This is a genomic window from Kitasatospora sp. NPDC034533 (assembly GCF_055575155.1).
Genome location: NZ_JBVITE010000005.1, coordinates 59296 through 114122, shown reverse-complemented (window position 1 = coordinate 114122; position 54827 = coordinate 59296). Strand labels below are relative to the sequence as shown.

The 54827-nt window shown below is 74.8% G+C and carries 54 protein-coding genes and 1 riboswitch (1 of these 55 running past the window's edge); of the genes, 26 read left to right on the top strand and 28 right to left on the bottom strand.

The genetic code is table 11. The features are described 5' to 3' along the window. Nucleotides 1-1193 carry the 3' end of an HAD-IC family P-type ATPase gene (locus ACZ55U_RS05825; protein WP_465522820.1) on the top strand. It extends 1348 nt beyond the left edge of the window, so 1193 of the gene's 2541 nt are visible here — the last part of the coding sequence; its start codon lies beyond the left edge, outside the window; it ends in the stop codon at nucleotides 1191-1193. 69 nt (nucleotides 1194-1262) lie between these two features. After that, nucleotides 1263-1475 carry a hypothetical protein gene (locus ACZ55U_RS05820; RefSeq protein ID WP_465522818.1) on the top strand — a complete coding sequence of 71 codons (213 nt, stop codon included), beginning with the start codon at nucleotides 1263-1265 and terminating at the stop codon, nucleotides 1473-1475. 100 nt (nucleotides 1476-1575) lie between these two features. On the opposite strand, the gene ACZ55U_RS05815 is transcribed toward ACZ55U_RS05820, so the two are convergent. Both ACZ55U_RS05815 and ACZ55U_RS05810 read right to left on the bottom strand, forming a co-directional pair. Further along, a complete protein-coding gene (locus tag ACZ55U_RS05815) occupies nucleotides 1576-4872 on the bottom strand; it encodes a sacsin N-terminal ATP-binding-like domain-containing protein (protein ID WP_465522816.1) in 3297 nt (1098 codons plus the stop codon). Nucleotides 4873-5068: 196 nt separating this feature from the next. Next, entirely contained in the window at nucleotides 5069-5950 is an 882-nt protein-coding gene (locus ACZ55U_RS05810; RefSeq protein WP_465522996.1) for a DUF3027 domain-containing protein, read from the bottom strand. Between the two features lie 640 nt (nucleotides 5951-6590). Here ACZ55U_RS05810 and ACZ55U_RS05805 point away from each other — a divergent pair. From ACZ55U_RS05805 to ACZ55U_RS05790, 4 genes are all read left to right on the top strand, one after another. Beyond that, entirely contained in the window at nucleotides 6591-7943 is a 1353-nt protein-coding gene (locus ACZ55U_RS05805) for an MFS transporter (RefSeq protein ID WP_465522994.1), read from the top strand. 73 nt (nucleotides 7944-8016) lie between these two features. Beyond that, a complete protein-coding gene (locus ACZ55U_RS05800) occupies nucleotides 8017-8550 on the top strand; it encodes a hypothetical protein (protein WP_465522814.1) in 534 nt (177 codons plus the stop codon). Between the two features lie 10 nt (nucleotides 8551-8560). Beyond that, nucleotides 8561-9337: a futalosine hydrolase gene (locus ACZ55U_RS05795; protein ID WP_465522812.1), complete on the top strand. Its 777-nt coding sequence runs from the start codon at nucleotides 8561-8563 to the stop codon at nucleotides 9335-9337. Continuing rightward, a complete protein-coding gene (locus ACZ55U_RS05790; RefSeq protein WP_465522810.1) occupies nucleotides 9330-10184 on the top strand; it encodes a 1,4-dihydroxy-6-naphthoate synthase in 855 nt (284 codons plus the stop codon). The genes ACZ55U_RS05795 and ACZ55U_RS05790 overlap by 8 nt, the downstream gene beginning before the upstream one ends. 12 nt (nucleotides 10185-10196) lie before the next feature. On the opposite strand, the gene ACZ55U_RS05785 is transcribed toward ACZ55U_RS05790, so the two are convergent. Next, nucleotides 10197-10580 (bottom strand): cold-shock protein, encoded by a 384-nt coding sequence (locus tag ACZ55U_RS05785; RefSeq protein WP_465522808.1) that lies wholly within the window; start codon nucleotides 10578-10580, stop codon nucleotides 10197-10199. Between the two features lie 475 nt (nucleotides 10581-11055). Here ACZ55U_RS05785 and ACZ55U_RS05780 point away from each other — a divergent pair, with 475 nt between their 5' ends. After that, complete coding sequence (locus ACZ55U_RS05780; RefSeq protein ID WP_465522806.1) at nucleotides 11056-11295, top strand: hypothetical protein; 240 nt, start codon at nucleotides 11056-11058, stop codon at nucleotides 11293-11295. Nucleotides 11296-11305: 10 nt separating this feature from the next. Here the strand turns inward: ACZ55U_RS05780 and ACZ55U_RS05775 are convergent, their stop codons facing one another. After that, on the bottom strand, nucleotides 11306-11929 hold the full coding sequence (locus ACZ55U_RS05775; protein WP_465522804.1) for an HAD family hydrolase: 624 nt from the start codon (nucleotides 11927-11929) through the stop codon (nucleotides 11306-11308). Between the two features lie 98 nt (nucleotides 11930-12027). Between ACZ55U_RS05775 and ACZ55U_RS05770 the strand changes: the two genes are divergently transcribed. The 4 genes from ACZ55U_RS05770 (at nucleotide 12028) to ACZ55U_RS05755 (ending at nucleotide 16059) form a co-directional block, all read left to right on the top strand. Next, nucleotides 12028-13071, top strand: a complete 1044-nt coding sequence (locus tag ACZ55U_RS05770; RefSeq protein ID WP_465522802.1) for a FecCD family ABC transporter permease — start codon at nucleotides 12028-12030, stop codon at nucleotides 13069-13071. Beyond that, on the top strand, nucleotides 13068-14156 hold the full coding sequence (locus ACZ55U_RS05765; protein WP_465522800.1) for a FecCD family ABC transporter permease: 1089 nt from the start codon (nucleotides 13068-13070) through the stop codon (nucleotides 14154-14156). The genes ACZ55U_RS05770 and ACZ55U_RS05765 overlap by 4 nt, the downstream gene beginning before the upstream one ends. Continuing rightward, nucleotides 14156-14977 (top strand): ABC transporter ATP-binding protein, encoded by an 822-nt coding sequence (locus ACZ55U_RS05760; RefSeq protein WP_465522798.1) that lies wholly within the window; start codon nucleotides 14156-14158, stop codon nucleotides 14975-14977. Before ACZ55U_RS05765 ends, ACZ55U_RS05760 begins: the two co-directional genes overlap by 1 nt. 101 nt (nucleotides 14978-15078) lie before the next feature. Beyond that, on the top strand, nucleotides 15079-16059 hold the full coding sequence (locus ACZ55U_RS05755) for an ABC transporter substrate-binding protein (RefSeq protein WP_465522796.1): 981 nt from the start codon (nucleotides 15079-15081) through the stop codon (nucleotides 16057-16059). A 241-nt stretch (nucleotides 16060-16300) separates the two neighbouring features. On the opposite strand, the gene ACZ55U_RS05750 is transcribed toward ACZ55U_RS05755, so the two are convergent. Both ACZ55U_RS05750 and ACZ55U_RS05745 read right to left on the bottom strand, forming a co-directional pair. Further along, nucleotides 16301-17176 (bottom strand): LysR family transcriptional regulator, encoded by an 876-nt coding sequence (locus tag ACZ55U_RS05750; protein WP_465522794.1) that lies wholly within the window; start codon nucleotides 17174-17176, stop codon nucleotides 16301-16303. Nucleotides 17177-17291: 115 nt separating this feature from the next. Further along, entirely contained in the window at nucleotides 17292-18362 is a 1071-nt protein-coding gene (locus ACZ55U_RS05745; RefSeq protein WP_465522792.1) for a PRC and DUF2382 domain-containing protein, read from the bottom strand. Nucleotides 18363-18557: 195 nt separating this feature from the next. On the opposite strand from ACZ55U_RS05745, the gene ACZ55U_RS05740 reads away from it, so the two are divergent. Then, complete coding sequence (locus tag ACZ55U_RS05740; RefSeq protein WP_465522790.1) at nucleotides 18558-18926, top strand: nuclear transport factor 2 family protein; 369 nt, start codon at nucleotides 18558-18560, stop codon at nucleotides 18924-18926. Nucleotides 18927-18974: 48 nt separating this feature from the next. Here ACZ55U_RS05740 and ACZ55U_RS05735 read toward each other — a convergent pair whose 3' ends face one another. Both ACZ55U_RS05735 and ACZ55U_RS05730 read right to left on the bottom strand, forming a co-directional pair. Further along, nucleotides 18975-20033 (bottom strand): fatty acid desaturase family protein, encoded by a 1059-nt coding sequence (locus ACZ55U_RS05735; protein WP_465522788.1) that lies wholly within the window; start codon nucleotides 20031-20033, stop codon nucleotides 18975-18977. A 119-nt stretch (nucleotides 20034-20152) separates the two neighbouring features. Continuing rightward, complete coding sequence (locus ACZ55U_RS05730) at nucleotides 20153-20749, bottom strand: TetR/AcrR family transcriptional regulator (RefSeq protein ID WP_465522786.1); 597 nt, start codon at nucleotides 20747-20749, stop codon at nucleotides 20153-20155. Nucleotides 20750-20818: 69 nt separating this feature from the next. On the opposite strand from ACZ55U_RS05730, the gene ACZ55U_RS05725 reads away from it, so the two are divergent. Further along, the gene (locus ACZ55U_RS05725; protein ID WP_465522784.1) at nucleotides 20819-21706 is read left to right on the top strand and encodes an alpha/beta fold hydrolase; all 888 of its coding nucleotides are present in this window, start codon (nucleotides 20819-20821) and stop codon (nucleotides 21704-21706) included. Between the two features lie 171 nt (nucleotides 21707-21877). On the opposite strand, the gene ACZ55U_RS05720 is transcribed toward ACZ55U_RS05725, so the two are convergent. Next, complete coding sequence (locus ACZ55U_RS05720; RefSeq protein WP_465522782.1) at nucleotides 21878-22480, bottom strand: TetR/AcrR family transcriptional regulator; 603 nt, start codon at nucleotides 22478-22480, stop codon at nucleotides 21878-21880. Between the two features lie 194 nt (nucleotides 22481-22674). Further along, nucleotides 22675-23448 (bottom strand): SDR family NAD(P)-dependent oxidoreductase, encoded by a 774-nt coding sequence (locus ACZ55U_RS05715; RefSeq protein ID WP_465522780.1) that lies wholly within the window; start codon nucleotides 23446-23448, stop codon nucleotides 22675-22677. Between the two features lie 142 nt (nucleotides 23449-23590). Here ACZ55U_RS05715 and ACZ55U_RS05710 point away from each other — a divergent pair, with 142 nt between their 5' ends. Beyond that, nucleotides 23591-24226 (top strand): NAD(P)-dependent oxidoreductase, encoded by a 636-nt coding sequence (locus tag ACZ55U_RS05710; protein ID WP_465522778.1) that lies wholly within the window; start codon nucleotides 23591-23593, stop codon nucleotides 24224-24226. Nucleotides 24227-24449: 223 nt separating this feature from the next. On the opposite strand, the gene ACZ55U_RS05705 is transcribed toward ACZ55U_RS05710, so the two are convergent. After that, the gene (locus ACZ55U_RS05705; RefSeq protein WP_465522776.1) at nucleotides 24450-25457 is read right to left on the bottom strand and encodes a hypothetical protein; all 1008 of its coding nucleotides are present in this window, start codon (nucleotides 25455-25457) and stop codon (nucleotides 24450-24452) included. 171 nt (nucleotides 25458-25628) lie between these two features. On the opposite strand from ACZ55U_RS05705, the gene ACZ55U_RS05700 reads away from it, so the two are divergent. Next, on the top strand, nucleotides 25629-28130 hold the full coding sequence (locus ACZ55U_RS05700) for a helicase-associated domain-containing protein (RefSeq protein WP_465522774.1): 2502 nt from the start codon (nucleotides 25629-25631) through the stop codon (nucleotides 28128-28130). Nucleotides 28131-28140: 10 nt separating this feature from the next. Here the strand turns inward: ACZ55U_RS05700 and ACZ55U_RS05695 are convergent, their stop codons facing one another. Then, nucleotides 28141-28395, bottom strand: coding sequence for a hypothetical protein (locus ACZ55U_RS05695; protein WP_465522772.1), 255 nt, complete (start codon nucleotides 28393-28395; stop codon nucleotides 28141-28143). Nucleotides 28396-28519: 124 nt separating this feature from the next. On the opposite strand from ACZ55U_RS05695, the gene ACZ55U_RS05690 reads away from it, so the two are divergent. After that, nucleotides 28520-30187: a DNA repair helicase XPB gene (locus ACZ55U_RS05690; protein ID WP_465522770.1), complete on the top strand. Its 1668-nt coding sequence runs from the start codon at nucleotides 28520-28522 to the stop codon at nucleotides 30185-30187. Between the two features lie 19 nt (nucleotides 30188-30206). Here ACZ55U_RS05690 and ACZ55U_RS05685 read toward each other — a convergent pair whose 3' ends face one another. After that, entirely contained in the window at nucleotides 30207-30368 is a 162-nt protein-coding gene (locus ACZ55U_RS05685) for a hypothetical protein (protein WP_465522768.1), read from the bottom strand. Nucleotides 30369-30680: 312 nt separating this feature from the next. Between ACZ55U_RS05685 and ACZ55U_RS05680 the strand changes: the two genes are divergently transcribed. Continuing rightward, on the top strand, nucleotides 30681-32732 hold the full coding sequence (locus tag ACZ55U_RS05680) for a HelD family protein (protein WP_465522766.1): 2052 nt from the start codon (nucleotides 30681-30683) through the stop codon (nucleotides 32730-32732). Between the two features lie 47 nt (nucleotides 32733-32779). On the opposite strand, the gene ACZ55U_RS05675 is transcribed toward ACZ55U_RS05680, so the two are convergent. The 3 genes from ACZ55U_RS05675 to ACZ55U_RS05665 all read right to left on the bottom strand — a co-directional run bounded on the left by ACZ55U_RS05675 (nucleotide 32780) and on the right by ACZ55U_RS05665 (nucleotide 34869). After that, complete coding sequence (locus ACZ55U_RS05675) at nucleotides 32780-33466, bottom strand: copper homeostasis protein CutC (protein WP_465522764.1); 687 nt, start codon at nucleotides 33464-33466, stop codon at nucleotides 32780-32782. A 66-nt stretch (nucleotides 33467-33532) separates the two neighbouring features. Next, a complete protein-coding gene (locus ACZ55U_RS05670) occupies nucleotides 33533-34489 on the bottom strand; it encodes a hypothetical protein (protein ID WP_465522762.1) in 957 nt (318 codons plus the stop codon). After that, entirely contained in the window at nucleotides 34486-34869 is a 384-nt protein-coding gene (locus ACZ55U_RS05665; protein ID WP_465522760.1) for a PadR family transcriptional regulator, read from the bottom strand. The genes ACZ55U_RS05670 and ACZ55U_RS05665 overlap by 4 nt, the downstream gene beginning before the upstream one ends. Nucleotides 34870-34933: 64 nt before the next feature. Here ACZ55U_RS05665 and ACZ55U_RS05660 point away from each other — a divergent pair, with 64 nt between their 5' ends. Continuing rightward, on the top strand, nucleotides 34934-35578 hold the full coding sequence (locus ACZ55U_RS05660; protein ID WP_465522758.1) for an HD domain-containing protein: 645 nt from the start codon (nucleotides 34934-34936) through the stop codon (nucleotides 35576-35578). Between the two features lie 139 nt (nucleotides 35579-35717). Here the strand turns inward: ACZ55U_RS05660 and ACZ55U_RS05655 are convergent, their stop codons facing one another. The 6 genes from ACZ55U_RS05655 to thrC all read right to left on the bottom strand — a co-directional run bounded on the left by ACZ55U_RS05655 (nucleotide 35718) and on the right by thrC (nucleotide 40683). Beyond that, nucleotides 35718-35891, bottom strand: coding sequence for a hypothetical protein (locus ACZ55U_RS05655; protein ID WP_465522756.1), 174 nt, complete (start codon nucleotides 35889-35891; stop codon nucleotides 35718-35720). 21 nt (nucleotides 35892-35912) lie between these two features. Beyond that, entirely contained in the window at nucleotides 35913-36269 is a 357-nt protein-coding gene (locus ACZ55U_RS05650) for a hypothetical protein (protein WP_465522754.1), read from the bottom strand. Between the two features lie 105 nt (nucleotides 36270-36374). After that, complete coding sequence (gene groL / locus ACZ55U_RS05645; protein WP_465522752.1) at nucleotides 36375-37997, bottom strand: chaperonin GroEL; 1623 nt, start codon at nucleotides 37995-37997, stop codon at nucleotides 36375-36377. 322 nt (nucleotides 37998-38319) lie between these two features. Beyond that, the gene (locus tag ACZ55U_RS05640; protein ID WP_030289665.1) at nucleotides 38320-38523 is read right to left on the bottom strand and encodes a cold-shock protein; all 204 of its coding nucleotides are present in this window, start codon (nucleotides 38521-38523) and stop codon (nucleotides 38320-38322) included. Nucleotides 38524-39061: 538 nt separating this feature from the next. Then, nucleotides 39062-39340, bottom strand: a complete 279-nt coding sequence (locus ACZ55U_RS05635) for a ubiquitin-like small modifier protein 1 (protein WP_465522750.1) — start codon at nucleotides 39338-39340, stop codon at nucleotides 39062-39064. Between the two features lie 62 nt (nucleotides 39341-39402). Further along, nucleotides 39403-40683 (bottom strand): threonine synthase, encoded by a 1281-nt coding sequence (gene thrC / locus ACZ55U_RS05630; protein WP_465522748.1) that lies wholly within the window; start codon nucleotides 40681-40683, stop codon nucleotides 39403-39405. A gap of 16 nt (nucleotides 40684-40699) precedes the next feature. Beyond that, nucleotides 40700-40834: riboswitch (SAM riboswitch) on the bottom strand. 149 nt (nucleotides 40835-40983) lie between these two features. Here thrC and ACZ55U_RS05625 point away from each other — a divergent pair. Both ACZ55U_RS05625 and ACZ55U_RS05620 read left to right on the top strand, forming a co-directional pair. Beyond that, on the top strand, nucleotides 40984-41985 hold the full coding sequence (locus ACZ55U_RS05625; protein WP_465522746.1) for a glucosyl-3-phosphoglycerate synthase: 1002 nt from the start codon (nucleotides 40984-40986) through the stop codon (nucleotides 41983-41985). A gap of 38 nt (nucleotides 41986-42023) precedes the next feature. After that, complete coding sequence (locus ACZ55U_RS05620) at nucleotides 42024-43490, top strand: alpha,alpha-trehalose-phosphate synthase (UDP-forming) (protein WP_465522744.1); 1467 nt, start codon at nucleotides 42024-42026, stop codon at nucleotides 43488-43490. On the opposite strand, the gene otsB is transcribed toward ACZ55U_RS05620, so the two are convergent. Continuing rightward, nucleotides 43477-44301, bottom strand: coding sequence for a trehalose-phosphatase (otsB, locus tag ACZ55U_RS05615; RefSeq protein ID WP_465522742.1), 825 nt, complete (start codon nucleotides 44299-44301; stop codon nucleotides 43477-43479). The genes ACZ55U_RS05620 and otsB overlap by 14 nt on opposite strands. A 62-nt stretch (nucleotides 44302-44363) precedes the next feature. Further along, nucleotides 44364-44627, bottom strand: a complete 264-nt coding sequence (locus ACZ55U_RS05610; protein ID WP_465522740.1) for a DUF3263 domain-containing protein — start codon at nucleotides 44625-44627, stop codon at nucleotides 44364-44366. A gap of 102 nt (nucleotides 44628-44729) precedes the next feature. On the opposite strand from ACZ55U_RS05610, the gene ACZ55U_RS05605 reads away from it, so the two are divergent. Further along, entirely contained in the window at nucleotides 44730-45080 is a 351-nt protein-coding gene (locus ACZ55U_RS05605) for a cupin domain-containing protein (protein ID WP_465522738.1), read from the top strand. A gap of 44 nt (nucleotides 45081-45124) precedes the next feature. Here the strand turns inward: ACZ55U_RS05605 and ACZ55U_RS05600 are convergent, their stop codons facing one another. Beyond that, nucleotides 45125-46405 carry an extracellular solute-binding protein gene (locus ACZ55U_RS05600; RefSeq protein WP_465522736.1) on the bottom strand — a complete coding sequence of 427 codons (1281 nt, stop codon included), beginning with the start codon at nucleotides 46403-46405 and terminating at the stop codon, nucleotides 45125-45127. A 330-nt stretch (nucleotides 46406-46735) separates the two neighbouring features. Here ACZ55U_RS05600 and ACZ55U_RS05595 point away from each other — a divergent pair, with 330 nt between their 5' ends. Together ACZ55U_RS05595 and nagA are read left to right on the top strand one after the other, a co-directional pair. After that, nucleotides 46736-47683 carry an ROK family protein gene (locus ACZ55U_RS05595; protein WP_465522734.1) on the top strand — a complete coding sequence of 316 codons (948 nt, stop codon included), beginning with the start codon at nucleotides 46736-46738 and terminating at the stop codon, nucleotides 47681-47683. Further along, nucleotides 47680-48861 (top strand): N-acetylglucosamine-6-phosphate deacetylase, encoded by a 1182-nt coding sequence (gene nagA / locus ACZ55U_RS05590; protein ID WP_465522732.1) that lies wholly within the window; start codon nucleotides 47680-47682, stop codon nucleotides 48859-48861. Before ACZ55U_RS05595 ends, nagA begins: the two co-directional genes overlap by 4 nt. A gap of 125 nt (nucleotides 48862-48986) precedes the next feature. Here nagA and ACZ55U_RS05585 read toward each other — a convergent pair whose 3' ends face one another. Then, nucleotides 48987-50003: a carbohydrate-binding protein gene (locus ACZ55U_RS05585; RefSeq protein WP_465522730.1), complete on the bottom strand. Its 1017-nt coding sequence runs from the start codon at nucleotides 50001-50003 to the stop codon at nucleotides 48987-48989. A 186-nt stretch (nucleotides 50004-50189) separates the two neighbouring features. Then, entirely contained in the window at nucleotides 50190-51953 is a 1764-nt protein-coding gene (locus ACZ55U_RS05580) for a GGDEF domain-containing protein (protein ID WP_465522728.1), read from the bottom strand. A gap of 371 nt (nucleotides 51954-52324) precedes the next feature. Here ACZ55U_RS05580 and ACZ55U_RS05575 point away from each other — a divergent pair, with 371 nt between their 5' ends. Beyond that, complete coding sequence (locus ACZ55U_RS05575) at nucleotides 52325-52852, top strand: flavin reductase family protein (RefSeq protein ID WP_465522726.1); 528 nt, start codon at nucleotides 52325-52327, stop codon at nucleotides 52850-52852. 9 nt (nucleotides 52853-52861) lie between these two features. On the opposite strand, the gene arfB is transcribed toward ACZ55U_RS05575, so the two are convergent. Next, nucleotides 52862-53296 carry an alternative ribosome rescue aminoacyl-tRNA hydrolase ArfB gene (gene arfB, locus ACZ55U_RS05570; protein ID WP_465522724.1) on the bottom strand — a complete coding sequence of 145 codons (435 nt, stop codon included), beginning with the start codon at nucleotides 53294-53296 and terminating at the stop codon, nucleotides 52862-52864. Between the two features lie 100 nt (nucleotides 53297-53396). On the opposite strand from arfB, the gene ACZ55U_RS05565 reads away from it, so the two are divergent. Together ACZ55U_RS05565 and ACZ55U_RS05560 are read left to right on the top strand one after the other, a co-directional pair. Further along, nucleotides 53397-53894: a hypothetical protein gene (locus tag ACZ55U_RS05565; protein WP_465522722.1), complete on the top strand. Its 498-nt coding sequence runs from the start codon at nucleotides 53397-53399 to the stop codon at nucleotides 53892-53894. 180 nt (nucleotides 53895-54074) lie between these two features. Then, nucleotides 54075-54650, top strand: coding sequence for a TerD family protein (locus ACZ55U_RS05560; RefSeq protein WP_465522720.1), 576 nt, complete (start codon nucleotides 54075-54077; stop codon nucleotides 54648-54650). The last annotated feature ends 177 nt before the right edge of the window (nucleotides 54651-54827 follow it).

The following is a 54827-nucleotide window of genomic DNA, read 5'->3' as shown; positions in this document are numbered from 1 at the left end:
GCTGGCTGCTCGGCGCGCCCGACGTCCTGCTGCCCGCCGGGCACCCGGCGCTGGCCGAGGTGGACGAGCTGGGCGCCCAGGGCCTGCGGGTGCTGCTGCTGGGCCGCACCCCCGCCGCGCTGGACGCCGATCCGGCGGCCGACCTCACCCCGCTCGCCCTGGTGGTGCTCCAGCAGCGGCTGCGCTCGGACGCCGCCGAGACCCTGCGGTACTTCGAGGGCCAGCGGGTCCGGGCCAAGGTCATCTCCGGCGACGCGGCGGTCTCGGTCGGCGCGGTCGCCGGCCACCTGGGCCTGCCCGGCGCCGACCACCCGCTGGACGCCCGCACCCTGCCCGCCGACCCGGAGGAGCTCGCCGAGACGGCCGACCGGACCAGCGTCTTCGGCCGGGTCACCCCGCAGCAGAAGCGCCAGCTGGTCGGGGCGCTCCAGTCCCGCGGCCACACCGTGGCGATGACCGGCGACGGCGTCAACGACGTCCTCGCGCTCAAGGACGCCGACATCGGCGTGGCGATGGGCACCGGCTCGGACGCCACCAAGGCGGTGGCCCAGATCGTGCTGCTGAACGACTCCTTCGCCACGCTGCCCTCGGTGGTGGCCGAGGGCCGCCGGGTGATCGGCAACATCGAGCGGGTCGCTTCACTCTTCCTGGTGAAGACCGTCTACTCGGTCCTGCTGGCCCTGCTGGTGATCTTCACCCACTCGCCGTACCCGTTCCTGCCCCGGCACTCCACCGTGCTGTCCTCGCTGACGATCGGCATCCCGGCCTTCTTCCTGGCCCTCGCGCCCAACAACGAGCGGGCGCGCACCGGCTTCGTGAAGCGCGTGCTGCGGATCGCCGTCCCCGGCGGCGCCATCGCCGGCACCGGCACCTTCGTCGCCTACGCGCTCGCCCGCGCCGACCACGCGACCGACCTCAAGGCCGACACCAGCGTGGCCACCCTGACGCTCTTCCTGATCGCCATCTGGGTCCTGGCCATCGTCGCCCGCCCGTACAACTGGTGGCGCCTGCTGCTGATCGGCACCATGGGCGGCGCCTTCGCGCTCGTCCTGCTGGTCCCGCCGCTGAAGGCGTTCTTCGACCTCTCCCTGGTCGGCTTCCGCGACCCGCTGACGGGCGTCGCCATCGCGGTGGTCTGCGGCCTCGCCCTGGAGGTCGTCTGGCGCGTCCTGCGGCGCCGCGGTATGGAGTGACGGGCGCCCCGGCGCGGCGTGACAAGCCACCGCCCGGACCCGATGATGGCCCCCGAGAGGGGGTGCCGCATGGCACGCAGGGGTGGGGACCTGGAGGCGTTCACCGCCTTCCTGGGCGGGCTGCTGGCGACCGGGCTGGCCGCCCTGGCGATGGCGGGCGTCGGCATGGCCGTCCGGCCGACGCCGCCCGCGCTGCGGACCGCCGCACTGGTGACGCTCGGGGCGGTCTGGCTGACCGTCACCATCACCGTCTACCGGCGCCTGCGGGCGCGCCCCCGCTGAACCGGGCGGGTGCGCGCCCCCAGCGCCCAGCGGGTGCGCGCGCTCAGCGCTCAGCGGGTGCCCGCCCGCCACGCTCAGCGCATGCGCCCGCCCGCCGCGCTCAGCCCTCGAAGTCCCGGGCGGCCGACAGCTCGTAGGCGCGGTCCGGCTCGCTGAGCGCCGCCAGCACCTCGAAGCGGCGGTGCCACTGCCCGACCGACCAGGCCAGCCCCGCGGCGAGGCCCTCCGGGGTGGCCGCGTGCAGCAGCCCGGGCACCGGCGGCACCTCGAACTCGTCGTCCTCGTCGCCGGCCTCGGCCAGCTCCGGGTCGTACGGCGGCTCCGGGGTGTCCGCGCCGGGGTCCCAGCGCCAGTCCACCGCCGCCTCGCCGCCGTCCGGCCCGACGACCAGCAGGTCCTCGTGCTCCTCGTACGCGACCGGGCAGCCGGGCAGCAGCTCCCGCACCACGGCCGGGACCCGGTGCAGCACGCCCTCGGAGAGCACCCGGCCGCCCGCCACCTCGCTGGCCAGCGACACGTGCAGCCGCTCGGCCAGGTCGGCGGCCAGCCCCGGGGCGACCGGCAGCAGCGGGTACGGGTGCAGCAGCTGGACCAGGTCGGGGGCGTCCGCGACCACCGCCTCGGTCGCGTCCACCACCACCGTGTGGTCCGGCCGGCGCCCGGTGGCCGGGTCCAGCGGCGGCAGCGCCCGCACCACGTCCAGCGGCTCGATCCGCTCCCGCTCCACCCGGGCCAGCGCGGTGTGAATGCCGTGCAGCTGGCGGTGGCCCACCTCGGCGGCCGGGTCGGTCATCCGGTCCAGCACCTCGTCCGGCCCGTGCGGCTCGGCGAGCAGCGCGGCCAGGGTGGTGCGCACCCCGAGCGCGTGCAGGAACTGCTCGTCCAGGGTGGTGCGGGCCTCGTCGTACAGGCCGCGCAGCAGCGGGTCGGCCCCGGCGGCGCGCAGGCCGGCGGGCTCGCGGCCCGCCAGCACCGGGTGGTCGCGCAGCCACCACGCGGTGTACGGCGGCAGGTCGGCGTACGAGCCGTCCGGCAGCAGGGTGCGCACCGGGTCGACCACGGCCTCCCGGTACGGCGGGCGGGACAGCGCGGCGAGCGCCTGGGGCCAGGCGTCGTCGTCCACCAGGTCGAGGTCGCGCACGGCCAGCAGCTCGGCGGCCACCGGCGGCACGCCGACCGCCTCGTCGGCCTGGAGGGCCTCCAGCGCGTCCTCGGCCCACTCGGCGAGGCCGTCCGGCGCCTCGTCCAGCAGGCCGGTGGGGTGGCCGCCGGCCGCGCGGTCGGCAGGGGCCGTCGGGTCGAGCCGCTCCAGGTCGTCCGGGTCGAGCACCACGTCCTCGGCCCGCACCAGTACGAAGTCCGCCAGCACGCCGACGGCGGCGAGCACCTCCGGCCCCCAGCGCTCCAGCAGTTCGTCGTCCACCCAGCCGGCGTCCTCCTCGCGGGCGAGCGCCGCGAACGGGCTTCCGGGCAGCACGAGTTCGCCCGCGCGGGCGGGCTCGCCCTCGTCGTCGAGCAGCGCCAGCCGGGCCAGCCACGGGTGTGCCCCGGCCTCCACGCCGGCCGCCTTCACCAACGCCAGGACGGCGTCGGCGAGTTCGAGCGCGGCGTCCAGGTCCTCCTCGGCCAGGTCGTAGGAGCGGGCGACGGCGGCCCGCACCTCGGGGGTGTCCAGCACCCCGGCCGGGGTCGCGGTGCCGGCCCCCAGCTTGGCCAGCAGCGGATGGGCGGCCTCGGGGTGGGCCAGCCGCAGGTCGAGCGCGGCGAGCGCGCCCGCGAGCGACTCCGGGTAGCCCGGGAAGGCCGCCCAGTCGGCGTCCTCGGAGGGCAGCAGGACCCGCCGCGGCCCGGTGACCGTCCGCCCGTCGGCGAGCGGTACCGGCAGCGCGCCGAGCGCCTCCGGGTCGGCCGCGCCGAGCGCCGCGTACAGGTTGCGCCACCAGGCGGGCTCGCGGTCCAGGCCGCCGAGCTGGTCCACCACCTCGGCCAGCGGCACCCGGCGCACGTCCAGCACCCGCAGCTCGGTGCGGCGCTCCAGACCGGCCGGCAGCAGCCCGGGGAAGATCGGCGAGAGCGCCTCGACCACCGAGCCGTCCGCGCCCTCCAGCAGCGTCGCGTCCCGGGGCCGCAGCGCGGGCGTGCCCTCCTCGACCGGCGCCGGGTGCGGCAGGAACGGCGTGCCGGGCAGCCGGGAGAGCACCGCGGCGCGCAGCGCGTTGTCCAGCGCGCCCCGGCCCAGCGGGGCGGGCACCAGGCCGAGCGAGCCGAGGTCGGCGCCGCGGGCGCGCAGCAGGTCGGCGTAGGTGTCGGCGGCCCGCTCGGTGAGGAAGTCGGCCAGCGGGCCGGGGGCGACGTGCCGGCGGGTGGAGTCCAGCGGGTAGGAGGCGATCAGCAGCGCGGGCAGGCCGACCGGCTCGTCGCTGGGGGTCGGCGCGTGGAGCACGGAGGCGATGGCGGGCCGCTGCGGGGCGCCGTCCGGGCCGACCGGAACGGCCCAGGTCACCGTCCAGTACGGGCGGGCGCGCTCCTCGGTCGGCCGGTCGGCCAGCAGTTCGGCGTCCAGCCGGCCGGAGGCGCCGGCGGTCTGCCAGAGCGTCTGCCGCGACCGCCCGCCCGCGTCGTCGGTGACGGTCACCTCGGTGACGCCGTCCGGGCGGGGCTCGGCGGCGGAGCGGGTGAGCGTCCGGACGCCGTCCGGGGTCTCCACGACGATCTCGCGCAGACCGGGCAGGGTGAGCAGCAGCGCGTCGTCGATCCCGGCCAGCAGACGGCGGGTCAGGTCCTCGGCGGCGGCGTCCCGCAGCGGCAGCACGACCACCGTGTCGTAGCCCTCCGGCGCCGGGCCCTCGGCCGCGAACGGCAGCCGCAGCAGCGGCACGTGGCCGTCCCGGCGGCGCAGTTCGTCGGCCAGCTCGGGCTGTGCCCCGGCCAGCGCCCGGGCCTCGCCGAGCGACCAGCGCACCCCGCCGGCCGCGCCCAGCACGGCGGGCGCGTCGGTGACCGCGAGGACGGCGGCGAAGCCGACCCCGAACCGGCCGACGGCGGGCTCCTCGCCGCGCTTGGAGGAGGCGCGCAGGGTGGACAGCGACTCGACGGCGGCCGCGTCCAGCGGGGCGCCGGTGTTGGCGGCGGCGAGGACGCCGTCGGCGAGGGTCAGCCGCAGCCGGCCGGCGCCGAGACCGGCCCGGACCGCGGCGTCGGCCGCGTTCTGGGCCAACTCGACCACCAGGCGGTCGCGGTAGCCGCCGAGCGCCAGTTCCTCCTCGGCGTTGGCATCCTCCCGGAACCGGGCCGGCGAGGCGGCCCAGGCGTCCAGCACCCGCCGGCGCAGCGCGGCGGTCCCGAAGGGGTCCGCGAGGTGCTCGTCCGTGCCGCTGCCGATGATCCGAGGTTCCACTGGACCTGCCGCCTTCCGCCGCCCTGTTCGTCGTAAGGCATTCTTCCCTGCCCCACTGACTGCTCCCGACCACCGGCTCCGCCGCGGGCGGTCCCCCGGACGGCCGGGGCCGCCCGACGGGCCGTCCGGAGCCGCCCCCCGACAGCAGCGCGGCCCGCGCCGGTCGGTCACCGGGCGGGCCGCGAAGGCGGGGGGCTCAGGAGTGGCCGAGCTCCTCGGCCGGCGCGTCGGGCTCGACGGAGCCCGAGCTGCGGTCGGGGTGCAGCGGGAGCGGCTCGACCACCAGCTCGTCCAGGATCAGCTCGGACGGCGCCGGCGGAGCCGGGATGACGGCCGCCTCGGAGTGCCCGCCGCAGCCGTACGCGTAGGAGACGACCTGGCCGTCGGCCGGGCCGAACTCGTTGCCGCACACGCCGAAGGCCTGTCCGAGCGAGCCGCCGATCGGGATCAGGAAGCCGCAGCTCGCGCACGAGGCCGGGGCGGCCTGGGCCATCGCGGTCTGCGCGCCGTGGGCCTTCTCCCAGCGGTCGGCGGCCAGGTGCAGGCCCAGCCGGGAGAGCACCCGGCTGCGGCCGAGGCCCAGCTCCTCGGCGACGGCGTTGATCCGGGCGCGGGCCGGGGCGGGCTGGATGTGGGGGTCGGTGACGACCAGGTCCTCGTCGTCCGCCAGGGCGACCGCGGAGTTCGGCGCGGGCTCGTCCTCGCCGCTCCAGCCGGGCTCCAGCCGCAGGTCGTCGGCGCCGGTGGGCAGCAGGTCGCCGGGGCCCATGTCGCCGGGGCGCAGCCGCTCGCTCCACGGCACCCACTGGGGCGCGAGGATCGCGTCGGCGCCGGGCAGCAGCACGACCTCGTCCAGGGTGACGTTCTTGGCGCGCGGCGCGCGGGCGACGGTGACCGCCCAGTGCCAGCCCCGGTACGCCGCGTCCAGGCACTCGAAGGTGTGGGTGACGACGCGGTCGGCGTCCGCCTGGACACCGAGGTGCGGACCGACGGCCTCCGCTCCGACGGCCTCCTCGGCTGCCAGACGGGCGAGTTCGACGGCCTCGGCACAGAGCCGGTCGGGGGTACGGCTTCGCATCGCAGCGCTCACGGCGTCGATTCTCTCCCAGTTCTTCTGTCGCCCACGGCGTGTTGCCTGTTCCGTCGCGGCTTGGTAGTCCCTCGTCCATTCTGCGCGACCGGGAGCCCCCTCGGGTACCGGCCGCGCCGCTCGACCGGCCTGCCGGCGCCCCGGCGCCCCGGCGGGTCGACCCTGGGCAGGCTACCCGCCGGTCGGGGCCCCGGCACAGTCCGGGGCGGAGACGGCCCGTCCGGGGGCCGCGCCGAGCGGAGTCCGATCCCGCGTCGGTTCGGCGTTTCTGGGGCAGGATGGGCTTGTGGCGGACCACGACCCGTCGCAGCACGCACTGCGCGCCCCGCAGGCCGGCGGCGGCCCCGACCAGGCGGATGCCGTGCCGCGACAGCAGCCTCCGGTCCCCGGCGCGGGCGAACCGCCGCCGGCGGACGGCTCCGAGGCGTCCGCCGCCCCCGTCGACCCCTCCCGCGGCCTCGCCGCCGGCCACCACACCGGTCTCCCCGTCGACCTCTCCAAGACTCCCGGGGGCCCCGACCACGGCCCGGCGCAGCCGACCGGGCCCGGGACCGGGACAGTGGCCGGGGCAGAAGCCGGGCCGGAAGCCGAGGAGGAGGCCGAGACCCCGGAGCCGCGCCGCCACTTCCTGGTCCGCACCGCCTCCGCCGCCGGCTCCCGCACCGGCAAGCTGGTGCACGGCACCGGCCGCCGGATCCGCCGGGCCACCTCCGCCGAGGGCGCGGGCGAGTCGGGCCTGGCGAAGCTGATCGAGCTGCACGCGCTCAACTCCTTCGGCGACATGCTGATCACCGTCGCGCTGGCCTCCACCATCTTCTTCTCGGTGCCCACCGGCGAGGCCCGCGGCCGGGTCGCGCTCTACCTGCTGATCACGATGGCCCCGTTCGCCCTTCTGGCCCCGGTGGTCGGCCCGCTGCTGGACCGCCTGCCGCACGGCCGCCGGGCGGCCATGGCGATGGCGATGCTGGCCCGGGCCGTCCTGGCCTGGACGATGGCCGGGGTGATCGCCGGCGGCGGCATCGCGCTCTACCCGGAGGCGCTCGGCGTGCTGGTGGCCTCCAAGGCGTACGGCGTGGTGCGCAGCGTGGTGGTGCCCCGGCTGCTGCCGAGCCGGCTGTCGCTGGTGAAGGCGAACTCCCGGGTCACCCTGGCCGGGCTGCTGGCCACCGGCGTGGCGGCCGGGGTGGGCGGGCTGCTGCACCTGCTCGGGCCGGGCTGGCCGCTGCGCGGCGCCTTCCTGGTGTTCGTGATCGGCACCCTGATGGCGTTCCACCTGCCGCCCGCGGTGGACTCGGCCAAGGGCGAGCAGCGGGCCGTCCTGCACGCCGAGGGGCCCGGCGAGGGCCCGCACCCGGTGCCCGACCTGCCGCCGCCGGTCAAGGCCCCGCTGCGCGCGGTCGGCCCGTCGGTGATCCTGGCGCTGCGGGCGATGTCGGCGATGAGGTGGCTGGTCGGCTTCCTGGTGATGTTCCTGGCCTTCCTGCTGCGCGAGGAGCCGATCGGCGGGCTCCAGCCGACGGTGGCGCTGGGCCTGGTGGCGGTGGCGGCCGGGACGGGCAACGCGCTGGGGTCGGTGCTGGGCTCCTGGCTGCGCACCCGGGGGCCGGAGACGACGGTCGCCGCGATGCTGCTGCTGGCGACCTGTGTGACGGGCGCGGCGGCGCTCTGGTACGGCGTGGTGACGGTGGTCCTGGTGGCCGCGGTGGCCGGGATGGCGGCCTCGCTGGGCAAGCTGGCGCTGGACGCGCTGATCCAGCGGGACGTCCCGGAGTCGGTGCGGACCTCGGCGTTCGCCCGGTCGGAGACCCTGATGCAGCTGTCCTGGGTGGCGGGCGGCGCGGTCGGCATCCTGCTGCCGCTGAACGGGAAGCTGGGCCTGTCGATCGCCGCCGGGGTGGTCGCCCTGGTGCTGCTGTGGACGCTCCGCTCACTCCACCGGGTGGGCCTGCGGCGGCACCAGGCGGCGCCGAAGGTCGCCTGAGCGCCCGGTGCGTCAACACGCGGTGGCCGACCCCCGCGTCGCGTGATCGGCCAGGCCCGGTAGATTCTGACGCATGAGCCTCAATACCCGTGCCATCGCCGCCCTCGGCGCCGTCGTCGTGGTCGGCGCCGCCACGGTGGGCACCTCCGTCGCCATCGCCGCCGGCCAGACCGAGCACACGTCCCACCGTGCCACCCTCACGGTCGGCAACTCCTCGATCGCCGCGGACCCGCTGTGCTGGAACGCCGGCAGCCCGCTCACCGAGGAGCAGCAGGAGAAGTGCCAGGAGGCGGCGACCACGGCGCTGAAGGACGGCACGCTGCCCTCCTCCGACGTCCGGGGCAGCGACCGGGTCGGCGTCGGCGTCTCGCCGAACGTGGCCGACACCGGCTGGTGGGCCTTCACCAACGGCGGCTCGGCCAACCAGGGCGGGCGCTACAGCCTGTTCTCGGCGTCCAAGGGCCAGACCTGGTCCGGCGCCCAGGCCGCGGGCAAGCTGCTGAACTCCAGCGGCAAGACCGTGGTCACCGTGGTCGAGGGCGACCCGAACGCGGAGGCCCCGATCGCCGTCTGGTACTTCCAGCTGAACAGCAAGGACAACAGCTGACGGTCCCGCGATGACCGCGCACGCCGTCGCCGACGGCCAGGACGGGCAGCCGGGCCCCGCACGGGCCCGGCTGCTCGTCGTCGTCGCGGTGGAGGCCGAGGCCGGGGCCGTGCTGCGCGGCCTGCCCGGCGGGTCCGCCGCGCTGCCGCTGCCCGGCGGCACGCTGCACCGGGCCGAGCGGGTGCCGGTGGACGTGCTGGCCGCCGGGGTCGGCCCGGCCGCCGCCGCCGCCGCCGCGTCCGCCGCGCTGGCGGCCCGTCCGTACGCGCTGGCGGTCTCGGCCGGGATCGCCGGCGGTTTCGCCCCCGTCGCCCCGGTCGGTGCCACCGTGCTGGCCGACGCGATCGTGGCCGCGGACCTCGGCGCCGAGACCCCCGAGGGCTTCGCCGACGTCACCGAGCTGGGCTTCGGCACCGCCCGGCACACCCCTCCGGCGGACGCCGTCGCCCTGGTGGCGCGGGCGCTGGACGGCCCGGGCCTCGCCGTGGGCCCGGTGCTGACCGTCTCCACCGTCACCGGCAGCGCCGAGCGGGCCGCCGCGCTGACCGCCCGCCACCCGGGCGCCGCCGCCGAGGCGATGGAGGGCTTCGGCGTGGCCGAGGCCGCCGCCCGGTACGGCGTGCCCGCCCTCGAACTGCGCACCGTGTCCAATCCGGTGGGCCCACGCGACCGGGCCGCCTGGCGGATCGGCGAGGCGCTGGCCGCCCTGGAGCGGGCCTTCGCCGCGCTGCCCGTCCACGAACTCGCCGCCCGCCCACGAACCCCCGAGGAGGCCGGCCGTGGCTGAACGGCTGAGCATCGCGTACTCGCCCTGCCCGAACGACACCTTCGTCTTCCACGCCTGGGCGCACGGCCTGGTGCCCGGCGCGGACGCCCCCGAGGTGACCTTCGCCGACATCGACGTCACCAACGGGCTGGCCGAGCGCGGCGAGCTGGACGTGCTGAAGATCAGCTACGGCGCACTGCCCTGGGTCCTGGAGGAGTACACCCTGCTGCCCTGCGGCGGCGCGCTGGGCCGCGGCTGCGGCCCGCTGGTGCTCACCCTCCCGGGCGTGGACTCCCCCGCCGAGCTGGCCGGGAAGACCGTCGCGGTGCCCTCCGAGCGCTCCACCGCCTACCTGCTGTTCCGGCTCTGGGCGGCGAAGGCCGTGCCGGGCGGCTTCGGCGAGATCGTCGTCCTGCCGTTCCACGAGATCATGCCCGCCGTCCGGGACGGCCGGGTGGACGCCGGCCTGGTGATCCACGAGGCCCGCTTCACGTACCGGCAGTACGGCCTGCACAGCCTGGCCGACATGGGCGAGGCCTGGGAGCGGGAGACCGGCCTGCCGATCCCGCTGGGCGCGATCGTCGCCAAGCGCTCGCTCGGCGCCGAGCGGCTGCGGGCGCTCGCCGACGCCGTCCGCGCCTCCGTCCGGCTGGCCTGGGCGGACCCGGCGGCCAGCCGTGACTACGTGCTGGCGCACGCCCAGGAGATGGACCTGGACGTGGCCGAGCAGCACATCGCGCTGTACGTCACCGAGTTCTCCGAGGACCTCGGCGAGGAGGGCTACGAGGCCGTCCGCGCGCTGCTCACCCGGGCCGCCGCGGAGGGGCTGGTGCCTCCGCTCGACCCGGGTGCGCTCGCGTTCGGTTAGGCCGCGCCCCGCTCAGACGTCGAACTGGTCCGCCACCGCGCGCAGCAGGCCGGCCAGCTTCTGGCCGGTCGGCTTGGCGGGGTAGCGCCCGCGCTGGAGGCCGGGCAGCACCGAGTCCAGCGTGGTGATCAGGTCCTGGACGATCGGCGCCATGTCGTCGGCGCTGCGGCGCTGGGCGGCGGCGACCGAGGGCAGCGCGTCCAGCAGCTGCACGGCCATCGCCTGGTCGCCGCGGTGGCCGGCGACCACGCCGAACTCGACCCGCTGGCCCGGCTTCAGCGCGGTGACACCGGCGGGCAGCGCCTTGGTGTGGACGAAGACGTCGCCGCCGTCGTCGCGCGACAGGAAGCCGAAGCCCTTCGTCTCGTTGAACCACTTGACCTGGCCGGTGGGCATCTCGAACAGTCCTCGAATGGGTGTGAGGGATCCCGGCCCTGGCCGGGGATCACTGGGTGGTGGGGAGCAGGCGGCCGACCTCGGCTCGGCGCCCGTGGGCGCTCATGGTCAGCACGCTGTCAGGAGCAGACTAACGGTCCGTCACTGCCTCATCGGCGTTCCGCGAGCGGTACGCGCCCCGAGGCCCGATCCGGGTGGCGGGGAACGCGGGATCTCGCGGTCACGGGCAACCCGGTACTGGCACGGCCAGGACGCGGCTCCACGCGGTCCATCGGCTCACACCCCCCGGGTTCGCGGACACGGGACGCCCCTGCAGCGCCCCTCGGCACCCCGTGCATACCCCCGCCCAGCAGGGATCAAAACGTTCAGCTGCCGGGAAACTGCGCAACGTGACCGGCCCGCTCCGGTGGGCGCCCCCGGTGGGCGCTCTGCCAGACTGGGGGGAGTCCCGACCGGCCCGGAGGAGTGAACAGACGTGAGCAGCCAGAGCGCCGACCCCGGCGACGTGTACGTCAAGGCCGGGGTGATCGTCTTCGGTCTCGGCGCGCTCGCCACCCTGGTCACCTTCGTCCCGCTGTTCCTGCACCTGACGCCGCTGCCGACGGCCGCCTACTGGCTGAGCATGCTGATGCCGGCCGGCTTCCTGGCCGCGCTGACCGGGCTGCTGCGCAACGCGCGGGCCCAGCGCCGCCGGGTCGGGGCCGCCGGCTCCTGAGGCCCGTGCGCTAGGCGAGGTGCCCGGCGAGCCAGTCGGGGAAGTCGGTGAGGTCCGCCAGCACCACGTCCGCGCCGGCCTCGCGCAGTTCCCGCGCGCTGTACGGGCCGGTGGGCACGCACACCGCGATCGCGTCCGCGTGCCGGGCGCCCCGGATGTCCCCGAGGTGGTCGCCGACGTAGACGCTCGCGCCGTGCTCGCGCAGCGCCTCGCCCTTGGTCTCCGCCCACAGGTCGCCGATGACGGTGTCCGCGGCCAGCGCGGCGTGCTCCAGGTGGAGGCGGGCGTTCGGCTCGTACTTGCCGGTGATCACCGCGACCCGGCCGCCGTGGGCGCGGACCGCCTCGACGGCGGCGTGCGCGCCGGGCAGGGGGACGGTCGCGGCGAAGGCGTGCTCGCGGTAGAGCACCCGGTAGCGGTCGACCGCCCAGTCCACCCGGTCCTCGGGGAACCAGTTGCGGATCTCGTCCACCAGCGGCGGGCCGAGCCGGGTGACCGCCAGGTCCGCGTCGATGTACGTGCCGGTCTCGGCGGAGAGCGCCAGGTAGGTGGCGCGGATACCCGGCCGGGTGTCCAGCAGCGTCATGTCGAGGTCGAAACCGACGGTGAGCGGAGCGGTACGGGTCGCGGGCATGCCGCCAGGCTACCCAACGGCGGAGCGGACCACGAGGCGATTTGCCCGGCCTTCGCAGGGGAACTTAGGTTTGCCTCACTCGTCTGCGGAGAGGGCTCATGACCGACACCAGCGCGCCGCCCGGCGCGGCCCGCGCGCCGTACCGCGCGGGCCGGCGCCGAATACCGCTGCTCGCCGCCGCGCTCGCCGTCCTGGCCGCCGCGGTGCTGCTGAGCCTGTCCGTCGGCAGCCGGACCATCCCGTTCGGCCACACCCTGGACGCCCTGCTGCACGGCGGTGACACCGCCGACGCCGTGGTCGTCCGCGAGTTGCGGGTGCCGCGCACGGTCGTCGGCCTGGCCGTCGGCGCGGCGCTCGGCCTGGCCGGGGCCGTCATGCAGGGCCTGACCCGCAACCCGATCGCCGACCCCGGCATCCTCGGCGTCTCCCAGGGAGCTGCGGCCGGCGTGGTGGTCGCCATCTCCGGCTTCGGCGTCTCCACCCTCACCGGGTACGTCTGGTTCGGCTTCGCGGGCGCGGTGATCGCCACCGTCCTGGTGTACGGGCTGGCCGGGCGCGGCCGGGGCGGGGCGACGCCGATCAAGCTCGCGCTGGCCGGCTCGGCGACGTCCGCGTTCATCGCCTCGCTGAACACCCTGGTGCTGACCACGGACGCGGCCACCATGGACCAGTTCCGCTTCTGGCACGTCGGGGCGCTCTCCGGGCGGACCTCGGACGTGGCCTGGCAGCTGCTGCCGTTCCTGGCGGTCGGCACGGTGCTGGTGGTCGCGGTGGCGCGCGGGCTGGACGCGCTGGCGCTCGGCGACGACACCGCGAAGGGGCTGGGTGCCAGGACCGGCCTGGTCCGGGCGGTCGGCGCGCTCGGCGCGACCGTGCTGACCGGCTCGGCGGTCGCGGCGGCCGGCCCGATCGCCTTCGTCGGCCTCGCCGTCCCGCACGCGGCCCGGGCGGTGGCGGGCGCCGACCACCGCTGGATCCTCGCCTTCTCCGCCGTCCTCGGCCCGGCGCTGCTGCTGCTCGCCGACACCCTCGGCCGGGTCCTGTTCCCGCCGTCCGAGGTTCCGGCGGGCGTGATGACGGCCCTGGTCGGCGTCCCGGTCCTGGTGGCGCTGGTCCGCCGCCGGAAGGTGGTGGCGGCATGAGCGCCGCTTCCTCCCCCGGCACCGCTCCCGGGCCCGGCGCGCGTTCCGTCTCGCTGCGCGGCTACCGCGTCGTCCGGGCCGGGCGGGCGTCGTTCCTGCTGCACCGGCGCTCGACGGCGGTCGCCGCCGGGCTGCTGGTGGCGCTGGCGGCCGCCGCGGTGGCCTCGCTCTGCCTGGGCGAGTCCACCGTCGCGCCGGCCGAGGTGGTCAAGGTGGTGCTCGGGCGGCCGAGCCCGCACGAGCTGGTGGTCGGCGAGTTCCGGCTGCCCCGGGTGGTGGTCGGGCTGCTGGTCGGCACCGCGCTCGGGCTGGCCGGGGCGCTGATCCAGACCGTCGCCCGCAATCCGCTGGCCAGCCCCGACGTGGTGGGCGTGACCTGGGGCGCGACCGCGACCGTGGTCGGCCTGACGGCGTACGGCGTGGTCGGCTCGACCGGCCAGGCCCCGTACGCGGCGGTGGCCGGCGGCCTGCTGGCCGGGCTGCTGGTGTACTCCCTCGCCTGGCGGCGCGGCCTGCACGCGCAGCGCTTCGTGCTGATCGGCATCGGGATCAGCGTCGCGCTGTCCGCCCTGACGTCCGTCTTCCTCACCAAGGGCGACGGCTTCCAGGCCCAGGCCGCCAAGGTCTGGATGACCGGCAGCCTGAACGGCGCCGGCTTCGACCAGGCCGACCGGCTCGCCTGGGTGCTGCTCGCCGCCCTGCCGGTGGCGCTCTGGGCGGCCCGCGCCCAGCGGTCGATCTCCTTCGACGACGCCACCGCCGTCGGCCTCGGCCTGCGGCTGGACCGGATCCGCCTCGGCATGGCCCTGCTCGGCATCGTGCTGGCCTCGTGCGCGGCCGGGGCCGCCGGACCGGTGGACTTCGTCGCGCTGATGGCCCCGCAGATCGCGCTGCGGCTGGCCCGCTCGGCGCAGATCCCGCTGTTCTGCTCGGCGCTGACCGGCGCGCTGGTGGTGGTCCTCGCCGACCTGATCGCCCGTCGGCTGCTGGCGCCGACCGAGCTGCCGGTCGGCGTGGTCACCGGCATGGTGGGCGCGCCGTACCTGATGTGGCTGCTGATCCGATCCCGCCGTGGAGGTTCCTGATGTCCGCCCACCAGCCGGTCAGCCGGCGCCTGGAGGCCCGGGGCCTCACGCTGGCCTACGAGGCGCGCACGGTCGTCGAGGACCTGGACGTGGCGATCCCGGACGGCCGGGTGACGGTGGTCGTCGGCCCGAACGCCTGCGGCAAGTCGACCCTGCTGCGGGCCCTCGGCCGGCTGCTGAAGCCGGTCCGGGGCTCGGTGCTGCTGGACGGCGAGGAGCTGGCGCGCGTCCCGACCAAGCGGATCGCCCAGCGGCTCGGCCTGCTGCCGCAGACGCCGACCGCCCCGGAGGGCATCTCGGTGGCGGACCTGGTCGCGCGCGGCCGCCAGCCGCACCAGAGCTGGTGGCAGCAGTGGTCGCCGCAGGACGAGGCGGCGGTCGCGGAGGCGCTGGAGCGGACCTCGACCGCCGAGCTGGCCGACCGGAGCATGGACGAGCTGTCCGGCGGCCAGCGCCAGCGCGCCTGGATCGCGATGGCGCTCGCCCAGGGCACCGACATCCTGCTGCTGGACGAACCGACCACCTACCTGGACATCGCCCACCAGGTCGAGGTGCTGGACCTGGTCCGGCGGCTGAACGTCGAACGCGACCGGACCGTCGTCGCGGTGCTGCACGACCTCAACCAGGCCGCCCGGTACGCCGACCACCTGGTGGCGATGCGGGACGGCCGGGTGGTGGCGCAGGGCGCGCCCGCCGACGTGGTGACGGCCGAGCTGGTGCGGGAGGTGTTCGGGCTGGAGTCGGTGGTGGTGCCCGACCCGGTCACCGGCACGCCGCTGGTCGTACCCGGCGCCCCGTGGGCCGCCGCGGTGGAGGTCTGACCGCACCGGGCCGACGGCACCCCCGCGTAACGGCACTTCAGCCAACATTTCGGACATAATCGACCGCGCCCGACCCTCGCTCCGCAGCCAGAGGACCGCCGATGCCCCGGATCTCCCGCCGCACCCTCCTCGCCGGTCTCGGCGGTGCCGCGCTGGCGGCGGCCACGGGCTGCACCGACCGGCGGCCGTCCGCGGTGACCTCGGACGGCCTCGGGGCCTCCCCGTCCACCACCCCGGTGCCGCCGGTGACGGTGAACACGGCCACCGGCCCGGTGGCGGTGCCGGGCGCGCCGATGCGGGTGGTCGTGCTGGACACCGACGTGCTCGACTCCGCGCTGACCCTCGGCATCACCCCGGTCGGCGCCGCGCTCGCGGCCCGCGACAACCGCTACCCCGAGTACTGGCCGGCCTCCCGGACGGCGGGGATCCGGCTGGTCGGCCCGGCGGGCTCGCCCGACCTGCCGACCGTCCGGGCCCTGCGGCCGGACCTGATCCTCTCCAACCAGACCCGCGACGGCGACCGCTACGAGCAACTGCGGGAGATCGCCCCCACCGTGCTCACCCAGACCACCGGCGCCCCGTGGAAGGCCAACGTGCAGCTGCACGCCCAGGCGCTGGGCCGGGAGCAGGCCGCGGCGGCCTTCGCCGGCACGTACCAGAAGCACGCGGGCCAGGTGGCGCAGGCGCTGGCGGCGGCGAAGCTGTCGGGGCGCAAGGTGAGCCTGGTGCGGTTCGTCGAGGGCGGCGGCATCCGGGTGTTCGGCCGGCAGAGCTTCCCCGGAACGGTGCTCGCCGACGCCCAGGTGGGCCGGCCGGACGCGCAGAACGTCGACCAGCCGGACTTCGAGATCCCGCCCGACCAGCTCGCCAAGGCGGACGGGGACCTGCTGCTCTACGCGACCTACGGCGATCCGGACCGCTCGGGCGCCAACGCCGCGCTGGCGAGCCCGGCCTGGCAGGCGCTGGGGGCGGTCAAGGGCCACCGGGCGTTCCCGGTGGACGACCAGCTGTGGTTCCAGGGGATCGGCTACACCGGGGCCAACTACCTGCTGGACGAGTTGCAGCGCTTCCTCGGGGCGTAGCCGGGGCACGCGGGGCGAGGGGCGCCCGGTCGGCGCACCCGGGCCCGGCGGCGATCGCGGCCGGGCTCGACTCCCCGTCCGTACGGGCGCGTTCGGCGGCCTCGTGGAGGCCGGGCCGGCGGAGCCGCCGGACGGCGCCGGGCGGCGCCGCCGCCTGGAACCGGGCGTCGGCCGCCTCGGGGCGCGGGTCCGCATCGGAGGGGCTGACCGTTCGGGCACGACGCGCCGGGCCGTACGGCGGTCAGTCGGAACTCAGCGCCGCCCTGAGCCTGTTCCTCAACAGCCGTACGGCCGGGGACTGCTGGTCGCGGCGGGCGACGAGGCCGAGGCGGGCGTGGGTGACGGCGTCGGCGAGCGGGACGGCCCGCAGACCGGCGCCCTCGGCGGAGGAGGCGCTGAGGACGGCGACCCCGGCGCCGCGTTCGGCGAGGCGGAGCAGGGCCGCCGGGGAGCTGGCCTCGATGTCCACCCGCGGGTCCAGGCCGAGCCGACGGCAGGAGTCCGCGTAGGCCGCGCGGATGCCGGTGCCCGGGGAGAGGCAGAGGACCTTCTCCTCCCGGAGGTCGGCGAGGCGCAGTCCGCCCCGGTCGAGCGGGTGCCCGGCGGGGACGACGGCGGCGATCGGCTCGTCGACGACCACGGCGGCGTCCAGTCCCGGGGACGCCTCGCCCGCGTAGCCGATCAGGGCCAGGTCGAGCGCGCCGGCCAGGACCTGCGCCTGGAGGTCCTCGGAGGGCCCCTCGTGCAGGCTGAGCTCGATGCCGGGGTGACTGCGGCCGAGGTCGGCCACGGTGTCCAGGAAGGGCGGGATCGAGCAGCCCGTGATCATGCCGAGCCGGACCCTCCCGCGCACGGCGTCGGCGAACTCGGCGGCGGTGTGCCGGATGGCGTCCAGGGTGGCCAGGGCGCTCTTGGCGAGCGGGAGGACGGCCTCGCCGGCGGGCGTGAGGCGGACCTGGCGGCCGGCGCGGTCCAGGAGCTGCTGGCCCAGTTCGTGCTCCAGCTTGGCGACCTGGGTGCTGACGCCGGACTGGCTCACGTGCAGCCGGGCCGCCGCGGCGGTGAAGGTGCCCTCGTCCACCACGGCGGCGAAGTAGCGCAACTGGTGCATCTCCATGACCGCTGACGATAGGCGACCGGGGGTCCGGCCGCCCGGCCGGTCGCCCGGGGGAACCCGGCTCCGGCCCGAGCGGCGGGCCGTGACCGCGCGGGCGGTCACGGCCCGGCGGGTGTCACCGACGGCCCTCGGTGCCCCTGAACTCCTTGCCCTGCGGCTGTCCCGTCCTCCCCTCGGGGAGGTCGGTCTCGATGCGCTCCTTGCGCACCCGGCCGGTGACGGTCTGCTGCTCGACGCGCTCCTCGGTGACCAGCCGCACCCGTTCGACCGGGACGGCCTCGGTGCGCACCACCGGCCGCTCCGCGTGCAGGGTGACCTCGTACTCGGCCTCCGAGATCAGCTCGCCGGGCACCGCGGCGCGCCGGTCGGCCTCGGTGATGGGTTCGCGCTCGATGTGGACCTCCTCGTGCCGCACCGGCACGGTCTGCCGTTCCTCCTCGGTGACGACGTACTTGCGCAGCTTCGCGTGGCCGGTCTCGTACCGTTCGACGCCGACGCTCATCCGCTCCTCGGACCGCGTCATCACGCCGCCGTCCTGCTCCCGGCGCTGGCCGGTCCGCCCGGTGGCGGAGGTGGCGGCGCCCGGAGCGGTGGCGGCACGGCTGGTGGCGCTCGGGCCCTGGGCGGTCTGGCCGGTCTGGCCGGTGGTGGTCTGGCCCTGGGCGGTACGGCCGGTGGCGGTCTGGCCCTGGGCGGTACGGCCGGCGGCGGCAGCGGAGCCGGTCAGGCCCTCGGCGCCGGCCGTGCCGGACCGGCCCTTCGCCGCGGCGGTGCCGGCCGCGGCACCGGCGGCACCCGCGGCACCGGTGCCGCTCGCGTGGGCCCAGCCGCCCTCGCCGGGCTGGTTGGCGCTCTTCCACGCTTCGTCCCAGGCGATGCCGTAGTGCTGGTACAGCCGACGCTCCTCCGCTTCGGAGAGGTGTCCGCTGCTGTCCACGTCCACCAGCGGCGCGTCCTTGACCTTCTCCTTGGGGTAGGGCACCTCCAGGTGGTCCCCGACGACCCGGGCGTCGCGGATCGGCACGAAGGACTCACTCGCACCGAACCACCCGGTCTTGACGCTGACCCACTCGGGCTTGCCGGTGACGTCGTCGAGGAACATGTGGTCCGCGGTGCCGATCTTGTTGCCCTGTGCGTCATGTACGGGATGGCGCAGCATGGAACGGGCCTGCTGTTCAGTGATCACGATTCACGCCTCCTTCACATTCCAGCGTTGAGCGCCTTGCCGACCCGGGCAACCCGAAACCGCCTCACCTGATATTCACTCAGAGTGATGACCACGGCGGACCGGTCACGCACCGCACGATCGATCATTCACAGAGATGGCCACCATCGGATTCATCTGTTGGACGGATAATTCAGGCGGTCGGAAGATGGAGGCATGACGACGACGAACACCGCACGTGAGCTTGCCGAGGCCTACTTCTCCGCCTGGGAGGCGGGCGAGTTCGACACCCTCCGGGACCTGCTGGCCGAGGACGTCGACTTCGTCGGAGCGCTGGGAACGGCCTCCGGCGTGACGGAGGCGCTGGCCGGGCTGAAGGGGCTCGGGCAGGTGCTGGAGAGGATCGACGTGAAGGTCCGGGTGGCCGAGGGCGACGAGGTGATCACCTGGTTCGACCTGTGCACCAGCATCGCCGAGCCGGCCCCGACGGCGAACTGGATGCGCGTGGCGAACGGCAAGATCACCCGGATCCGGGTGACATTCGACCCGCGCGGACTGCTGGCCGGGTTCGAGAAGCGGGGCTGAGCCGGGGCCCGCCGCCGGAGCGGTGGGCCCGGCCCCGGGCAGTCCGCCTCAGCCGCCGGAGCGGATCGGCTCGCCCGTCCGGTGCAGGTGGACGAAGACCTCCCGGTAGGAGGCGAACAGACCCGTCTCGCAGTACGGGACGCCCTTCTCCGCGCAGAACTCCCGGGTGATCCGGGCGGCCCGGGCGAGCGCCGGGGTCGGCATGCTGGGGAAGAGGTGGTGCTCCACCTGGTAGTTGAGGCCGCCCATCATCGTGTCGACGACCGGCCCGCCGCGGACGTTGCGCGAGGTGAGCACCTGGCGGCGCAGGAAGTCCAGCTCCATCTCGGGCGTCACCATCAGCATGCCCTTGTGGTTCGGGGCGAAGACGCAGCCCAGGTAGACGCCGAGCAGCGCCTGGTGCACGGCGAGGAAGGCGACCGCCTTGCCCGCCGGGAGGGCGGCGAAGACCAGGCCGAAGTAGGCCGCGAAGTGGACCACCAGCAGGACGCCCTCCAGCACCGGGCGCTTCATCACCGGGCTGCGCAGCGCGCGGAAGCTGTTGAAGCTGAGGTTGAGGCCCTCCAGCAGGAGCAGCGGGACGAACAGGTACGCCTGCCGGCGGCCGATGAACCGGGCGAGGCCGCCCGCCTTCCGGGCCTGCCGCTTGGACCACACCAGGAGTTCGGGGGCGACGTCAGGGTCCCGCTCCTCGTGGTTCGGGTTGGCGTGGTGGCGGGTGTGCTTGTTCATCCACCAGCCGTAGCTCATGCCCATCAGCAGGTTGGCGGTGATCCGGCCGCCGAGCTCGCCGGGCGCTTTCCGCTCGAACACCTGACGGTGCGCCAGATCATGGGTCAGCAGGCCGAGTTGGGCGAACACCAGGGACATGGCCGCGGCCAGGCCGAGCTGCCACCAGGTGTCGCCCAGCGCGAACAGGGCGTACCAGCCGCCGAAGAAGGCGGCGAGCACCAGGCCCGCGCGGACGGCGTAGTAGCCGGGGCGCCGGTCGAGCAGGCCCTCGGCGGCTATCCGGCGGGTCAACTGGGCGAAGTCGCTGCCGCCGCTCCCCGGCCGGGGGCCGGTGGCTGGGGGCGCTTCGGACGTCATCACGGGATGCGCGGGCATGGTTCGAGTCTGCTGCGGCCGGACGCTCCGCAGAACGGGGAAAACTCCACTCCCGTAGGGGAGTTAACCCCCGTACCGCAAGTGGTGATTCCTGGCTGGGCAACGGGGCGCCGGCTCCCCTACGGCCGCCCGAACAACTCGTCCAGGTGGTACGCGAGGACCGCGAGCGCCTGCTCGCCGGTGCGCTGGCCGCCCAGAACGCTGGAGCCGAGCCCGTTGACCATCGCCAGCAGCCCGGCCGCCACCGCCTCGACGTCCCGCTCCGGCCCGATGGCCCCGGCCCGCTGCGCCGCGCGGAGCTGCTTGGCGAGGAAGCCCTCCAGCACCGCCGGCGGCTGCGCGGCCTGGTGCTCCAGCATTCCGGGGTCACTGAGGACCAGGGTGTAGTACGCCGCGTACGTCCTGGTGATCCGGCGGCTCTCGGCGTCCGTCGGCAGGATGCAGGACAGGACGGCCGTCACCACCTCCCGGGGGGCGCGCGCCTCGCCGATCCACCGCTCCATCCGGGCCTGGAGCTGGGCGCCGAGCCGGGCCAGGGCGTCCAGCAGCAGGCCCTCCTTGGACACGAAGTAGTACTGCACCAGCCGCAGCGAGACGCCGGCCTCCGTCGCGACCGCCCGCATGCTGGCGGACTGGAGCCCTTGGGTGTCGGCGATCCGCAGCAGGGCCTCGGCGATCTGCCGCCGGCGTTCCTCGTGGTCGACCTTGCCGGTCATTCCGCGTCCTCCACGGTTCGTCCGCTCGCTCTTGGTACACCCGTATCATGCCTGTGATACACATGTACCATGCGAATCAGCGAGTTCAGGAACGGCAAGGCCGAAGCCCGCTACCGCACCGCCTACGAGCGTGCCCTCGGCCGGCTCTGGCCGGGCGAACGGACCTCGCTCGACGTCCCCACCGGCTACGGCACCACCCGGATCCACCGCGCCGGCCCCGCGCGGGGCACACCGATCGTGCTGCTGCCCGGCTCCGGCGGCAACGCGCTGATGTGGCACTCCTACGTCGAGCCGCTCACCGCCCGGCACCCCGTGATCGCCGTGGACACCGTCGGCGAACCGGGCGCCAGCGTGCAGAGCGCCCCCATCGCGGACGGCCGGGACGCCGCCGACTGGCTCGAAGAGCTCCTCGCGGCCCTCGACCTGCCCTCCGTCCACCTGGTCGGCTGCTCCTACGGCGGCTGGATCGCCCTCCACCACCAGCTCCGCCACCCCGGCCGGACCACCGGTCTCACCCTGGTCGACTCCGCCGGCCTCGCCGACCTCAGCCCGCGCTTCTACCGCTGGCTCGTCCTCGGCGGCCTCGCCGCCACGGCCCCGCGGGCCCTGCGCCCCCGCCTCGCCCGGAAGCTCGGCAACAGCGCCATCCTGGACACCGAGCTGATGGCCCTGCTCCGCGCCTCGGCGGGCTTCCGCCGCCGGCTGCCCCTGGCCGCCACCCTCACCGACGACGAACTCCGCGCGCTCAGCACCCCCGCGCTCAGCACCCCCGTGCTCGCGCTCCTCGGCGAGCGCAGCGCCCTGCACGACGCCCCCGCCACCGCCGAACGCCTGCACCGCCTGCTGCCCGGCGCCGAGGTCCGCATCGTCCCGGACGCCGGGCACTCCCTCACCACCGACGACCCCGCCGCCGTCCTCGCCGGCATCCTCGCCATGGCGGCGCGGCCGGCCGGGTGAGCGGAGCGGCCGGCCGGCCGGTTGTCCGGGCCGAACGGGCGGCCGGGTTGCACGGACCGGCCGGGCGGCCGGTTGAACCCGGGCCGGACGACCGTTGAACCCGGCCCGGGCGGACCGTTGAACCCGGGCCGGACAGACGGTTGAACCCGGGCCGCACGGCCGCCGCGTCGGCTACGCCGGTCCGCCGAGGGCGGCCCGGACCAGCCGGGTGACCGCCGGGATCGCGGCCGTCAGGTCACCGCCCCCGTCCCGCACCCCCGCCTCCGTCGCCAGCGCGTCGTAGGTCTCGAAGGCGGTGAGGACGAAGAGCAGCCCCACCGCGTCCGGCGGGGCGGCCGGCAGACGGCCGGTCAGGACCGCCGCCCCCTCCCGGCGGCGCGCGTCACGGTCGGCGATCACCCGGCCCACCTCCTCGTCCAGCGCGGCGAGGGCCCGCAGCCGGCGGGTGCAGACCCGGTCGACCGCCCAGAAGCCGCCCATCACCTCCACGAAGCGGTCCACCGCCGCCCACGGGTCGGCGAGCGTGAACGCCTCGGCCAGCCGGGACATGCCGCCCTGGGCGGCGAGGGCGTCGCAGACCGCCTCCAGCAGGCCCGCCTTGGAGCCGAACTGGTAGTAGACGGTCGCCCGGGCGACGTCCGCCCGGCGGGCCACCGCGTCCAGCGAGGCCCCGCCGGTCTCGGCCAGGTGCGCGCGGGCGGCCGCGACGATCCGGGCGCGGGTCTCGTCGACCTCCGCCTGCCGCTGTCCCATCCGGTAGGACCGGGGGCTCATCCCGCTCGCCTCCACCCACTCGTTCCGTGTGAACCGTGTGAACTGGCAGTATCGCCGATCGGCCCACCCGGACCGGGGCGCGGCGGGGCGGCGGGCGCGGCGGGGCCTGGGGCAGTGGGGCCCGGTGGGGCCCGGGGCCGCGGAGCGCGGTGGGGCCCGGTAGGACCGGTGGGACCCGGTGGGGCCCGCCCCGCTCAGACGATGACCCGCCCGCCACTGACGTCCAGGGTCTGCCCGGTGATCCAGGAGGACGCGTCGGAGGCCAGGAAGAGCGTGGCCGAGGCGATGTCCACCGGCTCGCCCAGCCGCCCCAGCGGATGCGCGGCGGCGACCGCGGCCCGCACCTCCGGCGACATCTGCGCGTCGGTCCGCTCGGTGCGGACGGCGCCCGGCGCGACGGCGTTGACCCGGACGCCCTCGCCGGCGACCTCCAGGGCGAGGTGCCGGGTGAACATCAGCACGCCCGCCTTGGCCGTGGCGTACGCGGCGGAGGCGCCGCCGGCCAGCCGGCCGGCCGTGGAGGCCATGGTGACGACCGAACCGCTGCCACGGGCCAGCAGCCCGGGCAGGAAGGCCCGGACGGTGAGGAAGGTGGCGGTGAGGTTTCCGTCCAGGACGGCCCGCCAGTGCTCCTCGCTCTCGCGGGCGGTCGGCACCGGGTAGCCGTCACCACCGGCGAAGGCCGCCAGGACGTCGACCGGGCCGAGATCCCGTTCGATCCTGGCGGCGGCGGAGCCGAGCGCCGCCGCGTCCGTGCAGTCGGCGACCAGGCCGAGCGCCCTGGCACCCTGCGCCCGCAGTTCCCCGGCCACCGCCATCAGCGCCTTCTCGTCGCGGCCGAGGACCGCGACGGCCGCCCCCTGCCGGGCGAAGGCGCGGGCGGTCTCCGCGCCGATGCCACGGCTGCCACCGGTGATCACGACCACCCGGCCGTCCAGGTCGGGGTACCGGGCCTGCTGAACTCCCATGCTCCATCACTCCTTCGTGCTTGCTCTCGCGGTGTGTTGTGGTTCACTTGATTCATTCATACAGCCCGTCTGAGTGAATGACAACCACTGCCGCTCGCCGCCCGACCCCCGCCCGCACCCCGGGCAACCCGAGGAGGAACCGATGAGGATCGCAGTCGTGGGAGCCACCGGGCGCACCGGCCACCTGGTGGTCACGCTCGCCCTGGCGGCCGGGCACACCGTCACCGCCGTGGCCCGCGACCCCGCCCGACTGCCGGCCTTCCCGTACGGCACCCCGCTCACCGCGCGGGCCGACGTCACGGAGCCCGGCTCCCTGCACGATCCGCTGAGCGGCCAGGACGTCGTGGTCGCCGTCCTCGGCACCACCGGCCGCCGGGCCACCACCGTCTTCTCCGACGGCGCCCGCGAACTGACCGCCGCCGTCCGGGCCGGCGGCGCCCGGCACCTGCTGATGATGAGCTCGGCCGGCCTGGACACCAGCCGGCTCCCCTACGCCCAGCGGCTGGTGACCAGGCTGGTCGTCGACCGGCTGTACCGGGAGGTCCACCACGACCTGGCCCGGATGGAGGCGGTGCTCGCCGGGTCCGACATCGCCTGGACGGTCGTCCGGGTGCCGATGCTCAAGGACGGCCCGGCGTCCGCCGGCCCCCAGGTCTCGTACGACCGCCCGCTCCCCCGCGCCGGCACCGCCACCCGTGCCACCGTCGCCCACTGGATCGTCGACCACCTCGGCGACCCGGCGACCTTCCGCCGCCTCGTCCACCTCGCCGACGACTGAGCCACCGCCCGTGTACCGGCAGTTCGACGACAACCTTCCCGACAAGACCGACCATCCGGTCAGACCGGCCCGGCAGTCGCGTGACGGTTCGACGACGCTCGGACAGACCGGCCAGGCTGCCTACCTCCGGAACGGCCGCACCCATGCCGATCCGGCACGGCACCGGGCCGGATCCCCTTCCGCGAGGGCCGGCCCGGTGCCGTCTCAGCCCCGCCGCCCCGCTTCAGCCCTGCTGCGACGCACGGCGGCGCATGGTGAGCAGCAGCAGGGCCACCGCCGACAGCACCGCGGCCAGCCGCAGCACGTTCGGGGCCGCCGACCAGCTGATCTGCCCCAGCGGGGACCCCGACTGGAGCCCGGCGCCCTCGCCGCCGGCCTGCTTGGCCCGCTGCATGGAGTACAGGGTGGTCACGCTCATCGTGACCACCGGGATGCCGAGGATCACGAACTTGCGCATCAGGTCCGTTATCCGGCGCGACAGGTAGCCGAGGCCCCAGCCCGCCAGCATGGCGGGGAAGAAGCCGGTGACGGCGCCGCCGACCAGCAGGCCGCAGGAGAGCAGGATCAGCGGGGACGGCTTGCGGGCCGGCGCACCGCCCTTCTCGCCGCCCCCGTCCTTGGCCCTGCCCCTGCCCTTGCCCTTCCCCTTGTCCTTGCCGCCCGCCTCCCCGGCGGGGGCCTGCGGCGGCGCGGCGGGAGCCGCCGGGGGCGGCGGCTTGAGCCATCCCCGGCGCGGCTTCTTCGCCGGTTCCGCCGTCACCGGCTCCGGCGCCGGCTCGGCCTGTTCGGCCGTGCGCTGCTCGGGGATCGGCTTCGGCGCGGGCTGCGGCCCGTCCGAGAAGTCGAAGAGCGTCATCGTCCACGGGCCGGTGCTCTGCACCGTCGGCGGCGGGATCGCGTCCGCCCGGTCCTCGACGACGGCCATGTCCGGCAGGTCCAGCGACACCGCCGGGATGCCGGCGACGCTCAGCGCCGGCGGGTCGTACACGCTGTCCGGGTCGAAGGCCGGCTCCGCGGCGGGCGGAGCGGCGGGCGGAGCGGCGGGCGGAGCGGCGGACGGGACCTCGGCGGCCCCCGAACCCGACGAGCCGGCCGACGGAACAGCCGACGCGCCGGCCGACGGGGCCGACGACGGAGCCGCCGGAGCGCCGCCGCCCGAGCGCTCCCCCGAGCCGTTGCCCGGGCGCTCGCTCCACGGCCCGCTCTTGCGCCACCACTCGCCGTCCGTCATCACCGACCACCCCGCCTCGCCCGTACCCGGCCGCCCACCGAGCCGCCCTCGGCGTGACGCTACCCACCCCGCCCCCGCCCACGCGAGTCCGACGGCGGGCGCGGCGGTACGGCGGTGAGGCGTCGGCCGGAGGACACCCCGCCGTCCCCCCGCCCGACTAACCTAGGTCGAATGACCACACAGCAGGGCCCCCAACGCCGGGGCAGGTCCGCCACCGGCCCGCGCACCCTCGCCGAGGAGCTGCGCGCCCGTCCCGACGACGCGCTCGCCGCCCTGCTCCGCGCCCGCCCCGACCTGCTGAACCCCGTCCCCGGCGACCTCACCCAGCTGTCCGCCCGGCTCTCCTCGCGCGCCTCCGCGCTGCGCGCCCTGGAGCGGCTCGACCGGTTCACCCTCCAGGTCGCCGAGGCGCTCGCCGCCGCCCCGGACGGCACCTCGCTGGCCACCGTCCGCACCCTGCTGACCGGCCCGGCCAAGGTCAAGCCGCACCCCGGCGCCACCCCGCTCACCCCGGCCGACCGGTCCGCCGTCGCCGCCGCCCTGCCCCGCGCGATCGCCACCCTGCGTGACCGGGCGCTGCTCTGGGGCCCGGACAACGGCCTGCGGCTGGTCCTCGCCGTGCGCGAGGCGCTCGCCCCCACCGCCAACAATCCCGGCCGCACCGGCCTCGGCCCCACCCTCGCCGACGCCACCGCCGGCATGTCCCCGGCCCGGCTCCAGCAACTGCTCGCCTCCGCCGGACAACCCGCCACCCCGGACCCGGTCAGCGCCGTCGCCGCCCTCACCGCACTGCTCACCGACCGCGCCCGCTGCGCCGCGCTGCTCGACACCGCGCCCGAGGCCGCACTGCGGCTGCTGGACCGGCTGGTCTGGGGCCCGCCCACCGGCACCGTCCCGGACGCCGCCCGCCCGGTCACCGCCGAGGACGCCCAGAGTCCGGTCGAGTGGCTGCTCGCGCGCGGCCTGCTGCTGCCCAGCAGCCCCGGCAGCGTCGTCCTGCCCCGCGAACTCGCCCTGCACCTGCGCGGCGGCCGCACCCACCGCACCGTCGAGCCGGTCCAGCCCGAGCCGGCGCCCGCCGCCGCCCCGCGCGACCCCGAGGTGGTCGACCGCGCCGCCGCCGGCCAGGCGCACACCGCGGTCAGGACCGTCGAGGAACTGCTGGACGGCTGGGGCCTCACCCCGCCGCCGACCCTGCGCGCCGGCGGCCTCGGCGTCCGCGACCTCAAACGCACCGCCCAGGCCCTGGAGACCACCGAGCAGCAGACCGCCTTCTGGCTCGAACTCGCCTACACCGCCGGGCTGCTGGCCCCCGACGGCGAGGTGGACGAGCGCTGGGCCCCCACTCCGGGGTACGACGCCTGGCTGCACCTGGACACCGCCGAACGCTGGTCCGTCCTCGCCGGCGCCTGGCTGGCCGCCACCCGCGTCCCCGCCCTCGCCGGCACCCCGGACGGACGGGGCAAGCCGCGCGCCGCCCTCGGCCCCGAACTCGACCGCACCCTCGCCCCGTCCGTCCGCCGCGCCGCCCTCGCGCTGCTCGCCGAGCTCCCGCCCGGCACCCCGGCCACCGCCGAGGAACTGCTCCCCACCCTGCGCTGGCAGCGCCCGCTGCGCGGCGGCCCCACCGGCCCGGACGGCCGCGAACTGCGCGACGACCTCACCGCCTGGACCCTCGACGAGGCCGAACTCCTCGGCATCACCGGCCGCGGCGCCCTGGCCGCCCCCGCCCGGGCCCTGCTCACCGCCGAGTCCGACCCGGCCGAGGTGCTCGCCCCGCTGCTCCCGCAGCCGCTGGACCACGTGATCCTCCAGCCGGACCTCACCGCGATCGCCCCCGGCCCGCTGCTCACCCCGCTCGCCCAGGCGCTCGCCCTGTGCGCCGACATCGAGTCCAAGGGCGGCGCCACCGTCTACCGCTTCACCCCGACGTCCGTACGGCGCGCCCTCGACGCCGGCCGCACCGCCGCCGACCTGCGCGCCTTCCTGGAACAGCACAGCCGCACGCCCGTCCCGCAGCCGCTCGGCTACCTGATCGACGACGTCGCCCGCCGGCACGGCGTCCTGAGGGTCGGCGCCGCCTCCTCCTACCTGCGCTGCGACGACCCGTCGCTGCTGGGCGAGGTGCTCGCCGACCGCCGCTCCGCCGACCTGCGGCTTCGGCTGCTCGCCCCCACCGTCCTCGCCTCCCAGGCCGCCCCGGACGTCCTGCTCGCCGCGCTGCGCACCATGGGCTATGCCCCGGCCGCCGAGTCCGCCGAGGGCGACGTGCTGATCACCCGCCCGGACAGCCACCGCACCCCGCCCCGCACGGCGCCCGTGCCCGTCCCCGACGGCCCGCCCGCGCCCGACGACACCCTGCTCGCCGCCGCCGTCAAGGCCATCCGGGCCGGCGACCGGGCCGCCACCGCGAACCGCCGCGGGCCGGCCCCCGACCCGCGCCACCTCCCCCGCACCGCCGCCGCGGAGACCCTGGCCGCCCTCCAGACGGCCGTCCTGCTCGGCGAGCGCATGTGGATCGGCTACCTCAACGCCGAGGGCATCGCCAGCCAGCGCATCATCGACCCGGTCAAGGTCGAAGGCGGCTTCGTCACCGCCTTCGACCACCATGCCGACGAACTCCGCACCTTCGCCCTGCACCGCATCACCGGCGTCGCGGAACTCGACGAGTGACGTCCGGGCCTCAGTGCCCCTGCTGCGCCTCCTTCATCTTGTCCTGGACGACCTTGTCCGCCAGGCCGCCGATCTGCGACTGCCCGATCGGCATCGAGCCCCCGGTCGCGGTCTCCGCGATCAGGAACCCCGGCGCCGCGAGCAGCCCGCCGGGCCCCTCGCCGATGCCCGCGAGGGCGTGGGCCGAACCGGCCGAGGAGGCGGTGGCCGCGAAGGCCGAGCCCATCAGGGCGAGGGCGGTGAGAACACGCTTCGACTTCTTCATGGCCAGCCCAACGAGCCGGCACCCGCCCTGGTCACTCCGGACGGCTCCCGAGCACCACCCGCGATGCGCGACACTGGAGGGTCTGCGTCAAACCACCCTGTCAGCCAGTGGAGGGCTCCCCCGCGTGAACGACGGACCGCTCATCGTCCAGAGCGACAAAACTCTTCTCCTGGAGATCGACCACCCCAAGGCCGCCGACTGCCGCCGCGCCATCGCGCCGTTCGCCGAGCTGGAGCGGGCGCCCGAGCACGTGCACACGTACCGGGTGACGCCGCTCGGGCTGTGGAACGCGCGGGCGGCCGGGCACGACGCCGAGCAGGTGGTGGACGCCCTGGTGACGTACTCGCGCTACCCGGTGCCGCACGCGCTGCTGGTGGACGTGGCGGACACCATGGGCCGGTACGGGCGGCTCCAGCTGGTCAAGCACCCGACCCACGGGCTGGTGCTCACCACCACCGACCGGCCGGTGCTGGAGGAGGTGCTGCGCTCCAAGAAGATCGTGCCGCTGGTCGGCGCCCGGGTCGATCCGGACACCGTGGTGGTGCACCCCTCCGAGCGCGGGCAGATCAAGCAGGTGCTGCTCAAGCTCGGCTGGCCCGCCGAGGACTTCGCCGGGTACGTGGACGGCGAGGCGCACCCGATCGACCTGGCGGAGGACGGCTGGAAGCTGCGCCCGTACCAGGCGCAGGCCGTGGAGGGCTTCTGGCACGGCGGCTCGGGCGTGGTCGTGCTGCCCTGCGGCGCCGGCAAGACCCTGGTCGGCGCCGCCGCGATGGCGCACGCCAAGTCGACCACGCTGATCCTGGTCACCAACACCGTCTCGGCCCGCCAGTGGAAGCACGAGCTGGTCAGGCGCACCACGCTCACCGAGGACGAGATCGGCGAGTACAGCGGCACCAGGAAGGAGATCCGCCCGGTCACCATCGCCACCTACCAGGTGATGACCACCAAGCGGAAGGGCGTCTACGCCCACCTGGAGCTGTTCGACGCCCGCAACTGGGGCCTGGTGGTCTACGACGAGGTGCACCTGCTGCCCGCGCCGGTCTTCAAGTTCACCGCCGACCTCCAGGCCCGCCGCCGGCTCGGCCTGACCGCGACGCTGGTGCGCGAGGACGGCCGCGAGGGCGACGTGTTCAGCCTGATCGGCCCCAAGCGCTTCGACGCGCCGTGGAAGGAGATCGAGGCCCAGGGCTACATCGCGCCCGCCGACTGCTGCGAGGTGCGGGTCACCCTGACCGACTCCGAGCGGCTCGCCTACGCGACCGCCGAGCCGGAGGAGCGCTACCGCTTCTGCGCCACCACGGCGACCAAGCGCCGGGTGGTGGAGGCGCTGGTCAGGAAGCACGAGAAGGACCAGACGCTGATCATCGGCCAGTACATCGACCAGCTGGACGAGCTCGGCGAGGCCCTGGACGCCCCGGTGATCAAGGGCGAGACCAGCAACGCCCAGCGCGAGAAGCTCTTCGACGCCTTCCGGAACAAGGAGATCAGCGTCCTGGTGGTCTCCAAGGTCGCGAACTTCTCGATCGACCTGCCCGAGGCCACCGTGGCCATCCAGGTCTCCGGGACCTTCGGCTCCCGCCAGGAGGAGGCCCAGCGCCTCGGCCGGGTGCTGCGCCCCAAGGCCGACGGCCACGCGGCGCACTTCTACTCGGTGGTCGCCCGGGACACCGTGGACCAGGACTTCGCCGCCCACCGGCAGCGCTTCCTGGCCGAGCAGGGCTACGCGTACCGGATCATCGACGCCGACGACGTGCTGCGGGGCGACGCGCCGCAGGACGACGTGCGGTAGGAGACCGCGGCAGGAGGCCTCAGTACCGGACGCCGTCGCGCCCGAGGAAGATCACGCGCGCGGCGGTGTCCAGGGCGATGCCGACGTTGCGCACGGCGGTGGTCAGCGGGTTGCGGTGGCGCCCGGAGGCGGCGGTGGCGCCGGCCGGGCCGGATCGGGGGGTGCGGTTCGTGGTGCTCATGTCTTCAACGGTAGGCACCCGGACGGCCGCGGGCATCACTCCAAAGGGCGTATCCGCAGGTGCGCGGGTCGTCCTCCCGGTGTACGGGGGACCCCGGGGCGGGGGTGGGGCGAACCCCGAGACGGGGGCGGCTGGAACCCCGAGGCGGACGGGTCTAAGATCGTCCGTCTGCCCCCTCCCGAACCGTGGTACCTGCTGAGCGCCCGCAGGCAGCCGGGGGAGGAGTCGGCCGTTCGGCAACCGGTCGACGTACCCACCGTGAGCTCCTACGATCCGCTGCGCCCGCCACCGGGGCAGCCGGGAAGGTTCGCTGTGCCCGCCACCCCCACCACCGATCCCCTCCAGCGCGAACGCGACCACCTGGCCGCGTCCCGGGCCGCGCTGCGCGCCATGCGCGCGGACGTCGAGTCGCTCGACATCCGCGACGTGACCGGCTCCTGGGTCACCACCGTCATCCTGCAGAACCAGATCGAGGCCAGGATCGCCGCCCTGGCCGACCTCTCGCACACCCCGCTGTTCTTCGGCCGCCTCGACTACCTGCACGCGATCAGTGCGGAGCTGAGCGAGGGCCGAGGCGGCGAGAGCTTCTACATCGGCCGCCGGCACGTCCACGACGCCGACGGCGACCCGATGGTGATCGACTGGCGCGCGCCGGTCTCCCAGCCGTTCTACCGGGCCAGCCGCACCGACCCGATGGACGTCGAGCGCCGCCGCCGCTTCGGCTACACCGGCGGCGAACTCACCGCCTACGAGGACGAGCACCTCACCGACCCGGCCGAGACGGAGCGCTCCTCCGCCCTGCTGGCCGCCGAGATCGAGAAGCCCCGCGTCGGCCCGATGCGCGACATCGTCGCCACCATCCAGCCCGAACAGGACGAGATCGTCCGCTCCGACATCACGGGCACCATCTGCGTCCAGGGGGCGCCCGGCACCGGGAAGACCGCCGTCGGCCTGCACCGCGTCGCCTTCCTGCTGTACGCGCACCGCGAGCGCCTCGCCCGCACCGGCACCCTGGTGATCGGGCCGAACAACGCCTTCCTCTCGTACATCGAGCAGGTGCTCCCGGCCCTCGGCGAGCTGGAGGTCGCCCAGGCCACCGTCCAGCAGCTGGTCGGGCACGTCGAGGTGCGCGGCGAGGACACCCCGCAGGCGGCCCGGCTGAAGGGCGACGCCCGGATGGCCGAGGTGCTGCGCCGGGCGGTGCGCTCGGGCATCACCCTGCCCACCGAGCCCTGCGTGGTGGTCCGCGGCTCCCGCCGCTGGCGCGTTCCGGTGTACGAACTGGTCGAGATCATCGAGGAGTTGAAGGGCCGCGACATCCGCTACGGCGCCGCCCGGGACGCCCTGCCGCAGCGCATCGCGCACGCCGTGCTGCTGAAGATGGAGCAGGGCGGCGAGGCCCCGGACGACCGGGTGCAGGACGCCGTGGCCCGCAACAGCGCGGTCAAGGCGGTGGTCAAGGAGTGCTGGCCGGCCGTCGACCCGGCGAAGCTGGTCCTGCGGCTGCTCTCCGAGCCTCGGTTCCTCGCCGAGTGCGCCGAGGGGATCCTCACCCCCGAGGAGCAGCGCGCGGTGCTGTGGCCCAAGCCCGGCCGCTCGGTGAGGACCGCCCGCTGGACGGCGGCCGACGCCGTCCTGGTGGACGAGGCGACCGACCTGGTGCAGCGCACCCCCTCGCTCGGGCACGTGGTGCTGGACGAGGCCCAGGACCTCTCCCCGATGCAGTACCGCGCGGTCGGCCGCCGCTGCACCACCGGCTCTGCGACCGTCCTCGGCGACCTCGCCCAGGGCACCACCCCGTGGGCGACGGCGAGCTGGCCGGAGGCGCTGCACCACCTGGGCAAGCCGGAGGCGCACGTCGAGGAGCTGACCAAGGGCTTCCGGGTGCCGGAGGAGGTCATCGCGTACGCCTCCCGGCTGCTCCCGGCGATCGCCCCCGGCCTGGCCCCGGCCTCCTCGGTCCGCGAGGCGCCCGGCTCGCTGACGATCCGCCAGGTCCCGGACGGGGAGACCGCGCAGGCCGTCCTGGCGGCCTGCCGGGAGGCGCTGGAGCACGAGGGCTCGACCGGTCTGATCGCCGCCGACGCCCGCGTCCCCGCGCTCGCCGAGGCGCTGACCGCGGCCGGGCTGGCGTACCTCTCCCCCGGCGACGAGACCAGCGCCGTGGCCCGGCTCACCCTCGTCCCGGCCTCGCTGGCCAAGGGCCTGGAGTACGACTACGTGGTGCTGGACGAGCCGGCCGCGGTGATCGCCGGCGAGCCGGACGAGCGGACCGGGCTGCGGCGCCTTTACGTGGCGCTGACCCGGGCCGTCTCCGGGCTGACGGTGCTGCACGGACAGCCGCTGCCCGAGCAGTTGAGGTGAGGCGCGCGGAGGGGCCGGTCCGCTGACCGGCCCCTCGGGCCACCTGCTCAGGCGTCGATCAGCGACCGCCACTCGGCGACCTTGGCCGGGTCCACCGGGGTGTTCCAGCCGTCGACCCGCACCGCGCCGCCGACGTGGAAGGCGTCGAAGCCCTCTGCCCGCAGCTCCTTCAGGTGCTCGGCCCGCAGGCCGCCGCCGATCAGGATCCGCTGGCGGTACCCGGGCTCGCCGGCCCGGGCCAGCTCGGCCGACAGCACCTCGCGCCCGGCGTCCACCCCGGCGGCCGAACCGGAGGTGAGGAAGGTGTCCAGGCCGGGCAGTTCGCCGACGGCGGCCCGCAGGGCGGCGCGGTCGGCGCTGTGGTCGATCGCCCGGTGGAAGGTCCAGCGGCAGCCGGCGATCGCCTCGGCGACGGCCGTGGTGGCGGCCAGGTCGACGGCGCCCCCGGCGTCGAGGAAGCCGAGGACGAACTCCTCGGCCCCCTCGGCCCGCAGCGCGGCGGCCCGGGCGCACAGCTCGTCCACGTCGCCGGGCGCGAAGCCGTCCCGGACGCGCAGCATGACCCGCAGCGGGAGGCCGACGGCGGCCCGGATCCGGCCGAAGTCCTCGACGGACGGGGTGAGTCCGTCGGCGGCCATGTCGGTGACCAGTTCGAGCCGGTCGGCGCCGCCCGACTCGGCGGCCTGGGCGTCCTGGGGGGTCAGCGCGATGACTTCGAAAATTGGTCTAGACATATTCGACAGATTGCCACATCCGGCGGCCCCCGGCGACCCCCGGCGCCCGCCGGAGGGCCGATCCGGTCACACCGTCCCGTGGACCGCCCCGACTCCCTCCCGCCGGCCGAACCGGTGCACCGCCACCGCCACCAGCAGGAGGAGCGCCACCGTCGGCGCCGCCACCGGCAGCAGGTGCGAGACCCCGCCCGACCCGCGCCAGATGTTGAACAGGCAGCCGGGCCCGGTCAGCACCAGCACCGTCACCCCCACCGCCACCGGCGCCACCCGCCCGCGCAGCCCGGCGAAGGTCAGCAGCAGCGGGGCGAGCAGCATCAGCACGAACCACCGCAGGTCCAGCGGGAAGCGGGTGTCGTCCCAGCTCTGGGCCCCCACCAGCAGCGCGCCCGCCGCCCCCGAGGCCAGTACCAGGCCGGCCTGGCGCCAGGTCGGCCGGGGCAGCAGGTCGGTCGGCGCCGCGACCAGCAGCAGCGCGGCCAGCACGAACGGCAGCGAGGCCATCCCGACGTAGCCGCTCCACCACAGGTCGAAGGAGGAGTCCCGCAGGGCCGACGCCAGGTCGTACACCCCCAGCGCCCCGAGGGCCAGCGCGCCGGCCCGCACCGCCGTCCACCGCCCCAGGAGCGCCGCCACCGCGAGCAGCACGGCGGCCACCGGCCGGGAGAAACTCGCGAAGTAGACCTCGTACGGGTCCTGCCAGGTCAGCCAGTTGGCGATCCGGTACGTGGTCGCCGCCCAGGCCATCAGCGTGGCACCGGCCGCCGCTCCGGCGAGCATCGGCGCGACCAGCGCCAGCAGCCGTCCGCCGGCCGTGGCCCCGGTCAGCCCGAGCCGCATCCGCAGCCCGTACCCCGCCAGGCCGGCGAGCTCCCGGGCGGCCTCCAGCCGACCGCCCTGCGCCGCCGTGTCGGCGAACACCTCGGCCAGTTCCCCGCCGCGCTCGCGGCGGTAGCGCTCGGGGTAGAGCTGGAGCGCGGCCCGCAGCACCACCGAGGGCGCCGCGCCGATCACCGGCGTGCTCATGAGCGGCCCCCTCCCGTCGCCGGCCGCCCCTGCGGCCCGGCCGCGCCCGGCAGCATCGACCGGATCCGGCTCAGCCGGCGCTCGGCCTCGGTGGCCACCGCCCGCAGCCGCTCGGCCTCGGCGGCCAGCGCACCCCGGCCCTCGGCGGTCAGCGCGTAGCTGCGCCGGGCGCGGCCGTCCACCACCTCCTCGGCGGCGACCTCGATCAGACCCTGCTGGAGCAGCCGGTCGAGCGCCCCGTAGAGCGTGCCGGTGCGCATCCTGACCCGGCCGCCGGAGATCGCGGCGATCTCCTGGATGAGCGCGTAGCCGTGCCGCGGGGCGTCGGCCAGCGCGGTGAGCAGCAGCAGCGTCGGCTCCTGCATGGCGCGTTCTGTCATACGACTACATATATCGCCGAACGGCATATCCCGTCCACCGGGCAGGGCCGACAGAATGGGCCGCATGACCGCCGAGACGACCGCCGGAACCGACGACCTGCTCGCCGACTGGACGGCCCTGCTGCACCGCTGCGGGGCCGTCGTGGACCCCGAGCCGTACGGCCGGGAGCTGCTGCGCCGCTGGGCGGAGCCGCAGCGCCGCTACCACACCGTCGCGCACCTGCGCGCGGTGCTGGGCCACCTCGACGAACTGGCCGGGCACGCCGCCGACCCGGACGCCGTCCGCCTCGCGGCCTGGTTCCACGACGCCGTCTACCGCCCCGACCGCACCGAGAACGAGGAGCGCAGCGCCGCCCTGGCCGTCCGCGCGCTGACCGCCGCCGGGCTGCCCGCCGAGCGGGTCGCCGAGGTCGAGCGCCTCGTGCTGCTCACCGTCGGCCACGACCCGGCGCCGGGCGACCGCGACGGCGAGGTGCTCTGCGACGCGGACCTCGCCGTCCTCGGCGGCACCCCCGAGGCGTACGCGGCGTACGCGTCCGCCGTCCGCGAGGAGTACGGCTTCGTCCCCGAGCCGGACTTCCGGGCCGGCCGCGCCGCCGTGCTGCGCCACCTGCTCGCCCTGCCCGCGCTCTACCGCAGCCCCGCCGCCCGCGACCGCTTCACCGCGGCCGCCCGCGCCAACCTGACGGCCGAACTCGCCGCGCTCTGAAGCCGGCCCCCGCCGAAGGCGCGCGCGGCCGCACGCCCGTCAGCCCCACCGCGACCTCGGCTCCACTCCGGACTCAGCTCCACCGCGACCTCGGCTCCCCCCGGACTCAGCCCCACCGCGACCTCGGCTCCACCCGGACTCAGCTCCACCGCGACCGCAGCCGGTCCGCGGCGGACATCCCGCCCATCACGGAGACGACGCGCCCCGTGATGGCCCACCACGCGTCCTGATCGCCCCCCGCCGCCTCCACCACCACCCACCACAGCCCGAGCCCGCAGCACCCGCCCAGCACACCCCACACCCAGCGCTTCATGCCGCGCACCGTACACGGCGGCTAGGCGAGCTCCCCCACCGGTGCCACCACCGCGCCCCGCTTGCCGCACACCCAGTGCGGCTCCGGCCCCAACTCGGGCTCCACGCCGAGCGCGTGCGGGTCCCCGTCGGCCGCGCAGTCGACGCACAGCGGCCAGCGGCCGTAGGCCTCCAGCAGCGCGTCCTGGACGTCCTGGGCGATCAGCCCGAGGACGTACTCGGTGCCGTCCGGCCACTGCTCCAGCCACCAGCGGCGGTGCGTCACGGCCTGCTCCACCAGCGAGACCACGGCGGCGTCCGCCACGTCCCGCGCGGTGAGGTCGGCCAGGATCAGCGCCCGGGCGTTGTGCAGGGCCTTCTCGATGTCGTCAGCAGCCATCCGTCCATTCTCCGATGCAACGACGAAAACGCCGCGTGGGCGGCTCCCCGAAGGGAGCCGCCCACGCGGACGAGGAACCTACCGATCCGATCGGGACGATCAGGATCAGAAGTCCATGTCACCGCCCGGCATGCCGCCGCCGGCGGGCGCGGCGGCCTTCTCCGGCTTGTCGGCGATGACGGCCTCGGTGGTGAGGAACAGCGCCGCGATGGAGGCGGCGTTCTGCAGCGCGGAGCGGGTGACCTTGGCCGGGTCGATGATGCCCTCGGCGACCAGGTCGACGTACTCGTTGGTGGCGGCGTTCAGGCCGTGACCGGCGGGGAGGTTGCGCACCTTCTCCACCACGACGCCACCCTCCAGGCCGGCGTTGGTCGCGATCTGCTTGATCGGGGCCTCCAGCGCGACCTTGACGATGTTGGCACCGGTGGCCTCGTCGCCGTCCAGCTCCAGCTTGTCGAACGCGACACCGGCCTGCAGCAGGGCGACGCCACCACCGGCGACGATGCCCTCCTCGACGGCGGCCTTGGCGTTGCGGACGGCGTCCTCGATGCGGTGCTTGCGCTCCTTGAGCTCCACCTCGGTGGCCGCGCCGGCCTTGATGACGGCCACGCCGCCGGCCAGCTTGGCGAGGCGCTCCTGGAGCTTCTCGCGGTCGTAGTCCGAGTCGCTGTTCTCGATCTCGGCGCGGATCTGGTTCACGCGGCCCGCGACCTGCTCGCTGTCGCCGCCACCGTCGACGATGGTGGTCTCGTCCTTGGTGATGACCACCTTGCGGGCGGTGCCCAGCAGGTCGATGCCGGCGTTCTCCAGCTTCAGGCCGACCTCCTCGGAGATGACGGTGCCACCGGTGAGGATGGCGATGTCGCCGAGCATGGCCTTGCGGCGGTCGCCGAAGCCCGGGGCCTTGACGGCGACGGACTTGAAGGTGCCGCGGATCTTGTTCACGACCAGGGTCGACAGGGCCTCGCCCTCGACGTCCTCGGCGATGATGACGAGCGGCTTGCCGCTCTGCATGACCTTCTCCAGCAGCGGGAGCAGGTCCTTGACCGAGCCGATCTTGGAGTTGGCGATGAGGATGTACGGGTCCTCGAAGGTCGCCTCCATGCGCTCCAGGTCGGTGGCGAAGTAGGCGGAGATGTAGCCCTTGTCGAAGCGCATGCCCTCGGTGAGCTCCAGCTCCAGACCGAAGGTGTTGCTCTCCTCGACGGTGATGACGCCTTCCTTGCCGACCTTGTCCATGGCCTCGGCGATCAGCTCGCCGATCTGGGTGTCGGCGGCGGAGATGGAGGCGGTGGAGGCGATCTGCTCCTTGGTCTCCACGTCCTTGGCCTGGGCCAGCAGCTGGTCCGAGACGGCGGCGACGGCCTTCTCGATGCCGCGCTTCAGGGCCATCGGGTTGGCGCCGGCGGCGACGTTGCGCAGACCCTCGCGAACCAGGGCCTGGGCGAGCACGGTGGCGGTGGTGGTGCCGTCACCCGCGACGTCGTCCGTCTTCTTGGCGACCTCCTTGACGAGCTCCGCGCCGATCTTCTCGTACGGGTCCTCGAGCTCGATCTCCTTGGCGATGGAGACACCGTCGTTGGTGATCGTGGGGGCGCCCCACTTCTTCTCCAGCACGACGTTGCGACCCTTGGGGCCGAGCGTGACCTTCACCGCGTCGGCGAGCTGGTTCATGCCACGCTCAAGGCCGCGGCGAGCTTCCTCATCAAAGGCGATGATCTTGGCCATCAGAAGTGGTCCTCCGGGACACGGTCGACTGCTCGGACCAAGGGGTGCCCGCGACGGACGGCCCTGGTGCGCGGAGGTCCATTCCCCTGCCGCTCCCGGGGGCCTCACCGACCCGGTCCGCTGTCACTCTCACACTGTGAGTGCTAACGCAATGATTAGCACTCCGGGTGGTCGAGTGCAAGCCCTGCCGCCGATCCGCGAGCCGCCGCCGGGGCCGTCCGGGAACGCCGACGGGCCCGCACGACACGCGTCGTGCGGGCCCGTCGAGAAGCGAGTGGTCACCAGCCGTGGGGCCGCGCCGAGCTCCTGGAGTCGGAAGGGGTCAGACCGCGGCGCGGACCATGTCCGCCTGCGGGCCCTTCTGTCCCTGAGAGATCTCGAACTCGACCCGCTGGCCCTCCTCGAGGGTGCGGTAGCCGTCCATCTGGATCGCGCTGTAGTGGACGAAGACGTCCGCACCACCGTCGACCGCGATGAAGCCGTAGCCCTTCTCCGCGTTGAACCACTTGACGGTGCCCTGAGCCATTCCGAACTCCCCTAGTGCTGTGCTGGCCCTTCACGGGCCCGCAGGTCGCGGGCCCGGGTTGGTTTGAAGGCCGGCCCGGGGAACCCCCCCTGGGCGCAGCCGTGCACGCCGCAACCGACCGCTCAGGACGCCAGACGGCTTCCGGCGAGCGGGTGATTGCGTCGACCGCCGCTGAATGTATCCGGATCGACGCCCTCTGCAACAGGGCCAACCGCCGGTAATTCCGCCGGGGCGTCAGCGGACAGTACGGGCCGAATCGGAATGATCTCGGCATTCCACGCCGGACATAGCGGACGAATTACCCAAAATGCCTGACGGAATTCTGACAGCTGCCTGACATGTTTCACGGGCCGGTCTCACCGGCCGAACGCCCTGGGGCGGAGCACCGCGCGGGCCGAAAGGGAATCCCTGTTCCCAGCCGAGCGACACTCTACTCCGACTCGACCCGGAAATATTCCCGCCGAAATGCGAACGGCCGCCCGCGCGTACGGAGAGCCGAATTCCGTACGCGCGGGCGACCGCGGGTCACCGCGTGGGCTCAGCAGCCGCCGGCCACCGCCGGGATGATCGAGACGCCGGCGCCGTCCTTGATCTCGGTCGCCAGGCCCTCGGCGAAGCGCACGTCGTCGTCGTTCACGTAGACGTTCACGAAGCGGCGCAGCTTGCCGGTGTCGTCCAGGATGCGGGCGGAGATGCCGGGGTGGTTGCGCTCCAGGTCGGCGATGACCTCGGCCAGGGTGGCGCCCTCGGCGGTCACCTCGGCGGCGCCGCCGGTGTAGGTGCGCAGGATGGTGGGGATGCGGACGTTGGCGCTCATGACTCTCCTTGCGGGGGCCGGCCTCGCGGGGCCTGCCTTGCGGGGGTGGGTTCCGGGGCGGTTCAGGCGGACGCGAGGCCGGCGGCGCGGAAGGCGTCCAGCGTCGGGCGGATGACGGCGGTCATCCCGGCGTCGGAGACGGCGTCCAGGGTCTTCAGGCCGTCGCCGGTGTTGATCGCGACGGTCTCCTTGGCCGGGTCCAGCTGTCCGGTCTCGACGAGCTTCTTCAGCACGCCGACGGTCACCCCGCCCGCGGTCTCGGCGAAGATGCCCTCGGTCCGCGCCAGCAGCCGGATCGCGGCCACGACCTCGGCGTCCGTGACGTCCTCCACGGCGCCGCCGGTACGGCGGGCGATGTCCAGCACGTACGGGCCGTCGGCCGGGTTGCCGATCGCCAGCGACTTGGCGATGGTGTCCGGCTTGACCGGCTTGATCACGTCCCGGCCGGCCTTGAACGCGGCCGACACCGGGGAGCAGCCCTCGGCCTGGGCGCCGAAGATCCGGTACGGCCGGTCCTCGACCAGGCCGAGCTTGATCAGCTCCTGGAGACCCTTGTCGATCTTCGTCAGCTGCGAGCCCGAGGCGATCGGGATCACGATCTGCTCCGGCAGCCGCCAGCCGAGCTGCTCGCAGATCTCGTACGCCAGCGTCTTCGAGCCCTCGCCGTAGTACGGCCGCAGGTTCACGTTGACGAAGCCCCAGCCCTCGCCGGCCGCGTCGCCGATCAGCTCCGAGCAGAAGCGGTTCACGTCGTCGTAGTTGCCCTCGATGCCGACCAGCTCGCCGCCGTACACCCCGGCCATGACGACCTTGCCCTGCTCCAGGTCGTGCGGGATGAACACGCAGGAGCGGAACCCGGCCCGGGCCGCCGCCGCGCCCACCGCGCCGGCCAGGTTGCCGGTGGAGGAACAGGAGAGCGTGGTGTAGCCGAACGCCCGGGCCGCCTCGATCGCGCACGCGACCACCCGGTCCTTGAACGAGTGCGTCGGGTTGCCCGAGTCGTCCTTGATGTGCAGCTGGGCGGTGAAGCCGAGCTCCCGGCCCAGGTTGTCCGCCTTCACCAGCGGGGTCCAGCCCGGGTTCAGGTTGGGCTTGGAGGCCACGTCGGCCGGGACGGGCAGCAGCGGCGCGTAGCGCCAGATCGAGGTGGGGCCGGCCTCGATCCGCTTGCGCAGCTCCTCGGCGCCCTCACCGCCGAACTCGTAGGCGATCTCCAGCGGGCCGAAGCACTCCAGGCAGGCGAAGCTGGGGCCGAGCGGGAAGCGGGTGCCGCACTCCCGACAGGACAGGGCGGCGGCGGGGCCGAGGTCCACGGAAACGGGTGCGGCGGTGTCGATAGCCATGATGGCGAGGCCTCTCTCCTCATCTTCCCCGTGGCGCGGTCGCGCCACAGGCCGGAATTGGCACCTGTCCCGCCGGGGCCTGTGACGACAGCCGGGCGGGAAGGTTGCCGGGACGTCAACGGGCCGTTCCCTCAGTCCCTCTGGATGAGCTTGTGAAATTGTGGTGGTGCTCAACGGCGACCCCGGCGTGCGAAGGTCCGACCGCTGTACGAAGACTGTATCCGAAGGCGTCAACCCATGAACGGGACTGTCCGCCACGCGAGATGACCCGTTCCACCCGACCCCGCCGAGGAGACTTCCGTGCCCGCCGAACCGACCCCCGAGCTCCTCCCGCAGGCGGCGTCCTGGCTGCGCCGCCGCTCCTGGAGCGCGGCCGACCGGCCGGTGAGCACCCTCCTCGCGGCCAAGGAGCGCACCGGCCGCACCGTCAGCGTGGTCCTGCCCGCGCTGGACGAGGAGGCCACCGTCGGCGACATCGTCCGCACCATCCGCCGCGAGCTGATGGAACGCCTGCCGCTGGTCGACGAACTCGTCGTGGTGGACTCCGGCTCCACCGACGACACCGCCGCCGTCGCCGCCGAGGCCGGCGCCCGGGTCGAGCACCGCGACGCCATCCTGCCCCGGCTGCCCGCCGTCCCCGGCAAGGGCGAGGTGCTCTGGCGCTCGCTGCTGGTCACCCGCGGCGACATCGTCTGCTTCGTGGACGCCGACCTGCGCGAGTTCGACCCGGCCTTCGTCTCCGGCATCGTCGGCCCGCTGCTGACCGACGAGTCCATCCAGCTGGTCAAGGCCATGTACGACCGCCCGCTGGAGTCGGAGGGCGCCGTGCTGCCGGCCGGCGGCGGCCGGGTCACCGAACTCGTCGCCCGGCCCCTGCTCAACCTCCACTGGCCGGAACTCGCCGGTTTCGTCCAGCCCCTCGGCGGTGAGTACGCGGCCCGCCGCTCACTGCTCGAACGGCTGCCCTTCCCCACCGGCTACGGCGTCGAACTCGGACTGCTGGTCGACGCCCTGGAGCTGGCCGGCCTGGACGCGCTGGCCCAGGTGGACGTCGGCGTCCGGCACCACCGCCACCAGGACGGCCAGGCCCTCGGCCGGATGGCCGCCACCATCTACCGGACCGCCCTCGAACGCCTCGACCGCACCCACCGCCTCAAGGCCTCCGCCGACCTGGTCCACCCCCACCTCACCCAGTTCACCCGCGACCCGAGGACCCGGGCCTTCACCGCCCACACCCACCCGGTGACCGCCCGGGAACGCCCCCCGATGCACACCGTCCCCGAGTACGCCGCCCGCCACTGACGGGTTTGCCGCCCCGTACCCCCGGCAACATGCCAACCATGGGCGATCTCACGACCAACCGTTCGAGCGAGACCGGCACCGCCCCCGTCCTGGTGGCCTCCAACCGGGGACCGGTGTCCTTCAGCACCACCGTCGACGGCACGCTGACCCTGCGGCGGGGCGGCGGCGGGCTGGTCTCCGGCCTCTCCGCGATCGACGACCCGAACGCCGTCTGGGTCTGCGCCGCCCTCAACGACTCCGACCGCAGAGCCGCCGCCGAGGCCCCCGACGGCCGCCTCGACCGGGCCGGCCACGACGTCGGCGGGCAGGCCGTGCGGATGCTGGACATAGACCCGCAGACCTTCGCCCGCGCCTACAACGGCGTCGCCAACTCCACCCTCTGGTTCGTCCACCACCTGCTCTACGCGACCCCGACCGCCCCCTCCTTCGACGCCCGCTTCCGCACCGAGTGGGCCGCCTACCGCGCCTACAACGAGGCCTTCGCCGAGGCCCTGGCCGGCGAGGCCGCCCCGAACGCCGCGGTCCTCGTCCAGGACTACCACCTGTCGCTGGTCCCGGCCCTGCTCCGCGAGGCCCGACCCGACCTGCGGATCGGCCACTTCTCGCACACCCCCTGGGCCCCGCCCGAGTACTACCGGCTGCTGCCCGACGACGTCGCCCGGGCCGTGCTCACCGGCATCCTGGGCGCCGACCGGGCCGGCTTCCTCACCGAGCGCTGGGCCCGCGCCTTCGCCGCCTGCTGCGCGGACCTCCTCGGCGCCACCGTCGACCACGACGCGCTCACCGTCACCCACGACGGCCGCACCACCCGCCTCGGCGTCCACGCCCTCGGCGCCGACGGCGACTTCCTGCGCGAACGCTCGCGCCGCCCCGACGTGGACGAGCGCCTCGCCGCCCTGCGCGAGGCCGTCGGCGACCGCCGCACCATCGTCCGGGTCGACCGCACCGAGCTCAGCAAGAACATCGTGCGCGGTCTCCAGGCGTACCGGCACCTGCTCCGCACCCGCCCCGAGTGGCACGACCGGGTGGTGCACATCGCCTTCGCCTACCCGTCCCGCACCGACCTGGCCGAGTACCGGCACTACACCGCCGCCGTCCAGGACCTGGCCGCCGCCATCAACGCCGAGTTCGCCACCCCCGGCTGGCAGCCGCTGCTCCTGCACGTCGACGACGACTTCCCGCGCTCCCTCGCCGCCTACCGGCTGGCCGACGTCGCCCTGGTCAACCCCATCCGGGACGGCATGAACCTGGTCGCCAAGGAGGTCCCGGTGGTCTCCGACCACGGCTGCGCGCTGGTGCTCTCCCGGGAGGCCGGCGCCCACGCCGAGCTGGCGGACGACGCCCTCACCGTCAACCCGTACGACGTCATCGCGACGGCCGACGCCCTCCACGCCGGCCTGACCATGAGCCACGAGGAGCGCGCCGACCGCACCAAGCGCCTGGCCGCCGCGGCCACCGCGCTCTCCCCGCAGCAGTGGTTCCTGGACCAGCTCAACGCGCTGTGAGCGCCTCCCCCAGGGCCTCCAGCAGCTCCACCACGCCCTGCGGCCCGGCGACCACCAGGTCCGCCCGGTCGGCCAGCTCCCGCACCGGCGCGTCCCCCACCGCGCCGGCGCACACCAGCACCCCGGCCACGCCCTCGCCGCGCAGCTTCTCCACCGCCGCGAAGGCCGCCACGTCCCCCAGGTCGTCCCCCGCGTAGAGCACCGAGCGGGCCCCGCGCTCCCGCAGGAACCCGGTCAGCGCCGCCCCCTTGTCCACCCCCGGCGGCCGCAGCTCCAGCACCAGCCGCCCGGGTTCCACCACCAGCCCGTGCCCGGCCGCCAGCTCCTCCACCGGCGCCCGCAGCAGTTCCAGCGCCTGCTCCGGCGCCGCCGTGCGCCGGGTGTGCACCGCCACCGAGCGGCCCTTGTCCTCCACCCAGGTCCCCTCCGGCGCGGCCACCCGCTCCAGCACCCGCGGCAGCTCGGCCCGCGCCCGCACCACCCCCGGGTGCACCTCCGGCGCCGAGAGCCTCCCGTCCTCCCACCGCTCGGCGCCGTAGTGGCCCAGCACCACCACGCCCGGCAGGTCCGCGAACCCGCCGTACTCCACCGCCAGCGCGGCCGGCCGGCCGGTCACCACCACCACGGCGCCGACCACGGAGGTCAGCCGCCGCAGCGCCCCCGCCACCCCCGGGTGCGCCCGCGCCTGCCCCGGGTCCGCCACGATCGGCGCCAGCGTCCCGTCGAAGTCCAGCCCGATCACGGCGTCCCCGGGCGCCGCCAGCACGGCCCGCACCCCGTCCCGTCCGGCCTCGGTTCCCGGTACGAACATCTCTTGAAAACCCATACGAAAGCCCTACCCCGAAGCCCGCGCCTCCGCACCCGCCGGGTCCGTCAGCGGGCGGCCCGGCGCGCCTCCCGGATCCGTCGCAGGCGGTTCACCAGCACCGGCGCGTGCGCCAGCGCCTCCTCCCGGTCCAGCAGCCCGTTCAGCAGCTGGTAGTACCGCGTCGGGGAGAGCCCCAGCTCCTCCCGGATCGCCCGCTCCTTCGCCCCGGCCGTACGCCACTGCCGTCCTTCCAGCGCCAGCACCGCCCGGTCCCGTTCGTCCAGCCCGCCCGGCTCGGCCCGCTCGGCCCGCTCGCCCGGTTCGCCCATCGAGAACACCTCCGCCCACCACTACGGAGTGTCATTCTCCCGCGCGACCCCGACACACACTGCTCTCCCCGCCGGGCCGCCGTCCGCACTAACGTCGCCCCCATGACCACGCCCAGCTTCGCCGTGCACATCCCCACCGCCGACCTCGACCCCGACCCGCTCGACCCGTCCCAGATCCTCTCCGGCACCCCCGAGGTCACCGGGAAGGTGCTGTCCGAGTCCGCCGACGGCCGCCAGCTGCGCGGCCTCTGGCAGATCACCCCGGGCGTGGTCACCGACGTCGAGGCCGACGAGATGTTCGTGGTGCTCAGCGGCCGGGCCACCATCGAGATCGAGGGCGGCCCGACCCTGGAGGTCGGCCCCGGCGACTGCGCGGTGCTGCGCGAGGGCGACCGCACCACCTGGACGGTCCACGAGACCCTCCGCAAGGCCTACGCCATCACCCTGCCCTGAGCGGGCCCGCCCCCGGACCGGGGCCGCCTCCCCGCGCCCCGGTCCTACTTGCGGACCCTCGCGGCCTCCTGCGTCGCCGCGTCCTGGAGCCCGCCGAGCACCTGCTTCGGGTCCCCCGTCACCGCCTGGCCGATCCCGGCCTTGATCCGGTCGCTGACCACGCCCCAGGCCGGGTCCCCGAAGGGGTAGAAGCTCGCGTTGGTCAGCCCGACCGCGAACTGCTTGAGGTCCTCGTGCCTGGGGTCCGAGGCCATCTGGTCGAACGCGTCCTGGGTGACCGGCAGCAGGTTGTACTGCTCGTCGAACTTCAGCTGGTTGTCCTTGGCATAGACGAACGACAGGAACTTCTTGATCTCGTTCTTGTGCCCGTTCGCCTTGAACGCCGTCATCCAGTCCGCGACCCCGAGGCTGCCGGTCCGCCCCACGCCGTCCTTCTTCGGGATCGGCGCCGTCCCGAACTCGACGTTCCCGGCGGTCGCCATCCGCAGCAGCGTCGGGTGCCCGTTCAGCATCGCGACCTTCCCGGCCGCGAAGTCCCGGAACGCCGGAGTGCGGTTCACCTTGCCGGGGTCCGGGTACGTCAGGCCAGGGGCCACCAGGTTGTTCTTGAGCCAGCCGAACGTCGCCTGGTTCTGGGCGCTGTCGATGGTGTAGTTGCCCACGTCGTCGGAGATGCTGCCGCCGCCGCTCAGCGTCCACAGCATCGACTCGGCCGGCGCCTCCTCCGGGCCCAGCGGCAGCCCGTACGGGGTCACCCCCGGCACCTTGGCCTTGATCTTCTCCGCGGCCTGCCGCAGCTCGCTCCAGGTGGTCGGCGGCTGGGCGATCCCGGCCTGGCGGAACACCGCCTTGTTGTAGAAGAGCACCCGCGACGAGGACACGAACGGGATGCCGTACTGGGTGCCGAGCACCTGCCCGGTGTGCGAGAAGGTCTCCAGGAAGTCGGCCTGGGTCTCCAGCGAGAGCACGTCGGACGCCGGGTACAGCCGGTCCGCCGCGACCTGGTCCGCGAAGCCGCCGGTCTGCAGCAGGTCCGGCGACTTGCCGGCCGCGATCATGTCCTCGACCTTCTTGCCGATCTCGGTCCAGGAGTCCACCTCGACGCTGACCCTGATCCCGGGGTTGGCCGCCTCGAAGTCCCTGACGACCCCGTCCCAGTAGTGCTGGGAGCTGGTCTCGGGGCTCTCCCCGTAGTCGGCCGCGACCAGCCTCAGGGTGACGGTCCCGTCGCCCTGCCCGCCGCACGCGCTGGCCGCGATGAGCACCAGTGCTCCGGCCAGCGCACCGCCGAGCACACGGGTGGGAACGTGGGCGCGCCTGTTCAACGCGGGTACCGCCTTCGGGGGGATGCGTACGAGCAGAAAAGCCGACCGGAACGGGGGCATCCGGCGGGGGGAGGCGCCACACTGTCAAACCCGCCGACCGCCGGTCCACACCAGCGGCCCGGACCGCCCCAGGAGTTATCGAAGTGCCCGGAGTCGTTGCACGATGCGCAACACGGCCCCCGCCCCGGCTCCCCACCCGTGCCGCCCCGTCCGCACCGGACGCAAAGCCCCCCACACGCCGCAGCTGCGACAAAGCTCACCCAATATGGACCAGACCAATCCGACAACTGGACTAGACCTCTTCGACCCGACCAAGGGAAACTGTCCTCCGTGAAGCACGTCATCGCACTCGATGTAGGCGGCACCGGCATGAAGGCCGCGCTGCTCGCCCAGGACGGCTCCGTGCTGTTCGAAGCACGCCGACCGACCGGGCGGGAGCACGGCACGGACGCCGTCGTCGCCGCCATCCTCGACTTCGCCACCGACCTGGCGGACGAGGGCCTCAGCCGTTTCGGCGTCGCCCCGCTCGCGGCCGGTGTCGCCGTCCCGGGCACGATCGACGAGAAGAACGGCATCGCGGTCTTCTCCGCCAACCTCGGCTGGCGCGAGCTCCCGCTGCGGGAACTCCTCGGCGAGCGCCTGTCCGGGCCGGACGGCGGCGCGATGCCGGTGGCCCTCGGCCACGACGTGCGCTCCGGCGGCCTGGCCGAGGGCCGACTCGGCGCCGGCCGCGGCGTCGACCGCTTCATCTTCGTCGCCCTCGGCACCGGCATCGCCGGCGCCATCGGCATCGACGGCCGGATCGAGTCCGGCGCGCACGGCTACGGCGGCGAGATCGGCCACGTCGTGGTCCGCCCGGGCGGCCCCCGGTGCGGCTGCGGCGCCCGCGGCTGCCTGGAGACGCTGGCCTCCGCCTCCGCCGTCTCGCGCGCCTGGGCCGAGGCCAGCGGCGACCCCGACGCCGACGCGGCATCCTGCGCCGCCGCGGTGGACGCCGGGGACGAGCGCGCGCTCGCGGTCTGGCAGCGGGCCGTCGACGCCCTCGCGGACGGGATCATCGTGGCCCAGAGCCTGCTCGACCCGTCCACGGTGATCGTCGGCGGCGGGCTGGCCGAGGCCGGCGACACCCTCTTCACTCCGCTGCGCGCGGCGGTCGCCGAGCGGCTGACCTTCCAGATGCCCCCCGAGGTCGTACCCGCCATGCTCAAAGACACCGCAGCGTCCCTGGGCGCGGGCCTGCTCGCCTGGGATCTGCTCTCCTTGGAGGTGACCGCGTGACCACCGCGGACCGTGACCGTACCGCCCTGGCCGGCGCCCGACTGGTGCTGCCCGGCGGCGTCGTCGAGGGCGACCGCCTCTCCGTCGAGGGCGAGCGCATCGCCGGCCTCGGTGGCGACGCCCTGCCCGGCGACCTCGACCTGACCGGGTACACCGTCGTCCCCGGCTTCGTCGACCTGCACGTCCACGGCGGCGGCGGTGCCGCGTACACCTCCGGCATCGCCGAGGAGGCGCTGCTGGCCGCCCGCACCCACCTGGAGCACGGCACCACCACCACGGTGGCCTCCACCGTCACCGGCGAGATCGACGAGGTCGCCCGCCAGGCGCACGTCCTCTCCGAACTCGTCGAGGACGGCGTCCTGGCCGGCATCCACTTCGAGGGCCCGTTCATCTCCCACAACCGCTGCGGCGCCCACCGCCCCGACCTGCTGCGCGACCCGGACCCGGCCCTGGTGCGCAAGCTGGTCGACGCCGCCCGCGGCCACGCCAAGATGGTCACCCTCGCCCCCGAGCTGCCCGGCGGCCTGGAATCGGTGCGGATGCTCGCCGACCTCGGCGTGATCGCCGCCGTCGGCCACACCGACTCCGACTACGCCACCACCCTGGAGGCGATCGAGGCCGGCGCCACCGTCGCCACCCACCTGTTCAACGCCATGCCCGGCATCGCCCACCGCGCCCCCGGCCCGATCGTGGCGCTGCTGGAGGACGAGCGGGTCACCGTCGAGCTGATCAACGACGGCGTGCACCTGCACCCCTCCGTGCTGGACCTCGCCTACGGCACCGCCGGCGCGAGCCGGGTCGCCCTGATCACCGACGCGATGGGCGCGGCCGGCATGGGCGACGGCCTCTACCCGCTCGGCCCGCTCCAGGTCGAGGTCAAGGACGGCGTCGCCCGGCTGGTCGAGGGCGGCGCGATCGCCGGCTCCACCCTCACCCTGGACGTGGCGTTCAAGCGCTCGGTCACCGTCAACGGGCTGAGCCTGGGCCAGACCGTCGAGTCGCTGTCCGCCACCCCGGCCCGGCTGCTCGGCCTGGGCGACTCGATCGGCTCCCTGGAGACCGGCAAGTTCGCCGACCTGGTCGTGGTCGACTCCCGGAGCTACGACCTGGTCGCCGTGATGCGCCGCGGCCGCTGGGTCCTCGGCGGCGAGAAGTTCGAGGCCGTCAGGTCCGTCTGAACGACGCGGCGCGAGACCGTCAGGTCCGCCGGGCGACGCGGTGCCAGGCCGTCAGATCCGCCGGACGACGCGAACGGCCGCCCTCCCCCTCGGGGACGGGCGGCCGTGGTGCGTGCGGGGCCCGGTCAGCCGCTCGGCTCGATGGTGATCTGGTCGATCAGGATCGACGCCCCGGCGGGCACCGTGAAGGTCACCGAGTTCGACCCGGTCTGGAACTGCGGCAGTATCCAGGTGGTGAACCAGGAGGACGCCGGGTCCTTGGCGCCGCCGTACGTCTTGTAGGTCACCCCGCTCGGCCAGTCCTTGCCGTTCACCGTGGCGCCGCCCTTGAACTCTCCGCCGCCCGTGTAGTTGTAGTGCACCGTCAGCTTGTACGTCCCCGCCGTCGCGACCTCGCCGGTCCAGGTCACCGTGCCGCCGGGCTGGAGCGTCAGGTAGCCGCCGTCGGCGGACTTGGCGCCCTTGACGCTGTTGCCGGACGGCGCGTTCTGGCCCTGGAGCTGGCTCGCGTCCACCGACACCGGGCCGGTGATGGCCATCGGGCTCGCGGAGGGCGCCGCGCTCGCGGAGGTGGCCGTCGGCGCCGGGGTGGTGGGGGCCGGCGGGGCGGTGGACGCCACACCGCCCTTGGCTTCCTTGCCGTCGTCCTGGTCCCCGGTGGAGAGCGCTATCCCGGCGCCGATCGCTATCGCCGCGATCACGGCGACCGCGCCGATCACCGCGCCCTTGCTCCGGCCGCTGCCCCGGGGCTCCTCGCCCGGCTGCGGACGGGAGTGCTCGGCGTAGCGGTTCTGCTGGACGGGTGCGCCACCGTACTCGGGCTGCTGCGGCACGCCGGGCTGACCGCCGTACGGGGGCTGCGGCTGGCCGCCCGGGTACCCCTGCGGCGGCATGCCCGGCTGGCCGTACGGCTGCTGGGGCTGCTGGGGCGCCCGCGGCGGCGCTCCCTGCGGGTAGCCGTACTGCGCGCGCCCGACCTCCATCGGGCGGTTGTACGACGTCCGCGGGACCCCCGGCTGCGGCTCGGCCGGCTGCCCGGTGGAGCCGTCGGCCGGGCGGTAGAGGTAGCCGAACGGGTCGTCGTCCTGCGGGGCACCGCCCCCCTGGCCCTCGGGCACTCCGTTGCTGCCGGCGGTCGTCACGGTGCTCTGCTCCCCCATCCGGTGCGCCGCCGGCTGCGGGCGGCGCAGATCATGGACGCTGTCGTACCGGGAACCCTACCTGTCGTACCTGACAGGGGGAAAAGAACCCTTGACAACTCACGGGTAACCCGGCCCGACCAGGGAGGCCCCCGCATCCGGGGCACCTCCGGGCACGCGGGGCGGACGCTAACCCGCGCGCCGGTGCGAGCGCTCGCCGCGCGCTCCGCGCACCGCCCCGCCCCGGGCGCGCTTCTCGTCGTACATCCGCTCGTCCGCGGTGTGCAGCACCTCCTCGATGCTCATCCCACAGCCGGCCCAGCCGACCCCGAGGCTCACCCCGACCCGCATCGCCCGGCCGTCGATCCGCATCGGCGGGATGATCGCGCCGCGCAGCCGGTGGGCGAGGTCCTTGGCCTCCTCGCGGCCGATCCCGTCCGCCAGCACCACGAACTCGTCGCCGCCGAGCCGGGCCACCGTGTCGCCGTCGCGCACCGCCTGGCTCAGCCGCCGGGCGACCTCGACCAGCACCGCGTCGCCCGCGTTGTGGCCGAACCGGTCGTTGATCGACTTGAAGCCGTCCAGGTCGCAGAAGAGCACCGCGAGCCCCTTGTCCACCGTCGCCGCGCCACCGGAGCGGAACGGCGCCGACCAGGCGTCGCCGCCCGGCCCGTACTCGGCCGGGACCACCGCGTGCACGTGCTCCCCGTAGCCCGGGCCGAGCGCCTCGGGCGGTCCGTAGCCGTGCGCCGGCCCCGCGTACGGGTCCGCGCCCTCCGCCCGGTGCCCGCCGTAGGAGTCGGCCGGGTAGCCGTACGGCTGGGGGCAGGCCGCCGCCTCGGCCGGGCCGGTGGCGCCGACCAGCTGCGGCTGGGGACAGAGCCGGCGGGCCAGCCGGGCCTTGAGCTCGGCACCGTTCGGCAGTCCGGTGAGCGCGTCGTGGCTGGCCCGGTGGGCGAGCTGGAGCTCGTGCCGCTTGCGGTCCTCGATGTCCTCGACGTGGGTGAGCAGGAAGCTCGGGCCCTCGGCCGCGTCCGCGACGATCGAGTTGCGCAGGCAGACCCACTGGTAGCCGCCGTCCCGCCGGGACAGCCGCAGCTCCGCGCGCCCGCTCTCGGCGCTGGTGCGCTCCAGCAGCGCCCGGTCGTCCGGGTGCACGAGGTCGGCGAAGCTCTGCTGGCGCAGCACCGCCCGGGGCCGGCCGAGCAGCCGGCACAGCGCGTCGTTGACCCTGGTCAGCTGGCCGCGCCCGGCACCGTGCAGCTCGGTGATCGCCATCCCGCTGGGCGCGTACTCGAAGGCCTGGCGGAAGCTCTCCTCGCTGGCCCGCAGCGCCTGCTGCTCCTTCTCCAGGCGGGCCAGCGCGCGCTGCATCTCGGCCCGCAGCCGGGCGTTGCCGATCGCGATGGAGGCCTGCAGCGAGAACATCTCCAGCGCCTCGCGGGTCCACGCCCCGGGCCGTTTGCCGCTGCGGGGGCGGTCCACCGAGAGGACGCCGAGGAGGTCGCCGCCGGCGCTGTACATCGGGGCGAGCAGCCCGTCGGCGGGGTGCCAGTCGTTGGCGTACACCGGCAGCGGGCCGTCCCCGATCCAGCGCGGGATGTCGCTGGCGACGGCCCAGCCGCGGTCGTACGGCAGGAAGCGCAGGGTGCCCCAGTGGTCGCTGACGCCGAGCAGCCGGTCCCAGGACTCCCGGGAGCCGACCTGGCCGAGCAGGACGGAGGGGCCGCCCATCGGGCTCTCCTCCAGCTCCCAGACGGCCGCCACCACGAGGTCCCCGTCCGGCCGGACCAGGCTGACCGCGGCGGCGTCGAAGCCGAGCCCGTGCACCGCGCCCTCGACGACGGCCTGGAGGGTGCCAGCGAGGCTGCGGGCAGCGTTGAGGTCCGCCACGACCCGGTGCAAGGTGCGGAGGGTCGCGAGACGGACGTACGGCTCCGACTCGGCTTCCATGCGGGGGCTCCCCGGCTTCTTCGGATAGTTCTTGATTGGTTATCGTCCGATTGCCAGAAGAACTGAATCACAGGGAGCACAGCGCTCGGCACGCTCGGTCAGCAATAGGCCGTCACTTGTGACTTAAATCACACAACACTAATGCGCCCTTAATCAGTTCATCCGCCCCAGAGCGGGACATTCGGCCCCATCGGAACATTTCTCGTGGTCGACCGCATTGGCCCCAGGCTGAAGCCGACTGGGCCCGCCGACCGGGCGGCTTCACTCCTGGGGGTGAGTTCGGCCACCGGGCGCAACCCTTCGGCCGGTCCTGCGGTCCTACGACCAAGGCCCGATGCCGTTTCCCCCGGACCCCGGCTACCGTGCGGTACGTGTACCCGTCCCCGCAGCCCGAAGCTGCCCCCCACGCCACGCCCGACGAGTTCCGGGCAGCCCTCTCCCAGCTCGCCGCCGGCGTGAGCCTGGTGACCGTCCACGACCCGGACGACGGCGAGGACGTCGGCATGACCGCCACGTCCTTCCTGTCGGTGTCGCTGGAGCCGCCGCTGGTGCTGATCTCGGTCCGCGAGGACTCCCGGATGGACGAGGTGCTCACCCGGGCGGACACCTGGGCGGTCTCGGTGCTGGCCGAGGGGCAGAAGACGCTCGGCTCCCGGTTCGCCATGAAGGGCCGGCTCAGCGACCGGCTGCTGTTCGCGGACACCGCGCACCACCGCGGCCCGCGCAGCGGCGCCCCGCTGATCGACGGCGCGCTGGCCACCGTCGAGTGCCGCACCGAGCAGCGGATACCCGCGGGCGACCACACCCTGCTGCTCGGCCGCGTCCTGGAGGCCGCGGTGCCCGACCCCGGCGGCCGTCCGCTGCTCTACTTCCGCGGCGGCTACCGCGCCCTGGGCTGAGCCGCCCGGCTACTCGCCGCCGCGCGGCGCCCGGCGCCCCTGCTTCAGCTCGGAGCGGTGCCGCTTGTTGTACAGCCGCCGCTCGACCATCCCCCGGCTCGGCCTGGTCGCCCGCCGGGCCTTCGGCGGCGGCGCGCACGCCTCCGTCAGCAGCGCCGACAGCCGGGCCGCGGCCGCCTCCCGGTTGCGCCACTGCGAGCGGAACTCCGAGGCCTGGATCACCAGCACCCGGCCTTCCACCAGCCGCCCGGCCAGCCGCTCCAGCGCCCGCTCGCGCCACACCTCGGGCAGCGCCCGGGTCGCGGCCAGGTCGAAGCGCAGCTCGGCCTTGGAGTCGGAGGTGTTCACGTGCTGGCCGCCGGGGCCGGAGGAACGCGAGAAGCGCCAGACGAGCTCGGCGTCGGGGACGACCACCGACCCCCGTACGCGGATGGGCTCGGACATGCCCCCATCATCGCGCCCCGGGCCCCCGCGGTCACCCGGTTATCGCCGGCCCGTCCGCTCCCCGGCCCCGGGTTAGTCCGGGGCGCCGCGAGCCCCGACAATGGCGTACGTGATCGAGCTCGGCTACTCCCTGTCCAACCGCTTCCCCGACCCCCCGCAGACGGACTACCGCACCGCGTCCGTGCACGCCCTGCGGTACGACCTGTTCTGCGGCGACGTCTACCTGGACGGCGAGGGTTCGGAACTGTCCACCGCCTGGGGCTGGGTGCCGGTGCTCGACTTCGCCTGGGCGCTGTGCGACATCGCCGAGCACCTGGACCGCGACCCGGACGGCAGCCGGGCGGCCCGGGTGCAGACCGCCGACCTCGACTTCACCCAGAACACCGAACTGCTGCGCTTCGCCCGCCGCTTCAACTGGGTGGAGGTCACCGCGACCTGGCTGCCGGACGAGCCTCCGGTGGTGGTCCGGCACAGCGAACTGCGGCGCGAGGCCCGGGACTTCCTCCAGGACACCCTGGCCGATCTCTTCGACATGCACCCCGACCTGGCCGACAATCCGGCCATCTGGTCGCTCCAGGGCCGGTTCCGGCGGATCTGACGAGCGCTTTGCCCGTGCTTTGCCCTCGGTTTGACGCCTGATCGGCGATCCGGCCGGCGCACCCGGCGGCTCCCGGCGGGCCCGCACGAAGAATTCACGGCCCCTGCGGAACCAAGCCGCCGGACCATTGCGTTGTCCCGGGGAAAAGCGCACGAAGCGAACGAAGGGACTTCAATCGTCATGCCAGTGAGCCTCTCCAAGGGTGGCAACGTCTCGCTGACCAAGGAGGCCCCGGGCCTGTCCGCGGTCAGCGTGGGCCTGGGCTGGGACGTCCGCACCACCACGGGCACCGAGTTCGACCTCGACGCCAGCGCGATCGTCCTGGACGCCAACGGCAAGGTGCTGTCCAACGCGCACTTCGTGTTCTTCAACAACACCAGCACGCCGGACAACACCGTCGTGCACACCGGTGACAACCGCACCGGCGAGGGCGCGGGCGACGACGAGTCGATCAACGTCAACCTGGCCGGCCTGCCGGCCGAGGCCGCCAGGATCACCTTCCCGGTCACCATCTACGACGGCGTCGCCCGCGGCCAGAACTTCGGCCAGGTCCGCAACGCCTACATCCGCGTGGTGAACGCGGCCGGCGGCGCCGAGATCGCCCGCTACGACCTCACCGAGGACGCCGCCACCGAGACCGCGATGATCTTCGGCGAGCTCTACCGCAACAACGGCGAGTGGAAGTTCCGCGCCGTCGGCCAGGGCTACGCCTCGGGCCTGGCGGGCATCGCCCAGGACTTCGGCGTCCAGATCTGACGCGTCCGGATCTGACGCGTCCGGATCTGACCGTCCGGATCCGAGGCGCCCGGAACCGACGCACCGGATCCGGCGCACCCACGGGAAACGCCGCGGGGGGGGGGGGGGGGGGGGGGGGGGGGGGGCGGGGGGGGGGGGGGGGGGGGGGGAGGGGAGGGGGGGGGGGGGGGGGCGTGG

Coding starts and splice junctions, on each gene's coding strand:
- ACZ55U_RS05735 (WP_465522788.1), bottom strand. CDS start 20,033: ATGCCCGCGCATCCCGTGATGACGTCCGAAGCGCCCCCAGCCACCGGC.
- ACZ55U_RS05580 (WP_465522728.1), bottom strand. CDS start 51,953: ATGGAAGCCGAGTCGGAGCCGTACGTCCGTCTCGCGACCCTCCGCACC.
- ACZ55U_RS05620 (WP_465522744.1), top strand. CDS start 42,024: ATGGGCGATCTCACGACCAACCGTTCGAGCGAGACCGGCACCGCCCCC.
- ACZ55U_RS05635 (WP_465522750.1), bottom strand. CDS start 39,340: ATGAGCGCCAACGTCCGCATCCCCACCATCCTGCGCACCTACACCGGC.
- ACZ55U_RS05800 (WP_465522814.1), top strand. CDS start 8,017: ATGAGCCTCAATACCCGTGCCATCGCCGCCCTCGGCGCCGTCGTCGTG.
- ACZ55U_RS05605 (WP_465522738.1), top strand. CDS start 44,730: ATGACCACGCCCAGCTTCGCCGTGCACATCCCCACCGCCGACCTCGAC.
- ACZ55U_RS05720 (WP_465522782.1), bottom strand. CDS start 22,480: ATGAGCCCCCGGTCCTACCGGATGGGACAGCGGCAGGCGGAGGTCGAC.
- ACZ55U_RS05715 (WP_465522780.1), bottom strand. CDS start 23,448: ATGGGAGTTCAGCAGGCCCGGTACCCCGACCTGGACGGCCGGGTGGTC.
- ACZ55U_RS05705 (WP_465522776.1), bottom strand. CDS start 25,457: ATGACGGACGGCGAGTGGTGGCGCAAGAGCGGGCCGTGGAGCGAGCGC.
- ACZ55U_RS05660 (WP_465522758.1), top strand. CDS start 34,934: ATGACCGCCGAGACGACCGCCGGAACCGACGACCTGCTCGCCGACTGG.
- otsB (WP_465522742.1), bottom strand. CDS start 44,301: ATGTTCGTACCGGGAACCGAGGCCGGACGGGACGGGGTGCGGGCCGTG.
- ACZ55U_RS05685 (WP_465522768.1), bottom strand. CDS start 30,368: ATGAGCACCACGAACCGCACCCCCCGATCCGGCCCGGCCGGCGCCACC.
- ACZ55U_RS05695 (WP_465522772.1), bottom strand. CDS start 28,395: ATGAAGAAGTCGAAGCGTGTTCTCACCGCCCTCGCCCTGATGGGCTCG.
- ACZ55U_RS05750 (WP_465522794.1), bottom strand. CDS start 17,176: ATGGAGATGCACCAGTTGCGCTACTTCGCCGCCGTGGTGGACGAGGGC.
- ACZ55U_RS05755 (WP_465522796.1), top strand. CDS start 15,079: ATGCCCCGGATCTCCCGCCGCACCCTCCTCGCCGGTCTCGGCGGTGCC.
- ACZ55U_RS05820 (WP_465522818.1), top strand. CDS start 1,263: ATGGCACGCAGGGGTGGGGACCTGGAGGCGTTCACCGCCTTCCTGGGC.
- ACZ55U_RS05675 (WP_465522764.1), bottom strand. CDS start 33,466: ATGTCTAGACCAATTTTCGAAGTCATCGCGCTGACCCCCCAGGACGCC.
- ACZ55U_RS05770 (WP_465522802.1), top strand. CDS start 12,028: ATGACCGACACCAGCGCGCCGCCCGGCGCGGCCCGCGCGCCGTACCGC.
- ACZ55U_RS05795 (WP_465522812.1), top strand. CDS start 8,561: ATGACCGCGCACGCCGTCGCCGACGGCCAGGACGGGCAGCCGGGCCCC.
- ACZ55U_RS05565 (WP_465522722.1), top strand. CDS start 53,397: ATGGCGTACGTGATCGAGCTCGGCTACTCCCTGTCCAACCGCTTCCCC.
- ACZ55U_RS05710 (WP_465522778.1), top strand. CDS start 23,591: ATGAGGATCGCAGTCGTGGGAGCCACCGGGCGCACCGGCCACCTGGTG.
- ACZ55U_RS05760 (WP_465522798.1), top strand. CDS start 14,156: ATGTCCGCCCACCAGCCGGTCAGCCGGCGCCTGGAGGCCCGGGGCCTC.
- ACZ55U_RS05810 (WP_465522996.1), bottom strand. CDS start 5,950: ATGCGAAGCCGTACCCCCGACCGGCTCTGTGCCGAGGCCGTCGAACTC.
- ACZ55U_RS05560 (WP_465522720.1), top strand. CDS start 54,075: ATGCCAGTGAGCCTCTCCAAGGGTGGCAACGTCTCGCTGACCAAGGAG.
- arfB (WP_465522724.1), bottom strand. CDS start 53,296: ATGTCCGAGCCCATCCGCGTACGGGGGTCGGTGGTCGTCCCCGACGCC.
- groL (WP_465522752.1), bottom strand. CDS start 37,997: ATGGCCAAGATCATCGCCTTTGATGAGGAAGCTCGCCGCGGCCTTGAG.
- ACZ55U_RS05670 (WP_465522762.1), bottom strand. CDS start 34,489: ATGAGCACGCCGGTGATCGGCGCGGCGCCCTCGGTGGTGCTGCGGGCC.
- ACZ55U_RS05650 (WP_465522754.1), bottom strand. CDS start 36,269: ATGGCTGCTGACGACATCGAGAAGGCCCTGCACAACGCCCGGGCGCTG.
- ACZ55U_RS05740 (WP_465522790.1), top strand. CDS start 18,558: ATGACGACGACGAACACCGCACGTGAGCTTGCCGAGGCCTACTTCTCC.
- ACZ55U_RS05725 (WP_465522784.1), top strand. CDS start 20,819: ATGCGAATCAGCGAGTTCAGGAACGGCAAGGCCGAAGCCCGCTACCGC.
- ACZ55U_RS05700 (WP_465522774.1), top strand. CDS start 25,629: ATGACCACACAGCAGGGCCCCCAACGCCGGGGCAGGTCCGCCACCGGC.
- ACZ55U_RS05785 (WP_465522808.1), bottom strand. CDS start 10,580: ATGCCCACCGGCCAGGTCAAGTGGTTCAACGAGACGAAGGGCTTCGGC.
- ACZ55U_RS05610 (WP_465522740.1), bottom strand. CDS start 44,627: ATGGGCGAACCGGGCGAGCGGGCCGAGCGGGCCGAGCCGGGCGGGCTG.
- ACZ55U_RS05730 (WP_465522786.1), bottom strand. CDS start 20,749: ATGACCGGCAAGGTCGACCACGAGGAACGCCGGCGGCAGATCGCCGAG.
- ACZ55U_RS05775 (WP_465522804.1), bottom strand. CDS start 11,929: ATGCCCGCGACCCGTACCGCTCCGCTCACCGTCGGTTTCGACCTCGAC.
- ACZ55U_RS05765 (WP_465522800.1), top strand. CDS start 13,068: ATGAGCGCCGCTTCCTCCCCCGGCACCGCTCCCGGGCCCGGCGCGCGT.
- ACZ55U_RS05640 (WP_030289665.1), bottom strand. CDS start 38,523: ATGGCTCAGGGCACCGTCAAGTGGTTCAACGCGGAGAAGGGCTACGGC.
- ACZ55U_RS05655 (WP_465522756.1), bottom strand. CDS start 35,891: ATGAAGCGCTGGGTGTGGGGTGTGCTGGGCGGGTGCTGCGGGCTCGGG.
- thrC (WP_465522748.1), bottom strand. CDS start 40,683: ATGGCTATCGACACCGCCGCACCCGTTTCCGTGGACCTCGGCCCCGCC.
- ACZ55U_RS05665 (WP_465522760.1), bottom strand. CDS start 34,869: ATGACAGAACGCGCCATGCAGGAGCCGACGCTGCTGCTGCTCACCGCG.